This is a genomic window from Legionella sp. MW5194, from assembly GCF_016864235.1.
GTDB lineage: Bacteria > Pseudomonadota > Gammaproteobacteria > Legionellales > Legionellaceae > Legionella_C.
The window spans coordinates 634,388-692,058 of sequence record NZ_CP045732.1; the positions used below are offsets into that span (position 1 = coordinate 634,388).

Consider the following 57,671-nt stretch of genomic DNA (forward strand, 5'->3'; position numbering starts at 1 on the left):
AATGACAGAGAATAATTTCCCGCTGGATGGGGAAGGAAGCTGGGCTTTATCGCCAATGATCTTTAACTGGGTATTAAACTGTTCTGCCAGTTTGATGATTTTATGTCCTTGTGGATTAGATAACATAGAGGCTTCGTCCACCACAAATATGGTTTTACTTAAGTCCTGTTTCTGATTTTGCAATCTCCCTAACTCTCTTGCAAAGGTAGAAGCATTTAACCCTCCTTTATGGCGCAGTTCATTGGCGGCTGCCGAGCCTGCGGTAATACCACGAATTTCATAGCCCTGAAGAGATGCTAATTCACGAGTCAAACGTAGCATCGTGGTTTTACCAGTTCCTGCATACCCTTGAATGGCAATAAATCGGTCTGTTGAGGTTAGGAAGGTTGTCATAGCTTTTTTCTGTGAAGGGGATAAAGCAAATGCCATCTCCTGTTCTTTTGCTTTTATAAACTCACTGACTTTTTGTTTCGAACAAATAGCAGAAACAGCACCTTTACCATTTTCAATACGCTGGATGGCCTCGCTCTCAAGTGTTAGTTGCCAGGGCGTTGTCAATAAAGGCTTTTGTGTGAAGGGGTGTCTTGCCGTATACAGGTTTTGATTTGCAATGTTTTCATCAATGGCTTTATTAATTAAGGTTTCATCGATTATCTTATTGCTGGCGATTACATATTTTAGCGCTTCTTTTTTAAGTTCCCTTTCCTCAAACACCGCATGCTGTTGACTGATTGATTCAATGGCCACATACACAGACTCTCTGGCATGAGTCATTTCGATGTTATCCTTACCATAAAAGCGCTCAACAATGTTTTCCTTTAAAGTTTGAAAGAGATTTTTCTGAGGCTTATACGATGAAGCCACTAGTTGATGTGGATCAAAGCCCATTTCCTGGCATTCTTTGATGATGTCTTCTTTCCATTTCTCATAATCAATGATTTCTTTATCCAATTTTGTTTTTTGAGCCGCAATCGAGGATGCTTTAGCACCACTCCAGCCTTTTTCGTCAAGTAATGCTTCGATGGATTCCCTTCTTTTTGAAAAATGAGTTAATACCTGCTCAGGTGCACCCTGGATTTCCCACAAACCATCACCATCAGATGCCAGCTGATAGCCAAGTTCTTTGGTTAAATTCGCTAATTTGTTACGAAATTTAAGCCCGCCATAGATATGGTGCTTCATGATTTGTTCAACCACGCCTTTTTGACCATCCATGTCACTGGCAAGCGAGCGCCACTTCCCATCTGGGCAGTGGGTCATATTTTGAACTACAAGGTGCGTATGTGAATTAGGATCATTGGCACGAGAGCTTGGTTGACGAAATGCTGCAATGACTAAATTTCTGGTATCAATATATTCAATTTTGCCGTCAACAAGTTGCCTGGCTTGTGCAAACTCCTTTTCCATTTCTTCAACGAACCATTCTACGGCCTTATCAAACACCTCTCCAAGCCTTGGATCAGCACCACTTTCAAGTAAAATTGAAAAAGACTTTGGGGCAGTAAGGGTCATATCAAAACCGGGGCGATGATGAATACCATCCTTATCGATTCGACCGAGTTGAGTACCATCAGGTAATATGCCTTTCAGAAGGGCAATCATCTGTTCTTTTTCTACTGCTTGCCCGTGGATCCCAAGAATTTTCGCTCCATCTCCTAACCAACGAACACTTTTAGAATCGTTTTCATAATAATTGACGACATCTAGATAGTAGGCTGCGGCTCCATCGGCACTGTCTAATGGCTGAAGACTTAACATGCTTACCCCCCAATTTGTTCTTATAAAAACTCAACAAGCTCTTTTTCTTCCTCAAGCTTTTTTTCTCTTGCAATTGGTTTTGTGATATCTTTTTTTGTTGAAGTTGCAGCCTCTAAAGCATCATCATGGGATGCGGCAAGGATGGGATCGCTGTAGGTGTCCACCAATTGCTCTACTTTTTGACGAAGTGGATCAGGATCAATGTCTCGTGCAATAAATTCTTCATGAATGAGAGGATAATCAACGTAATTAAGCTTTATTTTTGCCGCAGGAAATTCCCCTTTGACGCGCAAATATCCTTGTAGATCATTGATTACCTGAATTTGGGTTGGTAAAACCAATTGTTTTTCTTTAGTTTGACGAGAAACTGAAATCCCATCACGCATGGTGTTTGCCCCATAACTGATGGACTCATTCACCTCTTCAATTTCGTATGTACCAATATTGCGGGAGGCGTGCTCCGCATCAGTATGTTCGGGTAAGCGTAGGAACAATCGAGTCGAACACAGATTTGAAAGGGACGCGGCACCATCGTTACCATAAATGGTACGCAACTGGGATGCACCGTGATGACCTAATAAGAAGCAACCACCAAATTTGCGACTTTCTGATTTAACTGCGGCTAAAAAAGGTAAGGCATGCAAGGTAGCCAGCTCATCCAAAATAAACCAAACACGGCGGTTATCATCAGGCGCTAAACTTAAGAGTTCTTTGGTAGCAGTATTAATCCAGGCCGAAATTAGTGGTCTGATGGTTGGGTGTTTGCGCCCATCAGAACTGACAAACAAACAGGAATTATTCTGCTCATTCAAAATCCAGTCGCGAATCGAAAAGATGTCCCCATCATCTTTCAAATACAGTAAGGATTTTAAATAAGTAGCCATTACGGTTTTCACATTTAAAGCAGTCTTTTGTACTTTATCGGATACCAGAGATTCTGATTCAGTATGACGCAGTAAATGATGAATTCGACCTAAGTCTGCTGTGAGCAAATATTGCAATAACATCAGATTGGAGCGTTTAGGATCATTTTTTAGCTCATTGGCAGTCGAGACGAAAATCATACGCGCGGCTTTAATCCAAAAGGGATCCATGGTGTTATTGATGGGCATCGGCATGATGGCCTCAGCAAGTGCTTCAAGATCTGCTTTGTCTTCGCATTCTGCCCAGACATTCCAGGAATGGCCTCTCGTATCTAAGGGATTTAAAATTACATCTTGATGTTCACGATAAAAACGGGATAAATAAGTTCCTCCTTTATCATAAATAATCGCGCGCTCACCCCTAGCTTGTATTGTCGTCAATAGATCACGAATAGCAACAGTTTTACCAGATCCGGTGGTTCCGACTATTTGTATATGCTGGGTTTCAGAACCAAAGGGCAGAGATACACCACCAATCCGATAAGGAGAAATCCTGCTTGTCTTTTTGATGCACTTTTGTAACGTGTTTTCATCAACTAACTCACTGCCGCGAATGATCTTAGCTTTACTTTGATTTTCCCCTCTTTTTTGCAACCACTTAACCATGACAATTAACATCATGACAGAGGCAAATAGTGCCTCTATCATGCTCTTAAGTAGAGCTTGTTTTAATTGATTAACAATGCCGATGACCATGGGAGCTTTTACAATTTGCGCTGAATACACTGGATAAGATTCACCCGTTGGCATGCGAACCACTTGCTTGGCTTTGCTCTGTATTAAAGTCATTGCCTGGGCTTTAACCCATTGCTGGCCAATATAACGTTGATACGCACTGGTATTAAAATAAAAAGCGATGACTGAGAAAATAAAAAAAACTATCAGCATAGCAAGGCTTACTTTCTTACCTACCTGTGTGAACATGCGGACATTGTGCAAAAAGATTTGACCGCCGCGAATAAATAATTTTGTAGGATTTACCGCCATCATTGACTCCGAATCGATATAAAAAAAGTGAAAATCAGGCTACAATGAATAAAAAGGAGAAAATCCAATGGAGAAGAACTATAAAGGGCAAGTGATGATAAGCTCACTTGATGAATTGTCCCCTGAACAAAGAAAAAAACTGCGTTTGGCATCAATGGGAATCGGTTCTCTTGTTCTTTTAATTGTGGTGTTACTATTTCTTTGTTTTGGTGATTTCCCAAGTAACAAAGACTCCTTATTTTTTTACTGCACCGATTGGCTCTTATTCCTTGTGTCACCTTTAGCGGCTTTTGGGCTTGGTGCCTCTTTTGGCTTTGATTTGATGCTCTCAGATCTAGGCTTTGCATTTTCTTTTGGATCCTACGGTGGTTCATCACTAAACCAGCCGTTTTCCTCACATGAGTCGCCCAATTACCATCGTTCAAACCACTACGGCTCTTCTGTGAGCATAAACCCAAGCTCAGGTCGGCCGATGTCAGGAAGCAGTGGTATGGATACCTCTGGAAACCCTTATGGAACCCGATCCTGGTAAGCATCATTTTACGTCCTTGTTTGCCTGGGCAACGATGACATCCTGCATGACTTGCGACCCGTCTTGCACTATGCCCTCAACATTCTTGGACATCTCTGACTTGGCGCGTGCAAAATCCTTATCAACTGCACTAACCGAATCTTTATTGACGCTTCCTGCATTGATGTTCTTTGCTCGGTCATTGAACGTATTGGTATAATCCCCAAGGGCATGATCAACCCCCGCACTACCTGCAATACGACTTTTAAATCCTTCATTTTTTTGGTGCACTTGACTTTCGTTAATAGGATGATTTTTTTGAAATTGGCTGATTGATTGCGCGGTTTTTTCACCAACAAATTGTCTTGCATAAGACTGAGCTAATTCAGGATCGTGACGAATTAGCCATTCTGCCTGTTGCAACCCAATAGTGCCCTGACTATTAGGTGCACGATGATGTGATAACCAATCAATAAATCCTGTTTGAGCATCAAGATTAATAGATGCTGTTTGTTCGCTGGAAGTAGTTGCTTGTCGGTGATAACTCTCTGATTCGGAAAAACTCGCCACAGCTTCATCTCGATACTGCATAGATTTATCAAAGCCTGCTGAAAAGTTATTAGCCAAGCGTCCACTAAAATCATCAGAAGTGCGGAAATGATCGTCCTTGGTGGCTTGTCTTGCCTCATTCACCACATCTGTAAAATGGTGTTCCTCACTAAAGCGCCGCGCTTCATTCATCAAGCGTGCGTCTTGATGGGATTCTGATTTGTCCCGTTCATGACGCACATTTCCCCCAATCTCAATATTACCCTTTGCCCCAGGTACTGCAGAACCGGTTCCAAAACCAAACGATCCTCCTAAATTAATACTGGCAGCACTTAAAACTTTAGTCGCGTCATCCCGAGAAATATTATGATCGTGAGCAAAGGTATCAATGAGATTGGATATTTTTGATGCCGCCGCATTAAAGCCTGCTGAAGTGGATATTTGGTGTCCCTGCCCACTTTGTTCCCCATGTGATTGCGTTTCACCAAGCTCTGCCAGGCTTCTGAGTGATGCCGCATAGTGCTCTGATGAAGCAATTGATTTATTGAACCCAGCACTTTTAGCACTGTCGGATAATTCAGAAAATGCAGATCGCGTGCTTTCTCCTAATTGAATATTAAGCGGGGTATGCGAGGTCGCAGTTGCCATCGTCAGTGTTTCACTGCCATCACGCGATATTCGCGCAATTGAACCACTATCAAGGCTTGTTTCAATACCACCCAATGATATTCTGGCGTTTTGATCGTTATGAAAAGAACTGCTATTAAACCCATTATGATTAGCAAAACTGGTATTTCCGTAGCTGTAATTTCCCATTTGTGCTTCTTCTGCCGCAGAGGAGGCGGCATTTTGAACAATACCTGTTGGTTGTTGCGTGAGTGATACAAAACTACCCACGTGTCGACTGATTAACATATAACTCAATGTGGTTGTCGCCAAGACTAAGTAGCCTCCCAAGGCAGCCATATTTTCATAGACTTGATTCATGCCTGTTTGGTAGGCCAAAGTAGTCGCCCCTGTTGACACAAAGGACAATGAAAACTGCGCCAAAATAGTCATGATGTAGTTAATAACAGTAAACATCGGTGCCCATAGGGCAAGCCAGACATACAGTGTTGCGTAAAATTGAAAAAAAGAAATGCCGGAGGGAAAGGGGAAAAAAAACAAGACAAAAATAAAACACCCTATAACAATGCAAAATAAAAGACTTTGCAACATGGGCAACCAATAGGCGGACATTAGTCCAATGTTGCTGAGTGCCGCGGGTATTTTATCCTGTGCTCGACTGGCTGAAAAACTGTCTATGGCCGCTTTTGAATTCACACGTGCGCCCATAGAAAACACGCCATCGCGAATGGCGTTGGCCATCATATTTTGCCGAATAAGTGCTGCGGCATCACCTGACATGGCGGTTAAATGATTATAAGCTTGAGGTAAGTATTTTTCGAAATTAGCTAGGGCATCTGAATGATTGCCAAAAGCAAAACCTGCATACTTAGATTTGGCATCTTCAATCACGCCACTCCAGGCACTGTCTAATAAACTAGCGGCTTCCATACACGATTTAAATGAACCATCGTAAATAAACCCACGAGCAACAGAGGCATTGGATTTAACCAATTCCCAAATATCTCTTGCTTGATTAATGTCTTTTAAGCCATATCGTCCATACATCACATCATAGAACACGCATTGCTGCATGAACTTTTGCATGTTTGCATTAAACAACGGATCGGTTATTTTTATATTACTTGCTGATAAAAAGAGCTTCGCACCCATGATCATGCCTGTTTGGCTGTAATCCATATCGTTAGGTGAATGAAAGAAGAATTCAAAAAGCCGGGTTATTTTATCACTTAGCTGACTGCTTAATCCTCCTACAACACCCAAAACTAAGGGCACGTTATCAACCGTTAAATCTGGTCGCAGAGGATCAGTTCTATCGTGGATTTGCAAATTGCAGGTAGGTGTTAGAATAAATGAAATAACAAAAGCATATTTTAAAATAAAGAAGAACATACTGCGCACATCACGTTTTACAATAAATTGGCCAACAGTCCAAACCCCACCAATAATCAGTGCTGTTCTAAAAATCCCAAGTATTCCATCATAGTGAAACATAGCTGCGGTGGCGTTATAAAACGCCTTAAGTAACTCACCACCGGTAATCGTATAAATTTGCATCGTAACAGCCATTTCACTCACCTCATTTGATTAGCCCAACTCAAAGACTGAGTGAGCTCTGATGAAAATTCGCCTACAAGCATTTGCTCGATGGTTTGAGTTTCTTGAATCATCTGCATCGCCATGCTCATTCGCTGATGCGCGCTACCTTCCATTTGAACCAAGTCGCGACGAGCCTGGGTGAGATCAGTTTGAAACTCTTTCATTATTGCTTCTGGATATTGCAGAGCTCCTGCTGCTTGTTTAACGAGTTGCAGGTTTTCATTCAAATATTGAAATAAAATATCGATGGCAATGGCTTCTGAGTAACGTGTAGTGTCAATCACTGCACTGTCCTTCATAAAGGCCATTTGAACGCTGACCATTTTCATCACCGGATATTGTGTGGACTCAATTAATCCTTTAGCGGCCTCACTTTGCTCCACATTGTCTTTAATCTTGCTTGCCATATCCAAAATCAGATCACGAACTTTTGATTCAAGACCATGACTGATATCAATGTTTTTACTGGTTAAGGTGGGTTGTAAGCATTTGACCTTTTCATCACATTGATAGATTTTTACCTCGCCACCGCGTAAAAGAGCGCTGATTAAATTGTTATTACTTACTAAGGAAGACAGGCGTTGGACATGCACCCCTTCTGCATCGCGAGTCAGAATTAAGGTGCCTGATAAGGTCATCATGAGTTGAGCTAATTCGATATCATCTGCAAATAAGCCGTTTTTCTTTAACGCATTCCACGCCACATTGGTATTATCAACTACCTGCTCATTGCTGCTGTTTTCATTAATCACTCTGTCGTAATCATAATTACTGGAGCCTTTACCACAGCCTTGTCGTGCCTCGGCCCAGTCTGAAAAGAGATTTTTGGATTGACCGATGGATTGGCAGGCATGTTGTTGTGCAATACGGGTGCGTGGGGCTAAACCCAGTACGGCACTTTCCGCGGTTGCGCACGAGCTGATATTGGTTTGGTTCACCCAGGTAGCCACGTTTTGTAATTTGGTTGCCACATTACCTAAAAGAGGAGTTGCTTGCTCTAGGGCCAATTGGAAGGCAAGACCTTGTGAGTTGTTCAATATATTCTTGGTAAAATCGACAAATTCTTTACCTTTGATGTGAGAAAACCCACCTAACGTGGCATCTATGCCGCCACAGCCTGCGGACACTTTAGGCCAGCTCAAACGCATGATTTGCAGATTACGTACGCTGCTTCTAGCGTATAAATTACCGCCAGTATAAAAACCAGCACGCTGCGCTTGGTAAGCATGCGGCTCTGTTACATTCGCGCCCATATTAAGAGCTTTAAAATAACCAGTTAAATCCTCACCTATTGATTTGCTGTACACTTGTCCGATGCCAAGTGCACCGATTAACCCACAAGACAGAAGAATTTTTTTCATAAAGGCACCTCTTTGTCATGTATCTGGCTAATTTTTAGTAACCGATTGGTTAGTTCGCCTTCATCAATAGTGCCTTCAGTAACAAGACTCGCCACTTGGCTCTTTGGGTTAATCAAAAAAAGAGAAGGATAAACACTGACTTGAAATACCTTCGTTTGTCCTTCATTCATCACCGCATCAGGAAAGGATGGTAAAAAGCCTCCATCAACAGAAATAGCAACTACGCTAAAGCCATAGTGTTGACTCAAGCGTTTGAGCGTGGGTGCAAAGCGTTGACAATGAGGACAACTCGAACTGAAAAAAAAGAAAAATCCTTGATGTTTGGCAAGGGCATGAAGCGGTGCATTATCAATATCGGCGTATAGGCTTGATGAAAATAACGTTCCTAATATTAGAAAAATAGCTAATTTATTGCGCATTGTAATCTCCCGATTGAAAAGCGTTGCTTGCCATTAAAATGTTTTCCTTCAATTCCGACTGGCTGACTAAGCCATAAGCAACTGGCATGGTTTTTTTAGATACTGGATTAAGAGCAAAAACCGCAGGAATGTGTTTAACACCCATCTGAGTTGCCTGACCGGAATCAACTCGTGAGTTAGGTAACATCGGGGAGATGCGATTGGTCATGGCAATTGGAATAACAGTCATGTGATAACTGTTCGCAAAATCACTCACTACTTGGGCCATGCGCTCGCTAAATGGTTCACCACCTTCATAGAAATACAACAAACCAGATGTTTGACTAATTTGAGTAATCGCCTTTTCCTTTTGCATGCTGTTTTGCTGGTTGTAGATATCACGTGCTGCACTACTGCTCGGATTAATAAGACTTTCATCCTGATCGGGGTTTATTAGCAGATCGAGCATCCATTTCTCAGAAAACAGATTAGCCTGTGCCACAATCAATCGTTGTAATCGTCTTGCACGAGCAATATTTTCAGGAGTTGGATTTAAAATAGCTTGTGCGCGAGCCTGTTGCACTCTATTACCAATCAATTTCCATGTTTTATCAGGATCGGCAGGTTTACTTACATGTGAAGGTGCCACTGACTCGGTTTGTGGTTTATTCTTGACTTCCTCTTTGGGATCCTTATGCCAATACCAACCTTCCTCATGCTCATTAAGATAAGGCTGCTCGGCGTACAAAAAAGGACTCACGCTAACCAACAAAACAAAAAACCATCTAGCCATTGATGTCTCCTTGATTGTAAAATTGATTAAGGCGCTGGCTTATTCCATTGGCAGTCTGTTGGTAATCCGGTTGTTTTTGTTTATTTTTTACCTCCTCATAAAATTCTGAAAAATCAATGGCTTCGAAGTGAATTAATTGCAATTGCTCAGGCGTAATACCCGAGCAATTTGAATATTTATTTTGGCCAAAACCAATATGTAACTGATCACGTCTTCCTTGTACTTGAACCATACGGGCTAATTTAGATTGGAAGACACAGTAAGTCTGGTGATGATCGACACAGACCGAGCCAATAGGGAGTTTTTTGCGTTTAAAACAATATTCACCCGTAGGTACTACCAGTTTGTTTTCTCGAGCTTTTCCCAGTTTTTTCTCAGCATCACTACACTGTGCCAGCTCAAGATCCAGACCCCACCCCTTATCACTGCAACAATTTTTAAAATGGAGCATTGTTGTTGAACATTCAAGCAATTGACCTTTGAAAATAAAATTGGCATTGCCATCAAAGTCTTTTGAGGCATCCGAGGCGGCGGATAAGGTGGACATTGCTTTTTTAAAATCGTCTTCATTGGCTGGGGTTAGTTCATGTTTCGCGCAATTACCATCCAAACAAAAAGCATCCTCGCCACACAACAGTTGGTTGTCAGTACATTGGTTTATCGGGCATTGATACGTTTGCTGATGGGTTGTGCAAAGTCCTGCTTCTTCTTTCACACAAGTTGAAGCAGTCTGCTCACATCCTTGATTAACTAGGTTATCGCACGTATTTTGCTCCTGACTACCACCACAGGTGTAGGATGCTCTCTCTTTCCAGCAAGGGCGGGTCAATGGAACATCGCCAATAATCCGTGTTTGATTGGGCTCAGTGCATGTTAGAGGCTCAGTAATATGACACAACCCCTCTTTTTCTTTGTTTTGCAAATGTTGGCATTGGTCGTCCCAATACTCTTTGCTTTCATAAATTTCTACCGTCATCGAAACGGAGTGAACATAGGGCACTGTGCAGCGACCGAATCGACAATTGCCAACAGACAATGATAGGGTGGGATTGGCGCATGTAGCTGTTTGCTCAACAACCACTAATTTCTTTTCATCAAGGAAACTGACCTTCACCATGGCGCAATTGGCAGGCAATAGAATCGCTGGTGCTGGTGCTAAATCCTTATAAATCGTATAGCAAGGAGTTTTGCCTTGTTGGCAGGTATCCGCTTGTGCCAGATTAACTGAGACTTTAAAAGGGGTATTCCTCATACCTCCTTTTCGCAGGTATAGACTGTAACTTTCTGTTTTGTAGGGGGAAACATCTAACCTTAAGTGTCTTGCACAATGCAATACACCTAATACCTTGCTAGACAGGCATGTTTTTTCCTGCCATGAGTAATGGCATTCTTTGGGTTTTAAAGAGCAGGTGGTTTTATCGGTATTTTGACCATGCATAATCGCATCTCCATTTTCCGCGATTTGATTTAACTTTTGCATTGATTCCGAGGCAGGATTTACTTGATACAAGGGGCGATGATTAAAACTTTCGCCTACTGCCTTTCCTGCATCATTCTGAGCCACGGCAGTTTGCGAATCGGCTTCAAGACCTGTGCTTGCCTGCGTGACGCCACTATAATAATGTTCTTGCGGCAGATTGGCTTGATAGCCAGGAAACTGGCTCAGATCCAGTGCTTTTAATAAATCAATGGATTGATTGGTATGGCTTGTTCCGGTCTGAACGCCTTCTTGATACGCCTGATTCAAATCAAGTGCAAAAACCTGTGAACAAAGGATTAAAAAAACTAAAACGAAGCCTTTCATTAGATTAATTCCCCTCTTAACCGAAGAATCATTTGATCCAACACGGGGTCTTCTGACTGCTCATCTCCCCTCATTTTTTCCAAAGCATAGTCCAGCGATACATCACCATAAAGACTGTCGTAACTCACCGGTTTGCAATCCATATTGGCAGGACAAGCAGGGGTGTCTTTCACATAAACCACTGCAGGAACCATAGCGATATCAAAGGTTTTAAAAAGAATAGGATCAAGCTGCATCCCAATTCCTGTTTTTTTACTGAGCGTTTGAATAGCCGTCATCGTTTCTTTAAACGAATTATGAATTAGTCCCCGAATCACAGGTGTTGCTCCACTTTTTTTACATTGTAAAAGCCAGGCTTTTAGACTTTTTTCTGGCATTGAAAACGATAAGAACACGAGTACCTGACTGACTTTTTTTAAGTGGGTTACAATGGGCTCCTGTGTTTTTATGACTTGATGCATCTCGCCGGTAAATTCTGCAATTTGACCCGATTTTTCTGAAGTCTCAAGAGACTTACTGATTTGCTTTATTTCATTTGTAAAAGCATTGGCGCGATTTTTTGTATTCGCCTCAATAGACGCAATATAGGCTTCATCTTCTGCAAGTGCAGGAAATGACAACAAAAATAATGCAACCAAGAAAGAAGTGTTCATTCGTATTGTTTTCATCACATCTCCTAATCGTTAAAAGGCGCAACAATTGCGTTTGCGCCAGATCAGATACCCAAAATCCTCGCCCTTAAACGGATATTCGTGCCCTGCCTCCCATAGGGTCGTAGCACGCCCAAGGGGATAACAGGCATTAGTAGTCGGTAAAGGATTGACCATTTGATAGCGGTAACGTGATTTGGGCAAAATAGGGGAATAATGAGTATGACAAATGGATTTTGCGCTGCTTGTCGAATCGTCAAGTCCTACTGTGTCTTCCAATAGTCCCTGGCGGTGCAGTTTAAAATTCATACGCTCAGACAGTAAGACTGATGCCTGAACCCCGCCAACATGTTCTTGCACATGCCCCGTTAAAGGGTACATGCTTCCCTGAGCTCCTGCGCACCAAAAGAGTTTGTCAATGGCACTGCCCAATAAAGCGGTACTTGAATCAGCAGCGCAAGCCGCTTGTGCGGGTAAACTACCAAACAATACCGCCTCAGGATTAATGACGAAACCCAGCTCATCGTCATTCCACATCACATCCAATTCACTCGGATAAGCAATGTCAAAGTCTCCTTTTTCAACACAAATCCCATCAGTTAACACATTCAACCAATACATCAATGGGAACTTGTACCAGTGCACGTGGTAAAATGATTGATTGGATAAATTACTATCTGTTTCCACCTGTCATTCAGCATGCTAAAGGGACCGTCGATCAGCAGCTAATGGGACCGCCTAAAATGTCAAAACGGTACCTATCAAACTTGTCCACTTTTAGTTAATTATACATGTTATTTTCGCTTTTTTGTTTCTCGCTCTCCTCTGTAACTGGGACCATCTAATGTAACCCGATATGAATTATGTCTTAATCTATCGATAGTGGCTGCAGCAAGTAATCGATTAGGGAAAGCAGAACCCCATTCGCTAAAGTCCAGATTGGATGTAATGATCGTTGATGCACGCTCATATCTTTCCGAGATTAGGTCGTGAAAATCCTCATCCTGGGGGTTGCGTAATGGTCTTAGTCCAAAATCATCGATGATTAGTAGTGGCATTTTCACCAGTTCTGAGAACTTTTTATCAAATCGACCTGATGCTCTAGCTGCTTGCAACTCATTAAAGAGTTGATTTTGCGAAAGCCAGAGTGTATCGATTCCTCTTTGTATCGCACAATGAGCTATGGCTTGAGCAATATGAGATTTCCCTGTTCCACAAGGTCCTACGATGAGAATGGGAACTTTTTCTGCAATAAATGAACACGAGATTAACTCCTGTATTTGAGCGCGATTGATTTTAAGGTTAAAGTCAAAATCGAATGATTCTATCGTCTTGTCACCACGGATACGTGCACGCTTCATTCGTGTTCTTAATTTTTTGTTTTCCCTTCCTAATAACTCATCTTGAAGCAGTAATCCCAGAAACTCAGGGTAGCTTAGCTTCTTTTCTATAGACTCACGGTTACGCAGCGGGATGTTCTCAGCAACATGCGATAACCGTAGTTGTTTTAACTGCGAAGATAGCTCGGGCATCGGGTTTATCATCATTTGTCTCCTGTTGTTTGTATTAGTGTAATAAGTGGGACGTATTCCGGCAGAACTTTCCCCCTACCGAATAGGGTTTGGCCAATGTTGTCGGTTCTTCCTCATGCGGTAAGGCTTGCTTTTCAGCCCCAACCTCTAGCATCGTCTTGATTGTTTTATAATGCACGCTTTGAAAAACAAGCGCTCTATGGCAAGCAGCCTCCAGACGGTCATCGCCATATTTTTTCCTAAGACCGAGAATGCTTTGTGCAGCCCGAAGATAATCTACGACTGAATCATTTAATAGTCCCTCAATAGCAATCACGCATTGGCTTCCAACTTCATGTGCTTGCTTTAGGCACCACTGGGCATCTCGCATCGAGTAAGCCAAAGCATTCGGTGGAAGGTGTTCTGGTATTGTATGTTTGGTGCCTGGTATTTCGAGTTTCGGATGGAGTGCTACCAGTTGATGATTGAAATACAGTCGGATAGTTGTATCCGTTGCTCTAAGCCAAAGCTCTTGCCGTGCGAGGCGATATGGACCTGAATATCGGCATTTCTTGTATTGCACATGGCAATCACCATGAAGCTTGACCTTTTCCCACGCCGCAAACTCGGGCGGATGGTTAGGCAGTTTTTTAAGAAGAGGTTGTTCAATTTCAAATAGAACCAAAGGCTTTTCATGAGTAGTGCCGTGGTTGCGCGCGCCAGCCTCTTGTATTAACCAGATCTTTAACTGCTCGTTCGCATCGTTTAAGCTTCTAAACTGGCGCAGTGGAACAAAGCGGTTTTTAACGTACTTAACCCCGGATTCAACTCGGCCTTTTTTCTGGGGATCATACGGAGGACATGGGGAAATAATAAAACCATAGCCTGATGCGCACTCCCCATATGCCTTTTGAACGCAAGGGTTGTGGTAACAAGCTTTCGTAATCGCACACTTCGCGTTATCTATAATTATTTTTTCTGGAACACCATTAAACCATTCAAAGGCACGCCGATGGCAGGCAAGCCATGTCTCAACATCCTGATGTAAGACCATTTCTGCATACATATGACGGCTCCAGGAGAGCACCATCACAAAGATCCAGGTCTTCTGTTCCTCTCCTTTGCCATCAGTAATTTTAGGTCCTTGCCCAAAGTCAACCTGTGCTGATTCGCCCGGTTTAAACTCTAATATCGTGGTGACCGCTCGTTGTTTTTCCTTGTAAGACTTGATATAGCGTTGAACAACGCTATAACTACTTTTAAAACCATGTTCTCGTTGTAAATGAGCATAGATAGTGCTGGCCTGAACGCCCTGTCTGGTCCATTCTTCAATCTTCACCCGGTATGGCTGTATGCTCAAAAAGCTATTGGCACTGCTCTTTTCAAAAAATAACGCCAGTTCCTGTTCTGTGGGGATTGACTTATCCTTTTCTAACCAGCCTTGCTCTATCGCAATGTCACGCACCCTCCTAAGCGTTTTTCTATCGGCAAGTTTGTCACGGGACAGCCCTCTGAGCGTAGCGCCTTGACGCAATTGGCTAATAATAATGATATATTCGTGCATCTCAAATCTCCGGTTTGACATCCATTTCCCCATTTATGAATAAACAGAGAAAAATTATGTTCATTTTTAACCAAAGTTTGATAGGTGGGGTGGTCCCTTTAGCTGCTGACAGCCCGGTCCCTTTATGTGATGACTAGGTGGTCCCATTAAGTGCTAATGGGGTGGTCCCTTTAGGTGATGACAAAGTGGTCCCATTAGGGTGCTGAATGACATCTTGTTGCAGCTTTAAAATTTTGGACTGTAGAGCTAAATTATTTCCATTTGATTGACGATGGGATTCAGAGCCGAGTTTTTCAATAATTTCGGCTTCGCTATGATCAATATAAATCGCGGGAGCGCCTCCAATCGAGGTAGAAGTAGAAATCTTTAGTCCGCGAGCTTTCAAAATAGAAGCATAGGAATCTATTGTGGCCTTATTTCTTGCTATCAATCGGTTAAGGTTGTTTGTTGTTTTTTCTTCGTCGTGATGCACTTCATATTTCTTAGAGGTAATTTCCAGTTTAGGGAAACTCAGTATTTGGTCTTCCTCATGGCGGATAAAATTTATCTCACCTTCGCGTAGGCCAAGTAAGGTGAGCATGATGTTTTGGAGTTCGCTTTTTTCTTTCATATACTTATGGCCAAACATGTTTCCTCCAAAGTTACCCTCGATAATCGCCAAAAAAGTAAAAAATTAGGCACCTATTCACCATATTTTGAATGCGTTAAGGAATAAGCCTGCAATAACAACTAAATAAGTGAAGATGTAATTCTTAACTAGTCCGCTAAGAAAATTTTATTTCCTATAGAATCATATAGTATTTTGTATTTATTATCATTTGCAATAATAGTACGAGAGTTAACAAGGGCACCAAATATTACTGATTTCGAATAAACATCCATCCCCGACTTAATCACCAAGCCGCCAAGCTCAATCTTACGCCGAGTATCCGCTCGGCGCTTTTTCAGTTTCTCCAGGGCGAGTGATTTTTCACAGCGGGCAATCAGCTGCTGCTGTTTTTGAATGTTGGTTTTAGTGGTCATGCTTAAGCTCCTTGGCAATTTTGGCAAAAACCAAATCCAGTTGCTTTAAGTCATAATGATGAAGCCCGTGTTTGTAGGCAAGCGTGCCGATTTCGAGCTTGTTTTTATGCTGCAATTGCTCAAGCTTTTTCTTGGCTTGTTCAATTTTATCCATGAGAGCATCTTCCATTTGCGATCGTGTCATTTTTGACATGGTCTCTCCGCAAAAGTAAGGATGTCGCTCAACAGCATACTGGCCCCGATCTCCAAAATCAATATCCTTTGAAATAAACAAGCGAAGCGCCTCATTCCATCCCGAAAGCGAAAAGCGAAGGGCGCAATATACAAACTTCGTTTGTGTTGCTAAGATAGCCGGCATGGCTATCGCTTTCGCTCGCGTATCAATACACACTCGCTCGAAAGGACACAGCGCAGTAGCCGCCAGTGCTTACCGCACAGCAAGCAAGCTATTTGATGAAAGAACAGGAACTCACTATGATTATTCCAGACGTAGAGAAGTCGTTTTTTCTGAAATCATGCTGCCTGAAGGAGCATCGGACAAATTTAAGCAACGTGAATTGCTCTGGAATGAAGTCGAGCGTGCCGAGACACGTAAGAATTCGCAATTGTGTAAAGATGTCGTTGTTGCCCTGCCCAAAGAATTAAGTACGATTGAACACATTGAATTAGCCCGCCGCTTTGCGCAAACCCATTTTGTCGATAATGGCCTGCCTTGCGATATCGCGATTCATGATGACAAGGATGGCAATCCCCATGCCCATATTCTGGTGACCTTGCGCCGATTGCGAGGCGAGCATTTTGCCAAACACAAGGCACGCGATTTAAATCCTACTTTTGCCAAGGGCATTGTAGTTGAAGGTGACTACTGGAATGAGCAATGGCGTTCTTTTCAAACCGATTATTTCCAAGAAAAGAAAATAGACCTGGCTGTTGATTTAAACCACCTCATCAGCGAAAAGCACGAAGGGCGAAATCGTGATGAAGGCAATCACTACCTTCGCGAAGAAAACCAACTCATTCGTGAAGCACGGGAAGAATTAGCCCTGCATGATTTGGATAATCTCTTAAATCAACTGTCATTAAGCCACAGCGTGTTTACCCGCAAGGACATTGAAAAGCTGTTGTTTAAAAGCATTCAATCGGATACCACCAGCACTGCTTATTTAAATCAAGTCGCGCAATTACTTGCCCATAAGGACGTTATCAGTCTTGGCGTGAATGACAGCGGCGTTGAATCGTTCACCACCCGCCATCAATACATTGCCGAGAGTCGACTGTTAAGTCATGTTGAGAAAATGCGCTTAAGACAGGGGCATGTTTATTCCTACCCAACGGAGGCCATTCTTAAAAATTACCCGCTCAATGACGAACAAAAAGAAGCGTTTCATTACATCACCCAGGGTAAAGACATCAGCGTACTCATTGGCCGCCCCGGTGTCGGTAAAAGCTATTTATTAAAACCGATTAAGGAATACTTTGAAGCCAACCGTTGTCGGGTGTTAGGCGCGTCACTCTCAGGAAAAGTCGCCAAAGCCCTGCAAGCAGAAACCGGCATTCAGTCCTCGACCATTGCCTCCTTGGCTTATCGACTGAGCCATAACCAGATGAAATTAAGGCGTAATGACGTGCTGATTATTGACGAAGCCGGCATGGTGGATTTTTCAAGTCTTGCCTATTTAATTGAGGCCGCCAGCAAGGCGAAAGCCAAAGTCATTTTAGTCGGTGACCCCGACCAGTTAAAGCCAATTAACAGGGGGGAGATTTTCAGAGGCATCGCCGCGCATACCGGCTATATCGAATTAGACCAAATCAGACGTCAACGTGATGAATGCGACCGTAAGGCCAGTATGAATTTAGCCAAAGGGGAAGTGAACAAGGCCATTGACCATTATGCCAACAAAGGCGCGATTCATTTCGCCGAGGTTGTGTCGGAATCACAGGATGCCATGGTTCACTCGTGGGCATATAGCATTCATCAGCTGAACGATTGCCAAAACAACATGATGCTGGCTTTCTCACGAGCCGCTGTGTATTCCCTCAATGAGCAGGCAAGGGAGCATTTAAAAAACAAGGGCATGGTTGGTCATCAGGATTTTGACTATTCAAGCGAAGGTGGCGAGAAGACTATCGCGTTGGCACAGGGTGAGCGCATACTGCTACGCCAAAATGACAAAAGCATTGGCATTCGGAATGGTGACTTAGCCACCATTCTTGCCATTGATAAGGAGAGTTTGACCGCGCAATTAGACAGTGGCGAACAAGTGATAATTCCTAAAACTTACCGGCATATCGAATACGGCTATGCGCTTACTGTTCATAAAGCGCAGGGCATGACCGTGGATAATGTCAAGGTACTTATCGACAGTCAATACTGGGATAGAAACTTAAATTTTGTCGCCTTAACGCGGCATCGTGATTCGGTGGCGGTGTATGCCAACCGACATCAGCATGATGACTTAGGTGCACTCACCAAAACCCTGTCACGCTCAGTGACGAAAGACAACGTCATCGACTGGCCACTGGATTTCGCCCTGCGCGCCGGATTTAACCCCGACAGCATGGTGGGCAAGGCGCTTAATCATATCGCAGGCGTTGGTCATAAGATTAAAGAGAAATTTAATTACCTGGCTAATTACGAAGAATACCTAAAGCAACAGCACGACAAGGCAAGAGCACTGTCAAAGCAGGAAAGGCGCTTAATTGCCAAGCAAGCCGCCGATTACATGGATGAACAATCAGCCTATTTAAAAATCAGACAACAAATCACCAAGGAAGCCAAACAGCAAAACATCAATATCAGTCAGCATCCGCAATTTCAAAATCTGTATGCCCAATCCCTTGCAAGGGATGAAAAAGCCCATCGACTATGGACAAACCATCACCAGCAATTGGCAGATAACCCCCATTTGAAGGAAGCTACCGTCTCGATTGAGAAAGCCAGTCTGCGCTATGAGCGTTATCAAACCATTGTTGCCGTTGCTCAGAAAAGTCATTGAAAGAGCAGGATATGCCGCAGTTGGAGAAGATTAGCTGGAAAACCGATGGTGTGCATATTTCGCAGGTGGCGAAGGAGTTTGGGCTTAAGCCGCAGCAGCTTTATAAGACTATTCAGGTTAGGCAGGCTGAGAAAGAGAAGATGGTGTTTAATGAACTTAAGCAGCAGTATCCTGACTTGGCTGAGTATGAAAAATTTACCCAAACGCTAGGACAAGTGAAAGGTTATAGATCGGAACAGACAGAAGCCCTATTACAAAAGAAGGTGCGAAGCATTGTCGGGAATGAAGCACTTCATAAGCTGCTTCAAGAAAAGCTTCCCTCTTTTGTATGTCATTTAGCTGGACGACACAGTGGCAAGGAGTTTTATATTGAAAAATAAATCCAATTGTTTTAGGTGAATGTCGCAATGCTCAATGGTTCAGTTAGCGGGGCAACTTAGATAAATTTCTGGATCTGTAAATAATTTTGTGTAATTAGTCATAGCATATAATCTGTCGGCACTGGATAGTGCTGACAAATATGATGAGAACAACTATGACTGAAGATATAGATGAATTGGCAAAAGAGATAGCCAGAAATTGCAAAACACCTGAAGATTTCACCGAGTTTTTCAAACAATTAAAAGACGAGGATTGGAAGCTGCTCTAGCCGGCGAGCTTACTGCACATCTGGGCTATGAAAAGCATGATAAAGGTGAATCACGCAAAGATAATTCTCGAAACGGTTACAGCAAAAAGAAAATTCATGTCAGTGAAGGTGAAATGGAAATTGCCGTACCTCGGGACCGCGCGGGCTCGTTCGAGCCGCAACTCATCCCCAAGCATGCCACTCGCTTTGACGGTCTTGATGAGAAAATTATTTCCTTTTATTCTCGTGGATTAAGCACCCGTGATATCAAGTCAGAGCTGGAAGAAATTTATGGGACTACCATTTCCCCAACGTTAATTTCCAATGTTACAGATGCTGTTTTGGCTGATGTGCGAGCCTGGCAATCAAGGCCTCTGGATAGCTGCTTTCCCATTGTTTATCTGGATTGTCTGGTGGTCAAGGTAAAGACGGATAAAGGCATTAACAATAAAGCCGTGTATTTGGCACTGGGTGTAAATACCCAAGGACATAAAGAACTACTTGGCATGTGGATTAGTCAAAATGAGGGTGCAAAATTCTGGCTTAATGTGCTGACTGATTTAAAAAACAGAGGTCTGGATGAGATATTTATTGCCTGTGTTGACGGCTTGACTGGTTTCCCGGAAGCCATCGAAACGGTCTACCCTTACGCCAAAGTTCAGCTTTGTATTGTCCATAAAATCCGCCAATCCCTGTCTTATGTGAGCTGGAAAGACCGCAAAATACTTGCCGCTGATTTAAAAAGCATCTACAGTGCAAATACGCTCATTGAGGCTGAAATGGCACTGGATGCTTTCTCTGCCAAATGGGATGACCAGTATCCGTCTATCAGCATCTCCTGGCGCAGGGATTGGGAACGGGTCATTCCTTTGTTTGATTATCCGGCGGATATTCGACGGGCAATTTATACCACCAATGCGAGTCATTGAATATGACCTTACGGAAAGTAATAAAAGACAAACGCATGTTTCCTTCTGATGAAGCCGTTTTTAAATTGCTCTATTTGGCAATTGAACGAATTTCTCAAAAGTAGACCATGCCGATTCATAACTGGAAACCAGCTATGAATCGCTTCATAATCGAATTCGGCGATAGAGTTACCGGATAACAGGACGGCTAGTTACACAGAATTCCGGACAGACTCTACTTTTAACTTCGGTTAAAAATGGGGGGATTACCGTATACCATACTGTGGATCAGGCAAAGCTCTTCACTCAACTCCTTTACGAGCTTCTGGTCAAGATTCAAACCATTCGCTTCAGAAAAATCACATAGGCCCTGTTGTATTTTGTCTTTTTCTAAGGAGGCGGCATTCTCCTCACTTTTTTCTAGCGACACTTGTGTAAAATGATAGGCCAAAGTATGTAGCACGTGTCCAGAATAGTCGACTCCTGGATAGTATTTTTTTATAATATCTCTCATCTTATTGTCTAAATACTCATCTATATCCGTTGGTATATTATGTTCTATAAAACCACCAATAAAATTATCAGGAAAGTAAGATCTTATTAGACAATCTCTTGTAGATTGATGGCTGTGTAACTTATCTTTGTATTGCTTAGTGGCGCAAGTTGCTGAGAATAGCATTGATGAGGGGTTTTGTATCCAATCATTAATCATCTTTTTTTGCACTGGGGTTTGCACTTGGTCAGAGATACCTCCGCCGATGGCTAATCCTTGTGGAGTAGTTTGATTTTTCCAGCCTAATAATACGCCCCCATTTGACATAAATTCTGAAGCTTTCCTAAGACTTTCCTCCACTGAAGAATTGTCCGCAGGGGCTGCTTGACCATTTTGGTATTTCATTGTGGTGATAGGAACAGTTCGATAGACATTCTGTAAATGTTTGTATTCATCTGTTGCCAATAATTCTTCGATTTTCTGAATTACCGCCGCTTGATTCGAGCCCTGTGTATTGGTTTTCCAACCGCCGTTTGCATAAGTTTTTAAAATTTCTTCTGTTTGAGCCTGATTAGCAGAATAAGTTATGCCAACAACTTTGGCCCCTTTTTCTTTGTGTATTCTACTTACTTCATTGAGTATCGTTTTTGCTTGGGCTTCAGCCGAAATAGCTGTACCGTTTTTTTCTTTGAAATTGACTTCAAATGGATTTATTTTTAGTGCTGACCATACGCCATTATTTTGGGAAATACTATTATTGTTACTTACGACTTGGGATGATGTTGGCGATCTCATCGACGGAATTGATTGAGCTGATTGGTGCATTTTGAACTCATCAATCAATACACTCATAGTGTCTCGTGGATTATGCCTACCATAATTTTCAATCTGGATGATCTTAAAGAAATACCTCGCTTTATCTTCTCCAATAATTACAGTATTACCATCAATTGGTGATGGTGTTGGTTGACTAAAATGCTTATCTCTAAAAGCTTCCGCTTCTTTTCGCGTATTAAAATTTATCTTAACTACATGCTTATGTGGTACATTCTTATCTCTGTCTAACTGAACAGATTGAAGAGCATATCCGAAAGTAATATTTTTAAAGCTTTTGGTCACATATTCCAATCCAGTTTCTCGTACCTGCTGTTGGCTAGATTGTTTCTGGATATTATTTTGCGATTGTATAGTTATTGTTTTTTGGTATTCCTGAAGTAAATTTTGGGCGCTTGTATGTCGTATATCTCCAGGTTTCCAACTGGAATTTTGGTTATCTCGATAAAGGACATGGGGCGTATCCTTTCCTAGGGTTTGACCTGGTTTGTAATATAATTGAAGATTCGCATTTTTATATCGCTCAATCACTGTATTACCATATTTATTAACAAAAATATTTAATTCTGCTGGCGATGAATCATAGCTTTTCTGTTGATTGGCATTTATTATTTGCTGATATGGTTTTTGCTCACTAAGTGGCATCTGGGATGGTTTAGGATGAATTAGAAAACTACTTGCCTCAATCCTCATATTTTTTAACGAGACCTTTTGCACTAGCGAGCCATCCAAATCGCTTGTATCGGGCTGATTAAGGCCCATATCCCTTCCTGCTTGTTTTCTAACCGCCTGTAATGATCTCTGAACGCCATTTTTATATTGATTGTCAGCAGTCATATAGAAGTCTCTTATCGTAGTCGTCTTAAATGTATCTAGAGATTGCAAGGGAGATTTGGCGCTTATTAGACCCTTTTCTACTATCATTGCGAAGGCTGTCTGTGAGTTTCCTAGAATGTTTTTACCATTTCCTGCTGGGCCAGTTCCCCACTCTTCCTCTGTTTTTTGACCACTCGCAAGACTACTTGTATCCTCAATGATGGTCGCAGGCCCATTTTGATCTCCAAAAGCCCATCCTAACTCTATTGCTTTATGAATACTTTCGCGGAACTTTTCAGATTGTTGATATTTGGCCGCATTAATTTGCATCTGAACTGATTTTTTTTCAACATCCCATTTTTCAGTATCAAATGGGTTATTTTTATCTACGTAGTATGCGGATTGTTCAGGTGGAATGTAATATTGACTTTGTGGATTCCTAATACCCCTAAGGATTTCCCCAGGGCTTTTTTGATCTTGCCAGGCTTTCAGTTTATCTGTTTTAGCCTGAGGTGTTAATTTTTGGAAATGCAAGTAGTGCTCTGACGTTGGAAACCAAAGTTCTCCGAGATGTGGGTCGAGAAATTTATAACCTTTGCCTTCATTATCATCAAAGTTACTCAAAGCAAAATTCTCTTTGCTTCGTTGATAACCGGAAACACAGACGTTGCTTCGATTCGGTGCCTGGCCATTGTTAAGATAAAGTTGTCCACCCATATTATTTGCCGTAAAGATAGCCCAATAGTTTTATTTTAGCACTACAATTAGCGAATTGTATTTCTAATAAGTGTAAACTTGAAAAATATTTGGGCGAATGGGCTTATAATAAATACGACAATCAAAGCAACATGTGCTAAGCAAAAGCTTCTAGGCAAATTGTAACTGCTGGTCTTGATTGAAACAGTTATAAGTTGAAACAGACCAGAAAGATACGCATAATAAAAAGGCAGCTTCCAGAAAAATTTACTGCTTTCATAAATACTTTGCCAAGTCAATTGCGCTATTTTCAGACTCACCGCTTAAAACTCGTTCAATTAGAGAATTTCAGAGTAAATATCTCCTCTTGACTAAGTGATTTTAAACAATCGAAGAGCTCCGATCGAGATAGCGAAACTTCTATAGGATCTAATCCCATCTGTGAACTTACAAGTTTGATCCGCACTGGCCCGCTTGGTTCATCCTGCACAACGGCAGTTATTTGATAAGAAGAGTCGACTTTATCCAGCGCTGATATGCCCAATTGACCTAATGATTTATTTAAAAGTGGTACGAGCTCTTCTGCTGAGTAGCCGTCCTCCAACATTTCCTGTGGCATTCTCAAAAGTAACAAATATAAATCCTCATTAGTTAAAGTAATGGAAATAGGTTTAGTATCCATATAAGCTGTTTCTGCCAGTAGTATATAGTGCTCTTCTTTCGGAATTAATTTTTGCAATAAATAACGGCCATCCTTCTTCACTTCATCAATTTCAGCAATCCCTGTTGATTTTACAGCAGTTAAAAATTTAAGCAGAGCTAGAGTATAATTTTCAATGCTATCAAGAAAAATAAAGGTTTTTTGTAAATTATCAGCCTGATTATCAGCAGTCGATGGCAGTATCGTTGATTCGACTGAGTGGGAGGAGGCACTAGTGAGATTAGGAGTGTCAGCCTCTGCAATGAGTTGTAAACACTCCCTCGCATCCGTACTGGCCCTGGCAAAAACCGGGAAATTATAATCCTCGGTCGAGGACATTAGTTGATTATCCTTCACTTGACAATAAACTCTATCTCCGGTGGCGTGGATACGTTGAGTAACCGTTTTTAATAACGCATTAAAGTGGCGTTGTTGGATGTCAGATTGAACAATAAGTGAGTCATGACCATTGGCTATGGCAATATTATATTGTGCCAAATGGTAGCACCGCATCAGATCCAATTTGTGCGCCAGATTCATGATGTGGAAAAGAGCTTGCTTTTTAGGGGTAATGTTTTTTGATTTTAAGTAATCTGGATTACCCATGTTGAGGATCAGTTCTGCGTATTTATTGACATCGTCCTTTGACATTTTGCCGCGTGCATACAGAGTGAACTGTTCAGCACATCGCTGGCGATACTCTCGGTATTTTTCCGGGTTGCTTTTAAAAGCAAGATCCGATTCGCGTCCAGAAACACTAAAAAGCATGCAAAGTTGCAGTTTCTTCAGTTCTTCACTATTGAGATTCTGGCAGAGCTGGCTTAATTTTGGTTTCGCAAATTGCTGGAAATACTCGACCACAAGTGGGATATAAGTGGCTACTCTGAGAGAGTGAGCCAAGCCATGATTAGGGCGATGGATTACCTGATTATCACGCGCCAATACAGCATCAGTGCTTTCCAGCTCAGTTTCTTTATAAGCCTTACTTAAGTGATGGGTATAGACATACCCCGCTTCCCTGATTAACCCAGATGAATTACCTATCTTAAGTTGCATAATAAGATGACTGATTTTAGTTGAGGCATCCTTCAACGGCTCATGTAACAAATTGGAGTCCCTTACTTTTTCAACAAGCTTTCCCATTTTCTTGTTAAGAGCCTCAAGCTTTGCTATTTTCTCACTGGTTTTATGCTTGTTGTCTTCAAACCAAAGAATGAGCTTATCCAATTGTTTTATCTGGTCCTGAAGCGCCACAATCTCCGTTTTTTTAATAGAATTACTAAGCGATTTCCATAATGAGAATGGCGTTTTCTGTGGAGGGGGAACCTGCCCTCTTAAATAATCGACTTGTTCACGAAGGGAAATAAGCTGTGTCCTGATCTCAGCATTGACAGTCGAGTAAGAAGAAGGATCAATACCATCAAGGCTTCTCACGACAAAAGCTTCAAATACCTTTCTGCCCTTGTCTTGGCTGAAGGAACCGAATGCTAATTGTGTGCCTGGAACAAGAAGAACCTCCTGCTCATCGCCTTTATAAGACAAATCCTGTACGCGCTTACCAATTCCATGGTGAGGTTGAGAAATCTTCAGCGTTGTGTCGGTGCCTGATAATTTCATGGCATTCATGTCTTCAGAAGAACTGATAAATCCATCCTGGCGTACGGGGATATGAGTTTCGATTGCTTTATGGCGTTGTTTCCATACGCTTTCAGGAATTCGATGACTACTCTCAGCGCGATAGACTTCCTGGAGGCTGCTGTCATCGGAATCATTAGGTAGTTCTAATCGGGTTAAACCATGAGCGGCAAGGCAACTGGCCAGAACAATTTCCTTCACTATCTCAGTTAATCTATCCGATGACAGTTCTTTAAAGCTTATATCACGCCCCTGAGTTCGTAAAAATGAATTAATTTCTTCATAGAAATTTGAGGTATACAGCGTTATTGCCAGTTTTTCGCCATACGTCAACTGTGTATAACGTTTGTTTTTATCAGCTTTTTCATAATCTTCTTGTCGGGGAATAAATACCCCCCCCTCTAGAGAGGGTTTATGGCTAGCGGTTTCAATAAACATTTCATAATGCTCGGAAACCTCGTCTGAAAAGGAAAAATGCTCGAAATCAGGCTGATGCATTAAAATTTGAGTTAGATTGAAGATCTGATCATTAAATACTACCTCCAACTCACCCAACACATTAAAGCGGCATTGAGCTTTCTGGGTCGGATTTAGAAATAATTTTACAATTGCTTCTAAATCTTTTGTGGCGTCACTCTTTAGTCTGGGTCCTTTTTTGAGATGCCCAAGCACTTTACTGTAAGACATTGATAAAAACTTAAACAAAATGACCTAGTATTATATTAGACCATTTAGTCCTAATTTCAATCAGATTGTGCTTCTGTAGATTATCCCGCTAAACTATATACGCTAAGTCTTTTGTATTATGGAATGGCTCTTAAGAATGGTTTTATAGCCCGCGACAGCACCATTGGTGCCCTCTTTTGCATAGGCACTTAATAGAAATCTTACAGACTTACGGGAGGCCTGAAATATTCAAAAAAAGAGGCTGACAAATTACCTCCGCTGAGTTTACTGTGCTTTTTCTGGGGGAAGATGGCAAAGGCAGGTTTATGCCAACATCTTTAACGAAATGTTGTGACGCTTTCTAAACAATGAATTTGTTTTATCTGCATGCATTTATGACGGGATCGACGCACCATGAAAATTGCACACTGAATAACCATTTAATCACAACAACCCCGTTCTTTGTTAATAGTGCTATTCCTGCTGAAATATAAGGCCATTATGGATGAAGTAGTTTAAAGGCTGGCTGTAGCTTAAATTTGCCGTAGGTTGTTTATGAAATTAAGGTTTTTTCTGCATTTCACTTCGTAATTCGGCACTCTCAAAACCTAATTGCTGCACGATGTCAGCAATTTTTTCATCGTCGTCACTAAATTTTCTTTTAAGAAATTCTAAAGCTGCAGCAGGAATTTCTTCCGCTAGACCATCATTTTCAAATCGGACAATATGCTCAAGGTTTTTTCCGTTTCCACAATCTATCGGGTATTTATCATTTCCCCCAAAATAAGTTGTTTTAAATCCCTCTTTGGCAAGTATAGTTTGGAACTCATTGGCATCCTCAGGACTGTCGAAAGCTATTTTAAGTGCTCCATTCATTGCGCCCCGTTCTACTAAAGGAATGCCAGAGTATTCTTTATTCATTTTTCCCATTCGATAAATTACCTTACTTAGTTCCTGATTTGAGTGAGGTAAGTTATTATTTTGATGATTGTAGGTCGAATAGGCTCGAGTGCTATCAGGCAGACTTTTGCTGAGGCTGATAAGGTCTGTGTGAGCGTAATTATGCGTCATAATGCCTCTAGCACGTTCAGATAAATCTCTGGGATCTTCAACGTTACTTGAAGAATTTAAAAGGTTACGCTTTTCCATCAACAGGATACCGAGTTTATTTCCAGCACCGTTATGTGGAGCAACTTGCCCTCCTTTTTTCCAACCCCAATTTCCATCTTGATTTTTATCACTTCGGCTTCCTGTATCCTCAATCAAGCAGGCATCACCTGTAGCAAGGAGGGCGTTCTGTACCCCGGGGATTTTTAGCTTTGCGTCAATTGCTCTCTCCATTGCTCTGTCGGCGTCCGAGTAATGATTCCACTTCTTTTTTTGGCCTACATTTCGTGCATTCTGAGCATCTCCACTTAGGATTTCATTCAAGTATGCCTTATCATTCGGATCTTTCTGATATTGAAAATAGTGTTCGACAGTAGGAAATGTTCTTTCACCATATGGCGTCATCATACGGATAGGCGTTTCAGCGTAATTAGAAAAAATACCCCATGCGTCACTTTCTCTATCAAATGCGACAATACTTACACTATCTGTCTTATTGCTACCTTTCAGCTTTGGATGATCCGAAGGACCAGTTAAACGTTTAATTGGCCCATTAAATGACTTTACTGACAAGGTCATACCATTATCCTCCGAATGAACGTATTCATAACATTGTATTTTGCATTAGAGTATCGCTGTCAAATGTTATTATAGACCTATTTGACACATGTATTATCTCTGGTTATGCTGCTTTAGCTTCATTAGCACACGTTATTCAATCTGCAAACTAACTCCAAAATAATGACTTTGGCAATTCAATTTGATTTGCTTGAATGCATTTTAAATCTTCTTTTTTTAAGAGAGGTGCATTCCATAAAACTGGTATCTGAGGTAACTTGCCGTGTTGGCAGGGCTTTTCTGACATTTCATTTTTAAACCATAGCAAACGCCAAAGCCAATCATTGGATTTAATTCCACTCAGCTTAGAATCATCTAATCCATGCTTTCGGTCCCTATTGACCCATCTCAATTTGTTTACTTCCCATGGAAGTAAGTGGGAACCACATTCTTTTACTGAAAGGACCTGGAAATCACTCTCATCACAAGTACTCTCTATCACTAGCCCTCGTGTTGCATGCGATAAAATGTGAGCTATAACCTCGTCGTGCAACTCATTTTTTAGCCTCCAAACAGTACGCATCTCCGCCCCCGTAATACTATTCTTTTTGCATAAGCTGCTGGTTTTGAAGCCACTATTCTGTAAATTCTCACCTATTTCGCCATCCTGTTGATTGAATGAGCCTTCTCCCGTTACTCTTTGCATAACAAAATACAGGGGTATTAAAGGTTCATCATGGTAATATCTTCTTATGTTTTCCTGAAGTACATCAACAACGCATCCTTTGCTTGGTTTTTTGTTCTGATTGGCATTGATTTCGCTGGGTTTTTCAAAGTCGCTATTCCATACACGCACCCCCACGTCATCAGACCCTAAAATCTGCTTTGTTTGTTCGAAATGATAGGTTATTTTATTTCCACCTTCCTTTGATTCGAAATATTTTTGAGCTTGTCTGTACCCCAAGAGCTCGCTTCCAAATATTGCTAGTTCATTCTGAGAATGAATAATTGGTTTTAGGATTTCATGAGTTGTTTTAGTCAATCCCTTCTTCCAAAGGTCAAATTCCATATTTTTCTGCTTATCTTTTTTCTGTTTTCTTTCATTCATCAATTTTATTGCTATATCAATGTCATTACATAAAAAATCATCATCTTCAGCATCATTTAGCAGTTTCTCATATTGATCTTGTGTCATTTTTGGTATTAAACTCAACATATTGCAACAGCCCTGAGTCATTGTGAGCTCCTCTTCATCTTCACAATCTTCTTCAATACTCTTTGAGTATTTTTCATACCAAGCCAATGCGAAAGGAATGTGTTTTTTTACAAACAGGAAATCGGTGCTGATTTTTCCAGATGAGACTTTAATTTCGTCATTATCTTCAAATTGAAGCCAAAGATAAAGAATGTTCTTAATTTTTTTCTTCATGATTAATTAGATTAAAGTCCTCACTCTCTTAATGAAAATGAAGAGATTGAGGACATATTTTCTATTTATTAAAAGTAATCTTATCATCTATTTCATTACCACAAGCAATTAAAGCAAGATCTTTTTCTTTTTCCGTTATTTTTTTAATTCTAAACATATTATTTTTATCGGTTGATTTTACATTTGCTTTATGTGGCTTGCTATCAATTTCATCGCCATTAAATTCGTTGTATACGGTTTTGCTTTTAATGTATTTATCAGCATCATTTTCATTGAAAAATAATATCACTTCTTTTTTAAATGAATTTTTTATTTCTTTTTCACTTGGCTGTCTTTTTTTTCCGTAGAAATCAGAAATACCAAATACTCGATATGCCACATTCTCACCAACAGCAATTAAATCTCGTTTAGATAAATTAATTAATCCTAATTTTTTAGCAAAATTAACATTGCTAATTGCCTCATCAAATTTTTCTAAATTTTCCTTTGAGCTGACACGGATATTGCGAGCCGACTTTGAATCGAGATGACCCAATATCTCCTCGAATATTTCTTGAGGCAATTTTGACAAATCACCATTACCATCAATCCTTTTAATCCCATCATTTTTTTTAAATAATTTCATAAAGCTTTTCATTATAAACTCCAGTTAAAAATCGAGTTTAATTATATCAATTAAATATTAAGTAAACATTAATTTGCGGTGCCCCTCTCTTTTCTCTGTCGAGGGCAGAATGATTCCGAATGACTTATCGCAGAGGTCTAATAGTGTCAATCCTATGCAGAGTGACGTGGTCTAATAGATTTGGACACACCAGTTAAGAGATAATAACTTAACTGGAGAGAAACATGTCTACGACATGCAATTAGCTTGGTTACCGAACAAGGTTATGGCCGAGCAGAAGCAGCCCGCAGCTCATCGATTAACCCGAAAATGCTTAATCGCTGGATAAAGAAAATGAATCGGGTGATGGTCAGGCTTTCAGAGGCAATGGAAAACTAACAGCAGAGCAGCTTGAAATACGCCGTTTGCGGGAAGAAAACAAACGACTGAAGATGGAGAAAGAAATATTAAAAAAGGCGGTAAATTCAATTGCTCAAGAAACGAAATGAAGTATTCGTTTATAGTCCAACATGAGAAGGTGTGGCCGGTAGGCGCGATGTGTAAAATAATGGGTGTGTTACGTTCAGAGTATTGCCATTACCGGAAAAATCATCACAATAAACCAGCATATCCAGAGCATCAGGATATGCTGGATTTTGTGAAACAAATTGCTGATAAAAGTTATTATACCTATGGCAGCCGACGGATGCAGAGAGCGTTAAATGCACTGGGATATCCAGCGAGCAGGTGCAAAACACGAAGCCTGATGCAAGAAGCCAATGTGATAGTGCGTTACAGGAAAAAATACAAAGTGACGACAAACAGCAATCACAAAAAGCCAGTGTTTGAGAATGTCCTCAAGAGAGTTCTCGCCAAAAGCCCCTTATCGCGCATGGGTTTTTGATATAAGGTCCCTATGGACACAGGGAGGTTGGTTGTATCTGACTGTTGTGATTGACTTGTTTGCCCGGAAAGTAGTTGGTTGGAGTATGGGTTCAAGAATGAAAGCGTGATTGGTATGTGATGCGCTTAAAATGGCGCTCTGGCAACGAAAACCAAAGCCAGGCCTCATCGTTCACTGCGATCGGGCTGCCCAATATGCCAGCCATGAGTATGGCAACCTGTTAACGGATTGGCATTGCACAGGCAGCATGAGTAGAAAAGGTAATTACTGGGATAATGCTGTCGCCGAGTGCTTTTTTGGCAGCTTGAAACAGGAATGTGTTCAATGGAACCATTATCAAAGCCGTTTTGAGGCACAACAGGATGTCTTGAAATGGATTACGATGTTGTGTAACAGATTCCGCTCCCATTCAACACTGGGGTACAAAAATCCCAACCAATTTGAAAACGACTATGAAGATAGGGTTTTAACGGAAGTAGCTTAACTGGTGTGTCTCAAATTACTTGACCACGTCACTTATGAGTAGCAATCGGTGTGAAGGTCTTTTATCTTCATTTGGTGTCTATACGAGACGTGAGTGCTGGTCGTTTTGCTGTCAAGAAGGCCAAGTAGACATTAATCTTTAGCTTTTTATGGCAATCTTAAGCATAAGCGATTGACATAATATAAACAAATAGATTAATTTTGGATTAATTTATAATTGAGGCCAAGTGCTTTTCAGTGGCATTTCTCCGGAGTTGTAATTGTCGACACTTTATTCTCAAGCATGAGACTGCATTAGGAAATTTATGTTCAAGAAAATATTTGGTATGAAGAAAATGGTTAATAATGGCAAGAAGAATATTACTTGGGATAAAGATGAGTCTTTATATTTGATCCCTAAAGAGGTTCTTGTTGATGACCTCTTTCCATTCCTTGATTTAAAGACACTCTTAAAGCTAAGATCTGTATCCAAAGAATTTCGTGATTCAGTTAATGTATTCTTAAAAATCGAAGCCAATGCAAAAGAGCTTGGCATATTTGCATTATACAAAGGAAGTCAGTTTTATGCGGTTGGTGAAAATGTCGCACATAAAGTAGCATCCGACAGCATATGGGACGCTATCTTCAATGATGGCATGCTAGATATCGATGTAACACCCAGTCACACTAGTAAATCATTCTCATCAAGAGTAACTCTGTTCAAATCTGAAAAAACAGCAAAAGCAAAGGTCAACAGTCAAACTTCCTATGGTAAAAATATGATGCTTTATTCCAGACCCTATCTTGCTAATGTTAATCTAGATGAGAATGTGGTTCTTGCTAAACTAGACAAGGATAAAGCAGGGTATAATCCAGATATAATGACTATCCAAAAGCTGGGTAAATGTGACATTTGCTATTTAGATGAAGGTGAAATCCCTAAACCCCATTATTGCAACTCACCTTAGCTGAAATATTAGTTTAATTCCAACACATCAGAAAATGAATTATTTTTGACTTAATCTGACATAACCTATTGATAAGGTTATAGTTTCCCGTTTTGATAGGAGTGCGAACTTTAATCAAACCAAGAGGAAAACCCTCATGATCGATAATACCGTGACGTTGTCAAGTAATTTGAAATGGAGTGTCCAGGACGGGGTTTAAAGAAATTGACTTAGCTGGTGTGTCTTAGATCACTTGACAACGTCATACCAGTCAACCAAGATGGAGCGACCAAGATTGATCAACTAAAAGATGTATGTATTTGATGTATTTATGGTAAGTATTCATAAGATCAGACCATCCTAATGCATCACACTGCTACTACTCCTATCGTTGAAAGGTTTATGTCAAATCAGGACACCGTATACTTCTGATCACTTTCATCCTCAAGAAGACTGGAGGGAGAATCGACATTCAGTTTACCAGATCGCTGGTCAGTTGATGCACCAGGATGCCTAAAAAATGCTCCTGCTGCAACTGGATTAGATGCGATTCGTCCAAACTCACTGAAAGAATGGGTGCGTTGCAACATATAACCACTAACTTCATTTTTCTTAGTTAATGTTGGCTCTTCTTTAATCCTAGGCTTAACAAGACAAATCAACCCTTGGCTATCTTTAAACGATCGGCAACCCATACTAAGCAGAAATAATAATTCTTGCATTGTTGCAGTTGGCTCTATCCCACCATTGTACATTGAATCATTTTTATGAAGGCTCTCATCAGTCGAACCGTCATACTTACGTATCTCGGAAAGAAGGCTTTCGATATACTTAAAAAAGTCTCCAGACAAGATTGCTTTTTCCATTGTAGGAAACTGAGGCTCAACCATTTGAATTTGATAATCTAGCATCAGTAAAGAGATAAGCCAGGCACGATTAAGTTGTGGAGACCATTTGTCATCGTCACAATTAAGATAAACACCCTCTCCAGGATTTTGATTCACTTTTGCCATTACGCTGCGGGCAGTACCAATCCATGCAATTGCTTTTTTACCAGACTCTTTTGCCAAAGTAGAGAAAAGACTAATTTTCATTATTTCATATTTAAATTCTTCTGCAAAAAATTGTGTCTCAGATTCATTCATGAGGTGCATACGATAAACTTGCATTCTTTCATTTTTACCCCACCCAGGAGATTCATAGAGAATACGACCAAACAATAAGCTTCCAAGTTCGCTATGGAAATTATACTCACCCTTCATAATTAGATTAACAATATCTTTTTTATCCTGTTTAAAGATGCTTGCAAACTGGTTGGATGGATATTTTTTAATCAAATGTTCGAAATATGGTAGCTTACCTTCCAAGACAGCCCAATGCTTCATGTAGGATTGGGATGCTTCTGTAAAATAAGAAAGGAAAGTAGATGTGGCCGTATAAAACCCCCCCTTCCTTAATTTAAAATGAGGGTCCTCGGTTAATTCCTCCTTGGAGCTGTGTACTTTAGAATCGTCCTTCTTGAGATCAGGTACGATCCAGTCGGGAACCTTTTCAAAAACTGCTTTACCATGATTAAAAATATGCTCAAAATCATAATATTTCCTTTTTTCCACATGCAAATATACTTCAAGTATAAGCTCAGCTTTTTTTTGTGCTTCTGGCAATAGATTTTCTAGTTGCTTAGTATATTTATTGAGCGTTTTATTTAATTCGTCAATTTCGCTTTTCTCTTTATAAAATTTCGCCATTAATTCAAGTTTATAATGCAATTTATTTGCAAATTCAAGTGGCGTCATGGATACAGAGTTGGTAATTAATGATTGAATACTTGATAGTACTTTTTTAATAAATTTCAAGTCGCTTTCAAGAGACTCTATTGAGCTATTTTCTAACCATTTTACTAAAATTTTATAATTAGACATAATTATTTCCAGCAATTTATATGAAAGTCTACTCGTGTAGAATAAACACATCGGCGAGAATTAATTATGGGCTTGAAAGACCAAAAAAAAAAACAAATTTTTCTCATATTTGCCATTTTTAACATTTAATTTACGAAATTGACGGTAGCCATAAAGCAGAGCACCCTCGCTTATGGTAATGCCAGAAAATAACTTATGCCTGAGGTAGAACTTTCTCACAACTGATACTGGAGGAATCTCTATCAAAGGTTAGGATTTGGCGATGGTTAAATATTGTCAGCTCCAAAACAAACCGGAGCAGGCAAGGCGGCTCCAGAAGAAGAAATGAGCATACTGTTGGGAGGGAATTGGAGTATATTTCATCGCTGCGTCAGAGTCCCATTGAGTGGTTACCGACATTCAATTTTAGCTTTATCCAAGCCCTTGCGCTTTCAAATCAGGTAACACCCAGGGCTAGGACTCTTTATTTTTCCAATAACCGTCCCTATGCAGATGAGTCCTTTTTTGCCCATCGGTTACGTACCTTTCTTACCAGCGTACATTTCTTCCTTACGCTCATAAAATCAAAAGTAGCAATGCCAATACAGCGTCCTCCTCATCCTTGTCGGCAGCCATGATTGGCAAAGGTAGCCATAATTCACCAACACATACTGACCAAGTTGACACATTTCCTCATAAAAATTAGTCACGCGTCTTATTTAACGGCATTCTTAGCCTATCATTTTTTATCAACCCCAGCTTAATGGTAATAAAAAGAGCACTTTAATTGATAATCAATCAATTTGTTTCTATTATTGTAAATGACGACCTAAAACTACTTAGTCTGTTGGCTATTATTGGAGATGTTTACAAATGCAAACTAAATTTGAATCGATACAGGCAAAACCTTCGTTATCTTCAATGCAAATTGCCAAGCTTGTACTATCCAGTTATAATGGGAAACTACCTTTAAAGCTTCCTTATTCCAAGAATCTAGCGACTGAGGAGGATAATCTCGCTTACTGGCTTAATTATAAGTCCTTTTTAAAATACAAAATAGAACAGATTGCATGCAAATACAAAATGACTGGTGAAGATGATTTCCCAGAAGACCTAAAATCTGAAGTTAAAAAATTTTTAGATGAATACATTGAATTAAAACAGAAAAAGAAACAACTTCCAAAGTTGGTTCTTGAAGATTTTGCAATAACAAACTACATCGAGCTAAGAAGCAAAAAAGAAAAAATACGATCTATTACAGTAACCCCAGAATTAACAAGAGCGTTATTATCGGGTCTAAACCGCATAAGGAAAGCAATTGGAATCCCTATTCCTCTCGAGGAAATAACAACAAAGGATTATGCTCCTCGAGGAACAGTTTACAAATTAGCAAAAAAAATGAGGGACCTTAAACCAGGACAAAGAAAACAATTTGTTTACTATCATGGCAATAATAATCACGCAATTGCATTCGATGTTGAAAATAAAGGCGGCAATCTAAATGTATTCTGTTTCGACTCATCCAAGGATGAGAGGCAGCTTGAAGCAATCGATTTGCTAATCGAAAATCTGGAAAAAAACAAGGTAAAATTTGAAATAAAATCATGTCAGGCAGGCATTCAAAAAGATGAAATGAATTGCTCGGTATTTAGCATTCTTGCTTTAAAAGAATTGGCTAAGTATGACCATGTATTCGACTTTATACCTGAAAAATATGAGGAGGATGAAAGCCTGAAAAAGAAAACGAAAGCAAGTATAAGTGTGGGCTTTTCAGACAGAGAGGCCACACTTCGCAACATGGGGAAAGTTGGCTGGATTAAGGTCAAGGATATGCCTACACGAATGATTTCGATGGGCCAGTCGTACGATGAAATGAAGAAGAATTTAGAAGAATCAAAACAGTTCGATCTCGATGCTGGAAAATTTTGTCAAGCGCATAAAGATTACCTGCAAATAGAAAAAGCATCTGACAATGAAAAAAAACTTGTAATCAGAAAAAGAAGATTAATTGATGAACGCTCTAAAACAGTATTAGAAGCCGATGAAAAAAGGCTATTTGAAAAACATCTAGAAAGCATACCTGGCCTCTCTTTTATCAAGGAAAATAGAGACTTAAATCTGAATGAAATATTGCAAGATAAGAAGGCGGTCGATGAAAAATTAGAACTTATCGAACGTATTTTTTTGGCAATCTTTGATATTTATAAGATAGGATACGACTTTAATTCACAGAGTAATCCTTTACCGAGTCACGTTCTGAGAGCAATTCTAAACTTGAGAAATGAATTTTTGACTCTAGTTTGCACTTCGGATGAAGACATTAAATCGAAATACCTATTTACTTTTGATAAACGACCCATTTTGTCATTTCCACTTGATTCTAAGCTAAGTCAATCTCAATTTGAACGTGGTAATATACCTAGCGCTATGAGTATTTTATTGAGTAATCTGAGCAACAAAGGCGAAAGAAGAAAATTCTTTAGAAAATTTTCTACACCAGATTTAAGATTAGGCCCTGTCGCTTTTGGCAATCCAATTCAAGAGTCTGTAGTTCGTAAGCAGTTAGAAGAAATATCTGATAAATTTGGATATGATAAAAGCGCAAAAGACGATGCGTTTGAGCAAGCTGAGTTTATGCTGGAAAAACTATCGGGATACCATAGCAGGGATGTGTTTTATAATCTGATAAGATACAATGATAAGACTCCAATATTAATTCGTAAAGAGGCAGAATTACAGCTTAGTTCAAATTCAAATAATCGAAATGTAATACAGAATCTTGCAGCAGATAAATATCTCCCCGCCTATGTCTATACGGATGAGGGAAATCTATACTATCTTGATCAGTGGGATAATCGGGATTTAATATCAAAGATAACCATTACCCAATCCCAGCAAAAAAAAATTCTAGAGCTATTCGGGGATGAGATTTTTAGTGATGGGAATCGAGAGGAGGCAAGATATATTGAAGGCAATCAGGCCATAAAGTTATTAAATCATAACTCTTACATGGTAGAGGGCTCTAGAAAGGAAACGCTGAAAACCTTAGCGTTTATGCTAAATATTGAACTTGACTATCTGGGCATTATGTATGAAAAAGATAAAGGAAAAGCAATTGCTAGCTTTGACATTTATTTTTATCAGCTTTTTAAAAGGATGCCAAGCAAAACTTTTGAAGAGACAGTATTGAGTCAATTGAATGATACACAAAAGAAACTATTTTTTACACTGATTAGGCATCGCGAAGATCTGATGGAAGGACGGCATGATTTACAGTCAAATTCTCAAACTAGAAAGCCGGGGCTGGGTAAACCCTCTTTCATAGAAACGTTTCTAACTTTTTTTTCAATATCAAGTAAAGATTCAAATGAGGGTCCTGCTACACACAATAGTCTCAAGGGGGGGGATGAAAATAGCGTTGTAGCTTATTATGAAAAAGTTCAATCCGACTCGAGGTCCAGTTCGAAATCATTTATGAATTTTTCTATGTCTACATTTTCCAATCAATGGGTAGTGTATAATAAATCTAACCTTATAGGGGTTGATCTAAGTAAATCTGACTGGAAAATAAATTTATCTATTCATCAGAATGACATAATCAAAGCATTGCCTATTATTGCAAAAATTGCTTTAGATCATAATCTAGGCTCATTCAAAGTTATGTACAAAAAATACGCTGATGAATGTCAAAATAAACAAACCATGAAAGGACGAGAATTTGTCTTTTTTAACTGTGCAAATCCTGATTTTGATGCGCAAAAATTTATTGAAATCTTATCTAAAATAGAAAATGCTCTTAAAGAGGCAAAAATAAGGAATTCCACTGATACCCCACCTCGTTCAAATAGAAAACTGGGCTATTATTCGAGCTACACTCATGATGCATGGACAAATGATGCCAGGGGTGGAATAAGTGCTGATATACCTTTTGAAGAAGCAGTAGAGGAAACAGGGCTTATAGATGACGATCCTTTTATTGGCTATGGTTACGATGACTTAAGTAAATCGATTAAAAGTATACAGAGTAATTCGCCTAAATTATAAATTGAATTGATTTTAAGTCTATTCAAGATGCTGGCCGGAGAGTGTTCATCTAACTGTGTCACCTCGCTAGTTATCTAAGCCCTATATTTAATCTATCTTCAAAATAGATGTGTAACTGGGAAATGATAAGCGCCCAATTGTGCATGGGCTGATTCCATTTTTCCAGCACTTTTTGGCAAGCACAATAAATGAGCTTAATAAGGGCGTTTTCACTGGTGAAAGCGGCTTTATTTTTAGTGTATTTGCGGATTTGTCGATGAAAGCCTTCCACAATGTTAGTAGTATAAATAATGCGCCTGAGTTCTTCTGGGTATTTAAAATATTGGGATAGAGCCTCCCAGTTATTATTCCATGACTTCAATACAGCGGGGTATTTTTTGCCCCATTTTATCTCTAACTCTATTAAGTGATGCTCGGCTAGCTCTTTGCTGGTTGCTCTGTACACAAGCTTTAAATCGGCCATGAACGCTTTCTGGTCTTTACTGACTACATACTTTAGGGAGTTGCGAATTTGATGAACCACACAAAGCTGCACTTCGGTTTTAGGAAACACCTCAGCAATCGCCTCAGGAAACCCTTTAAGCCCATCAATGCTTGCAATGAGGATATCCTCTACGCCACGGGCTTTGAGGTCATTTAGAACACCAAGCCAGAAGCGAGCCCCCTCATTTTCAGATAAATAAAGACCTAAAATATCCTTCCGCCCCTCCGGTGTTACTGCAAGAACTGTATAAAACGCTTTGCTAGTCACTTTCCCCTCGACACGTACTTTAAAATGCATGGCATCTAAAAAAGCAATAGGATATACAGACTCCAAAGACCGATTGCGCCATTCGGTAATCATAGGAAGTAATTTATCTGTGATAAGGCTGATTTTAGCTGACGATACTTCTAAACCATACATCTCGGCTAGGTGTTCACTTATGGCTTCGTAGCTCATACCCAGGGCATATAAGGCTAAAACTTTGTTATCTAGGGATTCATTCAATACAGTTTGACGCTTCTTGACAATTTCTGGCTCAAAACTACCGTCTCTATCTCTTGGTGTCTCTAAATCAAAAACACCGGAAGTGGATTGTATGGTCTTGGTCGTTTTGCCATTGCGTCGATTCGTAAGTCCGGTTTCATGGCACGCTTCCATATGCGTGTCCATTTCACCTTCCAAAGCAGCTTCTAATAGTTCTTTGATTAACGGCGTTAATATCCCGTCTTTACCCGTCAAGGATTGACCTGATTTTAATTGAGATATCGCATCTGCTTTGAAATCATTGAAATCAAAATTCGCTAAATCTATTTTTTTATTCTTATTCATTGTCACCTCTACAAAATTGTACAAATTATATCAATTTTTTAGAGATGACACAGTTATTTGAACACTACCGCTGGCCGCATAAAAAATTACCATAATCGAGTTTGAACCACCACCCAGTTCAAATTTTTTCAAGTCATTTTTCATTAATTTTTTCTAGCAAAGCTTTTTTATCCCATTCTGATAGATAATTATCACCCAAGTAATTGAAACGATTAATTTTTTCATGGGGTACTTCCTTTTAGTCTAATGATTCAATGGTTTCTGCCCGGATAAAGGGCGAGGCTTTGATGGTTTGCTTCGGTACCGGTGGTGGCGGCAATACTGAATCTTTCATTGCCGGGTTTTCATACCAGACCGCTTGCCGTGCCTTGATGGGTGAAGAGCCTGAGCGAAGAATGAGATTCACGTGCGCCGGCATTTTCATTAGTTCATCCGGGCGCATTAAGGGAATGGCCTGATAGCTCATCGTTTTGCTGTCACTGATCCCATGATGCTGGTCAGAGACCGAGCGCGACATCACCCGCTTGGTGCGAGTGCCTAACATTTTGCTGATGAATTCCGCATCCTGAATGTCTTCGGTGGCAAAGGCGATTTTGGTTTTGATGTTGGTAAAGGCGCGTGCCTCGTCATGGCTGTATTTCTCAAAGGTCTGGGCGATGTATTGAAACATCAGCACGCAGCGCACCCGGTATTCGCGCAAGAGCTTTAAGGAGCGGCGAAGTCGTTCAATACGGCCTAAGGATGAAAACTCATCAATGAGGCAGAGCAAGGGATACGGTTCTTTGTTAGGATTCGGAATTTCGCGAATCATCGCCGAAATCAATTGCTGCCAGAACAGGGTAAGCAATGGCGCTAAGCGCTCCATGTCGTCATCGCTAAAGCCGACATAAAGGGTCATTTTTTTACGCCGTAAATCACGAAAATCAAAATCGCTGGCACAGGTGGCGGCATCGATGCGGGGGTCATCAAACAACTCAAAGTAACCGGAAAACGTTTCTAAAATGGAACTGCGGGTTTTGTCATGGTTGTTGATGTAGGAATAACCGTTGCGATAAAACTCAGGGTCAAAGTGGTCGGTGGTATCGAGTTGCTCCTGCAACCAGGCATCAAAATTCTGTTGCTTCACCAAGCGATTGATTTCGCCTAAGGTCACTGGCCGCTCGTTGGCATCCAAAAGATAGAGCACCAGGGTTTTAAACAATTTACGGCTGGCCTGGGTCCAGATGGGGTCTTTGCTGTTATCCGGCATTAAGATGTGACCAATGCGCTGAATGTCGGTCATGCGCTCGGTTTTGTCTCTGGAAATGGCTGACAGAGGATTAAAGCGATGGGTGCGGCCTTCAGGATGCGCTGGTGCAAAGCAATAACAGGCATGCCCCAACATAGTTTGGCGAAAGCCAGCGGTGGTTTCATACAGGGTTAGTTTCACGTCATTGCACACCACCGAATAGGGGTAATGCAGTAAATTGGGAATGGCAATGCTTCGTGTCTTACCACTACCAGAGGGCGCAAACACCAGCACGTGTTCAAAGCCGTTGGCATACAGTGGGGCATCCCATTTTTTACCGATGACAATGCTTTCTGCTTCCCGATTAAAAAAACCGGCTCGTTGAATCTCAAAGCCATTGGCAAAATGGGCATTGCCGAGTGCTTTACTCGCAGGGCGGAGCCGCTCAAAAGCGATGACGCCAAACACCAGAAAAAACAAACCCATCGAAGCCGCCATGCAATACTTAAAGTGCATTAATGCTGTGTCATCGCTTTGCAGTAACCAGCAAAGCGTGGGGTAACTATTAATGTTGACCTCTTCAAACCATGCAAACAACGCGATGCCGGCCAGCACCATGACCACCCCGGCCACAAACACCCCGCCGGCTAAGGCGCTTAAGTAACGGCAAAAGCCAGTCTGGCGAAGGCCAACCACAATAACCAGCGGTACGCCAACTAATAGGAAGCCTAAGAGTAATTCCATGCCAAACCCATGCTGCCAGAGTGCAATGCCACTTAACGGCGTTGGCCATTGCGGCAAGCCGGTTAGGCGCAAGGCCACAAGAGTAATGAGTTCCAAAATCAAGACAACAACGCTTAATGCACTAACCCATTTCAATGGCCTTCTCCCAGATAAGTGTCTGCGTCTTTAAAATAAACCCAGGTTGCCATGCGCCCTTGCGGGGTACGCTGCACCTGCACGATGATGTCAATGATTTCATGCAGTTCGCGCAGGATGTCGTTATCGCGCATGGAGGGCACGTTATTGAGCTTGTAAAGCTGAGTCATGCGCATGAAAGCCACGCGCGGGTTACTGGCGTGAATGCTGGTAATTGACCCAGCATGACCTGTGGCGCAGGCGCTTAAAAAATCCAAGATTTCGCGACCACGAATTTCGCCCATGATAAGGCGGTCAGGACGTAAGCGCAGCGAGCACTGCACCAACTCCTGCATGGTTAAGCCTTTTTCCCCTTCGCGCCTTTTGGGGGCTAACAGGCTTACTTGATTGCGATGTGGGGTGACCACCTCGTAAGTGTCTTCCAGGGTAATGATGCGTTCATGCAAGGGGATGTGATTACAGCAGGCATTTAAAAAGGTGGTTTTCCCGGAAGAGGTTTCCCCGGCAATGACGATGTTTTTCTTTTGAAGTACGGCTTGAGCAATAAATTCATCCCAGCGCTTTTGGTGATACAAGGCCAGTAAGGCTTTATCGTCCGCACTCTGTAAACTGGCTCGGTTGCAATCTAAGTAAAAGGGTTTCGCTTGCTGATAAAAGTCGCTCGCGGCATAGTCCGTTAAGGTGCGTGCGACAATGGATTGACGGCGAATGGACAAAGTGTAATGCTTCGCTGCCGGCGGAATGACTAATTGCACGCGCGAGCCATCGGGCAAATTGCCTGAGAGCATGGGCGAGGATTCATTTAAAACCTGCTGGTTTTCATTGGCAAGCAGGGTAAACAAATGCTTTACATGACGCAGGGTGAGTACTGGCAATTCATGATGAAACATTTCGCCGTGCGCCTCGATAAAAACCTCACCTGGTTGATTGATAAGAATCTCAGACACCGCCGGATTATCAAGCCAGGGTTTTAAGGGAGCCAGTAAACCTTCAGAGCCTGGGGCAAAGTGCAGCGCTTCGTTAGGCGTCATGGCTGGCTCCGACCCGGTAAAAATCCAAATCATGGGCGACAAACACCTGAATCTGCGCACCCTGATTAATCTGTAACGTGGGGCGAATCATCATGTCGTTTTGCAGCGTTTGCCCGGAAGCTTGTTGCAGGCTGCCGGCAATGGCCATGCGGTATTGCGATTGAGAGTTGTATTGGTCCTGGCCATTGACCCCACTGGTAGCAGTGTAGGCTCCTAAAATGGAGAGCAGCGCACTGGTGCCGAAGCGTTCAAAGAAATGGCGATTGATGTAATCGGCTTCTTGACCGGAGCGACCAATGCTGTCAGTACCTGGGCTGTTTAAGGTGACAATGACCCCATTCGCTAATTGCACACGATTCCAGACCACTAAAATGCGGCTTTGACCGTCCGCCACACTGGCGTTAAATTGCCCGACTAAGGTCGAGCCACGAGGAATTAAACGGTTTTCGCCCTCCAGTGAATAGACATCGCGGCTGGTAATGGCACGCACCATGCCGGGTAATTCCGAATGGATGGCGGTTTCCAAGGTTGCCGGAATCATCTCACCCGCAGGCACGGTTAAGCGTGGGTGCGGCAGTTGTTTCGCCATGGCGGTGGTGATGTCGTTTTGTTGATTCACAAACTGCGCGTTGCTGCTGTTGCCAGTTAATAGCCCCCCTTGCGCGGGGTTGTTAACTACAGGGGAACTGGTGCTGCTGCCTTCCTCCTCATTAAAAAAGGTGGTCGGGGCATTCATGCGTGCCACTAAGTCTTTGCTTAACGGCGTTTTGCGGCGAAGGATTGGGGGCTTCACGGCCTCGTGTTCTTCCGTATTGGTCTTTTGCTGCAAGGAAGCTTTCATGCGCTCAAGCAAGGCTAAGTTTTGTGACAGGGTTAACTCCTTGCCGTTGTTGGGCGCTTCCTCTGCCGTTTGCAGTTCCTTTTCCGCACTGGGGGTCAACCACATTACCATCACGATAAAGGCCGCACCGGCCAGCAGGTAGAGGGAGTTGCGGGTAACGTAGCGGCGATGGCTTTTTTTAGGGGTCACCTGCGACACATTTCCTACGGGGCTGTCTTGATTGTCTGTCATGTTTATCTCCGACCTTGTTTGATTTTGGCAATTTCAAGCGTATTAAATACCGAGGCGACCAAGCCGCCGTGACGCAGGGTAAATTGCGGGGCTAGGCGATGAACCACTAACACATTGCCCTGACGGCGGGTGTTAACCATGGCCTCTTTACCGTCCTTGCCATCGACTGCAAAAATCGCCGGCACCGCTTGATTGGCGTGCAGTTCAAAATAGGTAAAACGGCCATCGTCATAGACATGGAGTGGAACGATTTGCGGGTTGCCGCTGAACCGGTAATGGCTGTTGTAGGTTTTTTGAGGCGGGTTTTTCGCCGCTTTGGCTTTAGCCGCTGCCTGTAAAAGAGCAACGCGTTTGGCTTGTTCTTCCTCAGGATAAGTAAACACCACCGCATAGGTTTTTTGCTGGGCGGGCACGTCCAATTGAGGCTGGCTTACCGCCTGAAAATAATAAGTGTGCTTATTGGTCACCACGGTGAGGTTGGTGTTACTGTTTAATACCGTGGGTTTTAAAAACAGCATGTGGCTTAAGCGGCGGTGATGGGTGACCATCCAGCCGGCGGTATCGCCACCTTCAATGTCTAAAATCACCTCCTTGTCACCAAAAACGATGTGGGTGGTGGTAAAGGTAGCTGCTTCAATTTTTACCACGTTATGCTCACTGAATGGCACGTGCTTGATGCGCGCATCGTCACGGTAGCCGGTCGGAATTTGTTGCGCGTGTAAGGCCGCACTCATAAGCATTAATAAAAAGATAAAACGTTTCATGCCTGCTTCTCCGTCACTTGGATTTGTTTGCTGTAGCGAATCACCTGAAAGCCATCCCAGTTTTTCCAGCGCACATCGGGATTACTGGACGGCTTTAAATACTGCCAGGCAATGAGCGCGTTGTAATGACTCACCTCGGCATGCCCGCTTTGCTTGTCCGTGTCGGTGATGGTAAAGGCCACTTCGGCGACATTGTTGTGGTCTTGGTGGATGTCGCGGCCATTGCTTAACAGGTTGTCTAAGAAATGGATGCTTGCGATTTTCACGTTGCGTGAGACATGGACGTTTAAGCGATTAATCGGGGCGTCTTTATTGGATTTGGCCTGTTCTTTTAAGTACTCATTATTAACGGCCGTATTGGATAACACGCTGACTAAATCAAACTGACTGCGATAGGTGCTCACATCAAAGCTTTCACGATTGGTGATGTAGCGCACCACATCACTTTCCACCTGGGCGCGATTTATCGGGGCATTACTTTGGGTTAAGGGCTCAACGGTGGTTAAACCGTTATCGTAATGATGCACCATCAACGGAATTAAGGTCTGGCAATGGGCTAAAATCATCACCGCCGCGATGGCGAGGAGATTTAAGCCCATGCTGGCTAAAAAAGCGGCCTGGTAACGTTGGCGTGACACGGTAATGCGGGCAAAGTTATCATCCGCCCAGCGTTTTGCTTCTTTAAAATACGAGGGGTAATGGTTCTGACTCATTTTGTTACTCCTTGGAAGGGGTTAGGCGGATTCTGAGGCGCTCCTCTAAGTGTCTGCACGTTGGCGCGGGCGCTGTCAGGGGTTAAGGCTTGACCTAAAAGCCTTGCCTTCTGGCTTAACTGATGGGTGACGCGGCCAGAGCCTAAAAAGCCACCGATGAAGCCGCCAACCATGGCCGAACCATTGGCCGTAGAGCAGGCACTGCCGATGCTTTTGGCAATGGCGGTGACTTCAAGAATGGCCATGACGCAAAAGCCTGCGACCATTGCCAGTGGGATCCAATCCACCGCGGTGACATTCGCCGCATGGCTGTCATAATGCCCGCCTATCGCCCAATGGATTAAATGCAGGGCAAAGCCCACCACGGTGGAGACAAAAATCAACACGAAAGAAAAACCAGCGAGCGTGCCTAACCAGCGGTCAAAAAAGCCGCGCGTTTTATCAAACAGGGTAAAGGGGATAAACAGCGGCGCAGTACACAGGCAAATGGACAGCATCAATTTGGCAATGATAATCTCAAACAAGGCAAAGCCCACCACGGCAAAGCCTGAGAGGTAAATGAGAATGGCGGTAAACATCGGCCCCCAATGTTTAAACGAGGCCTTATCCCAAGTCCAGGCGCCGACGCGAACCACCTCAATGAATACCGATTGCAGACCGTGATTGACGCTAGTGCCGCCGCTTATCGCTGGCAATTTAGTGGGTGCTAAGTTCATGATGAGCGCACCAATTTCACCGGCGCTGTTGATGAAAAGCGCGACTAAGTAGGAAGAAAAAACACCCCAATTCATTGCCAGCGTATAAACCAAGCCAATACGGATTAAGTTTTTCTGAAATTCTTCCATGGGGTTTTTAATGAGGCCACGCAAGAGACCAAAGCCCATTAAAATAATCATGATAATGCACAGGCTACCCAGGGGTTTGGCGAGTGCTTCAGCCAGTGCTTGATAGCCTTTAAAGACAAAGTCTTTCGTCAGCTTGATTTGGATTTTGCCTTTATCAATCATGATTTGTTCGCCACATTTACGGGTCAGGACTAGCATGGGTATTTCTCCTTGTGAGGTTAGTGTTTCAAGAGTGCGTAGAGGTCTTGAATGTGTTTTAAGGCGATTTTGGTATCAATGCGTTGTTGCAGCTCCGCCTTGGCTGAGCAGAAGTGATTGCGTCTAACGCTTGATTTGCAGCGCTCAATGAATTGCGGCAAAGTCGGAGGAAAGTTACTGTTTTCGCGAAAGTAAAACAGCGCTTCCTTAAGCGTGGTGTTGTTAAACCGGGAAAGTCCTTCTGACCACTCTTTTTTGGCCAAATGAAGCAGCGCTTCGCTCTTGTAGCTGCTCCACCACACATGGCCGTAAATGGCGCCCAAGCGGGTAAAGAGGGTATCCATGCGCTTGTCGATCGCCTCAGGCTTTGCGGAATTGGATGACATTGTCGGCTCCTGAATGGGTCGGGGTGTCGGTGTCAAAGTCGAAATCGACGTTGTCGAATTGATGCCAAAGGCTTTGGCTTTGAGTTTTGGATCGAGTAAATCTTTGATGGGTTTCACGGTGTGACTCCTTTCGGTTGATTGCGGGTAATGTTTCATTCCAGCCTTGCTGGCTAAGCCAGTTGGCAGGGTACTTCCATGCAGGAACCCACTGGCCATTAGCCGTGAGCTCATTGCGGTGATTGATTTGTGCCTTTAGGGCATGAAGGATTTTCTGGCAAAGGGCTTCATCGGGGTTTAAACGCTGAAAGGCGTCCCAGGCCTTCTCACGGTTTTGTTGCTGTGGATAAAGCGACCAGAATTGCTCGAATTGGGATAATAAAAAAAATAATAAATAATCTTTATTAGGAGGTATGACGGCTTTTGCCATTTTGCCTGTGTCGGTTTTTGTTTTTTCACTCGCTGAAAACTGAGTGCTGGCGCCGTTTTTAGGGTTATCCACAGTGACGGCTAACTGTGACGGGTTTGTGACGGCTTTATTTTGGACGGACTGATGCCTTGTCGCTAAAAGGCATTTTAAAATAAGTTGGTGGTCTTCCGATTGAACCTCAATCAACCCGGCACGCTCCAAGCCTGCAATCGCTCGCCGCGCTTGAGCACGTGAAAAGGACGTGGCTTTAATACCGGGGTGCGGTTCAATGTAGAGTTGTTCCGTCAGCGATTGATAGCTTATCCCACGTTTTTCGCCAACCATGCCCGTTTTAAAATCCATATAAGGCCTAATCCCTCTTAGGTAGACCAACTGCTGGATATGCGGCAATCCGTCCAGTCGATCTAATTCGTTGTTGTTGATGGTGAATTCCATTTCTAACGACCCTATTGATTCGTTTTCCTGTTATTTCTGTGTTATGTTTATTAGACATAATCATTAATTTCCACTTTTCGTGGAAATTAGATTTCAATATATCACTATATGTGGAAATATCAATGGGGTATTTCAACATTTTTAACTTTGAATCCGAGGGACGATGAGCATCAAAGAACAAATAGGCCAACGTATACAGGCTGCACGCCAGGAAAAAGGACTGACACTTAAAGCTTTGGCTGGTCTCACAGACGATTTAAAACAATCAAGAATTAACAATTGGGAGCGTGGTGACCGAACACCGGGTCCAGAAGAAATCAAGCAACTGGCAAAGGCATTGGACGTTTCTGCCGCCTATTTGATGTGCTTAACGGATGAGAAACAGCCTAAAAAAATACCCGGATTGGGCGCTTTGATTCCTATTTTGGATTACCAACAGGCCTGTGATCCGGTAGCCGCAATTGAGGCTATAAAAAGTGAGATCAATCAGGATAGGGTGAGTTTTATACCGGTAGCGGCAGATTTGGCTCAAAGGCTTGGGGAGAATGCTTTTGCGTTGAAAATTAAGGATGACAGTATGAGTCCAGAGCTACGCATTAACGATTTGTTACTAGTATCATTAAATGTAAATCCATCCCCAGGTAATTTTGTTGTTGCCCTAATTAACGGCGCAGAAGCAGTCATTGTTAGACGCTATAAGCAATTATCGGTTAATAAAAATTTTCAGTCGTTTGAATTAAAAGCAGAAAATGATAATTGGGGTGTGATACAAGTCACAGATAAAAATGATTGTACTGTGAAAGGTATTATTAGCTGTGTGGTTAGGGCGTTCAATTAATCAGTCTAAAGAATATGGTTGATTGATAGATTTCCCTTGTAAGGCTATTTTTCCTAGCATCTCGCGGGATTCAATATCAATTAGCAGGTTAGACTGAGATATTTGTAATGTGAGTATGGACAGCAATATTCTTGAATTGTACCCATAATTAGAGTACACTTTATTAAAGTAGAGATTTTACTTATCGTGATAACAAAAACCGTAATAATAACAAAAAATGCCCGACGAGATTTGCAAAAAGTCCCGGCTTATATCGCTTTAAAATTAGCTGCTTGGATTGAAGCAGTAGCCCATGATGGTTTAATGGAGGTTAGAAAAATTCCTGGCTTTCATGACGAGCCACTTAAGGGAAACAGAGTAGGGCAGCGTTCAATACGATTAAGTAGAGCCTACCGAGCTATTTATGAGCTAGGCCAACAAGGCGAGATGGAGATCGTTGAAATTATGGAGGTGAATAAACATGATTACTAAACAATCCAAAGATTCAATGCAATACATTGAATCGTTAGTGGGACAAAAGCTTACTCTTGGCAGTTTTCTCATGTCTATTCGCCAAGGCGACGGAGAGACCCAGGCCGCATTTGCTAAAACATTGGGTATATCACGACAAAATCTATGTGATATTGAGCATGGGCGGCGATTTGTAAGTCCTAAAATGGCAGCCGAATATGCTGAGAAGTTAGGTTACTCCAAAAAGCAATTCGTTCGACTTTGTTTGCAGGATTTGCTTGATCGAGAAGGCTTGACACTAATTGTCGATGTGGAAAATGCAGCTTAATTATTTAGGTAAAAGGATGCCTTTAATACTGGTTCTACTTCTTTCCATCTTTTCTATTACCGTAAAAGCTCTGCCTGTATTCACGGCATCATCCGAGGTTGAGCGATTAATCAGTCGTGGTATTGATGCTGCTGGTGGTGAGGATGCTTTAATGCAGATGCAGTCGATATCTCGGTATGGTTCTATCACGTTGTATAAGGGAGGCATACCAGAACGATATAACTACCATACCGCCCTTATTTACTTTAAAAAACTGCATGAGGAAATCAAAGGCCGTAACATCGTTGTTGATCGGGGTACCGATGGCAATGTCTTTTGGTTTTGGACGGGCAGCCAATACGATTATGTTAATGAGGAGTGGTTAAAGGATTATATGTTGGAGACCATTGAGCGTGCTAATCGCGATCTGCTATGGTTAGAAAAAGAATATGCTCATCTACAAATCATCACAGAACAGCCCGATTGGGTACCTATTAATAATCAATGCATTAAAGGAACAAAACGAAAGGAATCTGAGATGCGCCTTTATTGTTTTGATTCTAAAACTGGTTTATTAAGTGCTCTTGGCAGTAATGAAGAATACCGCTTGGTTGATGACTGGCGGAGTGTAGGTAACATTAAGTTACCATTTCGTTTGCAGCATTACCGTGAGGGCAAATTATCCTACACAATCCAATTAAATCGGGCCGAATTAAATCAAACAATGGATGATAACGAGTTTAATTTTCCAGTTTCTAATTAGATTAAAACTCCAGCTAATGAATCAGCTGAGGACCAGATGGCATTAAGGGACACAAGAAAGGTTGTGTATTTGACTTAATATTCAACACATTGATTGGCTTAAATGATAAAAATATTAAATTTCAATTTATAGGAATATAACAACAAGAGAACAGAGCCCCCTCTTCAGATAATTTTTTAACTCCGATATTTACTAGGGATTCATGCGAAAGCAGACTATCTCCCCCTGTTAGCCCCACACTTTGCAGTGCCGAAAACGTGACGTAACTGTGACAGTATAACGCTGTTTTTGGTCATTTTTGGCTGTTTTTTAGGGGTTGTGACGCATCGCAAGGTATTGATTTTATTTTAAATTATAAAAAGAGTATAAGGCTTCGAACCAAGGTGTCGGGGGTTCGAGTCCCTCCGAGCGCGCCATTTAAAATCAAGCACTTAGCTCCAAATTTGACTTAAAAACCAAGTCGGGGTGACGAAAACGTGTCCCAAACTCTTTTCGCAGCTCTTAACTCTTAAAATGAATTATTGAGGATCGGCCAGAGCGGCGAATGATTTAAATATGCCATGACGGGCTGATTAAATGACAGTCGCCTCATTGCAAACCATGATTGACCGGATAAGACTTAAGGCATTGCAGTGACTTCAATAGCATAAATTCCAACATAATACAACATGGCTTTGTAGAGAGAATCCCTGATGACAGGTTCTACCGCTTTCCAGCCCTCCGCCACAAGATTTTTTGCAGTTTGAACGCAATGATCAATGACGCCTATTTCATTCAGCAAAACAACCACCTGATGCAATGCCTCTCTTTTTTTATGAATTAAACTCTCATAGAGCCACCGCCGTTGAGACGCGTCTAATTGCGGGATGGCAAGAGCAATCGGTATGGTAATTTTCCCAGACATGACATCTTCTTCCAGGGCGCGCGCATCGCCGCGGTAAGCCCTCACATCATCCATGTATTGGTAGGCTAAACCTACATTCAGTGCATAATGACCCACTTGGGTCACTTGTTCCTCTGACGCATGCCCCAAAATGGCACCGATTTCAGCCAATGATTTGATATTGAGCCCCGTTTTTAAATTGTGCGTAGCCTCGATTGCCTTTAATAAGTCGGTATTATCACCCAGGTCAACAGCCTGGAGCAGCAGATCCTGCATACCGGCTATGTCTGCACATTGACCCACAATTGACGAAACAGCGGTATCAAAATAAATTTTATAAATTTTTAACAGTTGCTCTGGGGTTAAGTTCGTTGTGTTCATAAGGCGATTGAAAAGAAAATACCCCAATAACCCCCCATTGATGGCTCTGTCTATCCCGTATAATTCATGAACCGTTGGTTTACCACGCCTTAGTTTGGAATTATCCTGAATGTCATCAAAAATCAGCGTGGAAGACTGCAGTATTTCTGCGATTACTGGCCACTCCCGGAATTGCTCGGAGTTACCACCTACCGCGTTGATCACCACAAGACAAAAGAAAGAGCGCCAGCCTTTGCCTTTACGGAGTAGCATGTCGCGCAAAGGATTGACCCCGGCATCGTAAATTTTAACAGCAGACACATTGTGAATAATTTGTTGCAACTGTTCATCTTTAACCAATGTCATAGCGAGATCGCTTGCCTGTTTGGGTAAATAATGATGGTTAATCTCGTTCAAGACTAATCCCGCCATCTCCTCCATCAACCGGGTCTTACTCCGGAGGATTTTTTCGTTGTTTCCATAAATCTCAACAAATCCCACTCCCTCGGTCTCTTTCATGTTCTCCCGGTAACGAATGTTGATAACACCCTCGTAAAAAGCGAACGCAGTGAGGATAGTGATCACCTCCTGGTTATCAACCAAGGCTTCAATGTACAATTCTGTATCGCACTCATCGAGTTTGATTTGCCATTTCACAGGATAGGTATTTAACGTGCGGTTACTCTGCCAGGTATCGAGGACTTGAATTGAAAAATGGCTATACGTTTTATAATTACCCACCTCGTCAATCACTTTAACAATGGACTCAACGACCTCTGCTGTTTCTTTATCAAACACTTGGTAAATGGAAAGTTGACGACCATCCTCCAGTTGAATGGAAAACCATATCCAACCTTTGTCTACGATGGTTTTGGTGGATTTTTTATTATTAAGACTGAATTCATGATCGTACCAGCCCATGCCTTCAATTCCCTTATTATTTAACCTCCCCTTGACTGAGCCGTGGGGGATAAAATAATAAAACATCTGATCAACATTGTCATAATCACCCAATAAAGCGATACCCTCTTGACCATGCCGAATCGTTTTTTTATCCATGCAAAACTCTAAACAGAGCACCTGCGAGTCATGATTAATTTCAATGCGATACAAACCGTCTTTTTTAAAAAACCTGGATTCACCAAAGCGTGCGGCAAAATTTTCTTCATTCACTTCAAAGTCAATAGGCATAGACACATCAGGATAAATTTCTCTATTTTGCTCCATCATATCCGCAAGGTAATCCAACAGTTCATTTTTTCCTGTGCTTTCTCTGATTTTTTTGCTGTAGCGTTTGGGTATTTCTTCATCGCAAATCGTCCAGTGCTGATGAGTTTTAGTCTCATGATCAACCAGAACGTAAATAATAAACAGATTGTCATCGAGCGAATTTTGCGCTTTAACTTTGAAAAAACTAAAGAAAAAACTGTATTTTTTCAAGCTTTGTTTTTCATGAAAGTGGGTATTGAAATACCACCATTCAATTTTGGAGGGGTGGGGGAGATCCTGAATCTTTAAGTCGATTTCCTTATCAAAATAGGGAATGTTGTTTTCCTGACAGCATTGCACAAATGCCTTGTTAACTCGCATCATGTTCATTAATAACCTTATTTTGAAGACAAAATCAATAACTCAAATGGTTTGTTGAATAAATGCTTGTTCAAATTTATGCACACATGATTTTAAATGTAGCTTATCCTGTCAATATTCGCCAATGCAGGACACCTTCCTTTTCATTGCCATCCTCTGGCTTTCTATTCCTCCCAACCACCTAACATCCTTTTTCCGCCAGGCGATCATTGTTCTTAAGTGTTTGCGCGGCCATCTTTTATCACAACCTGCTGAAATTAAATATAAATCCGTATTTGTGTTATTTAAAATCAAATCGTGAACTTAAAATACATAACTGACAAGGAAGCCGCTGTGAAGAAGATACTTATCGTGTCTTTGATTGCTATCATCACTACCAGTCTTTTGGGGTGAATCCCAGTAATTTGAAAAATTGCTTTTCAATCATTCTATGTGGTGATAACAGTGGTCGATTATTTAAATCGAAAAAATTTAAAGACTAGGCTTCAGTCATTTTTAATGCCTGTGTCAATTCACTGAATACCTCCGCTGGTATGTTACCTTTATGCGTTAAAATAAGCTTTTCCAGAATGGCTTTAACCGTTTTTTCGTCAACAACAAATTCTGAAACGATTGGATGAAACAACGCAAGGTCAACTTCTATCATTCGTTTAGCAATCCCTTTCATTTGAAAAATCTCATCTTTGGAAGGAGCTGGGATTGCCTTTACCATTTCTGAAAGTTTTTGCCATCTGTCTTTGCCATTTGCATCTTGCTTAAGCCATGCACTACCATAACCAGCAAGTAAATTCCAGTAACTGGCAAGTACACTCCGGTATCGATGAGGTACTCCGAATTCACGATATAAGCCTAGTAAATTCCCTGGGTTTGCAGCCTTTAGAGCTTCCTTTGCATTCACTCCATCTACTGCCGTATCATTCCCTTTGTAGTAATCAATATTTAAAATTCGTGCACCAACTTTTCCGGCAATCATTTGTAAAGCAAGAAATTTTGTAAAATTCTGAAAATCGGTAGCACCCGCATTGATTATTAAGTCTGCCTTACCATTCACTAAACCTGCCACATCGTCGGGTAACTCATCATATCTTGCATTGTAGGCTTTAGCCCGGGTAGAAAGTGATCTTTTATCTATCGTTGCTTTGGCTTTTTCAGCCAAAGGCGGATAAACTTCGACAAGTACTGCACTTGTTTGGCTTCTGTTACTTACTATTCAAGTGTAATCTGACCTTCCCCACTACCCATTTCATAGATTAAAATGGGTTCATTTTTTCCCCTGGTTGCAATTATTTCTTCAACCATTGTATTAATAACTCTACCAAACAGTGCTTTATTTGGACTTGTCTTGCTTCCCCAATCATAAGCTAATGCCATGGCTTCAATTTGTTCAGAACTCATTTTTGGAGATGGAATACAGTTCAGGATTTCCGTGATGAGTTGCTGCATTAACTTAACACAATCAGCCGGCTGAGCTAATTTATCAACCTCATTTAACTGTTGAATAAGTTGCTGTAATTTTTGTTTATTTTCTAACAAATGCTCAGTTAATTCGGGGTTCTGGCCATCTGGCGGTTGTTGTGCACTCATAAACTTGACTAGTTAATCTAACCTTTCAGAAGTGTGGGTCTTGCGATAGTTATTGTCAAATGTGGTGCACAGCTTGAGTGGCATTTTTTTTTGAGCTGCCTACCCTCATTCATACCTTACTTTTATTCATTTTCACCTAAGACAGCCTGACCAAACGAATCATCAATTACCATCAGCCAATGATGCTTTTTTAATGGAAATTTCATCTTTTATGGTGTTATTTTTTTGGGGGAAGGTGACTATTTAGTCAGCCCAAGAATAGAATCGAAATCATCAATGAGTTCTTGCATCGCCTCAAAGGCTGTTGCCATGTTTTGTGAAGAGAGACTCTGGTTTCTGTAATCCATCTCATATGATACGGATTGTTTTGGCGCAATCAGATCTTCGATAATACGTTTTAATGCCCCTCGCTTCATATGAACAGGGGAATAGGGAGTGTAGAAAAATTTCATGTTGATGCCACTTGAAAACAATGTTGGCATAGAGAGATAGGCCTTGCAGGACCCTTTGGCATTGGTCGATAAGGTAAAATGGGGGGGTGGTAATTCAAAACCATAGATAGCTCGAATAAAATAGCGATACAAGGTGTTGTTCAATTTATTAAAATCAGTCTCCACTTCAGAGCGTAATTGGTTATCGAGGTGTTCGCGGTCTGATGCCGACATGGCTTGAAAACGATGCCAAAGGGAATATAAAGGAACAGGGGAGATTTCAAAAATCAATTTTCGATTACCTGCGTTGTAAGGCCAGGTTTGCATAAAATCAATTAAACGTTGCCCATATTGATGTAGTACTGAAGTAGAATTGCTATCCATTATGGCCTCCAGGCCAACAAAATAAGGATCAATTTGCATTTTTTTATAAGCGTCTTGCAGGGGTTGGCTAATGTAGGTCAAGTAATATTGGGTCATAGTCTGGATGTATTCTGGACTTCTTGTTAAGGCAAGGCTAAGGGGAGGGGCGGCATCGATGATGTTTTGGCCCCCGAGTTCAAAAAAATTGAGCAGCAATTGACAATACGAGATAAACGTTTTTTCAGCATAATCGGCAAAATCGATTTTACCCGGGTTTTTGTTGTGCCTGTTATACGCCAGTATGTAGGCTGAACGGGTTCCTCCTGGGCTGATTACTCCCGTTAATCCTTCAGGAAAATGAGACCTCACGCGGTTTGCAAAGTCAGTCGCATCTGTTTCGTTACTCATTACTCAACTCCTTAGGACTACTGGCTCAATAGCACAACTATAATAATGATAAACCATCTGGGTAATTTGTGAGGAAAGCAGCCAATGCCATTTCAGCCACAATGAGCGTATTTGCACTGAAAATTGCTTTTTAAATCAGCGGCAAGTATTTTGCGGTCTTGTAACCCGGGCACTGCGGGTCACCACCGACTGCTCATTCCTGCCCTCAAAGAAGCCGGGATAGGTTTTAATGCTGTGCCGTAAAGGGGACAGGTCACGTCTCGGTTGTTTTCCTTCCACATGCTGCTGTCCATAATCCTGCGCGGCTTTATAGAGGTGTAAAAGAAACGGTTTGTTGGTTTGACATGCCGGGCAACACGGAATTAAACAAGTATAAAAATCGTCAGCCAGTGCCAGGGTTTTTCCCCTGAAACAGGGGGTTTGACGTTTTTCACGGTCGCTTTGGAGTGATTGCCATAAAATTCCTGGCGATGATAAGGGTATAAATAGGTGTTACACACATCCGATACGGTTAACTGCTTGCCGTGAACAAGAAACAGCTTGGCGAGCATGCGGCTGTAGGATTTTTCCGTGCAGCGTTTTAACACTTAAATACCCGCGAGAGGAGATGGGGGCCTTTGTGTATCTAAGTCCTGTATAAGGGAGGCGGTGAGCATATCAATCAGATAAATCAGAGAATTCATTGGCAATAAAATTTTTCTTGGCTTCCCAGCCACAAAATATCGTCCATTGGTTTATATGTTACGGAGTGCATTAGAATGCTCTACAAAATCAGTGGAGATAGACATGCCATCAAACGACGTCGATTACAAAAAAAAACTTGAACAATACGGTATCCAGTCGCATTTGATTCCGTCAGGACTCAGTAATGAACAATACCAGGTGTTATATAAGAAATTACGAATTTTTAATCTTACAATTAAAGAGAAATGGCAGTTATTGGCCATTCTTGGTGATGAGTCAGCCTATGAGAATTTGGAAAAAAAAGACATGTTGCACGGTAATATGGCTCATTATGCTGCTTTTTCTGGCAATATTGAACGATTAAACCAGGTTCTGGCTCGAAGTCCCCAACTTTTTTGGTGGACAGATGTATATGGGTATAGTGCAGCACTTTACGCGGCCAGCTCCGGTAATCCTGACGCCTTGCAATGGGTTAAGGACAATATACCCCATATATTGGGAAGTAGCATTGTGTATTCTGCCGCAAAGACAGGTAATCCTGCCATGTTGCAATGGGTTAAGGACAATAAACCCGATTGGCTTAAAAATGAACGATGGGGTTTTGAATTCGTTCAAGGTGCCGCCCGTTCGGGCAATCCTGATGCGTTGCTCTGGGTTAATAAGAATCTCCGGGATATTTTACTGGCAATGGATGACAAGAAGAGGAATGATTTCCTGGAGGAGGCTGCCACTTCTGACCATGAACCTCAGCTTGGTTTGGCATTGGCACTTTGTGATAATCCACAGGAAGTCAAGTTCGATTTAACTTCAGATAAAGAATTCGAAGAAAGGGTTGTACCTGCTTTGCTTTACACGCTTCAAACCAATTACACGCTGACACGTATCATTTATCCATATAGCTGGTCGTCAAACAGTAAAATAGACGCGTTACTTCAAAAGAATAAGGACATCATTCTTGAACTCAATAAATTGAGCAGGGATTTTACTGTTTTATGTCAACAGGATACAGGTGCGCGCACCAGCCCCTTATCAAAAGGTGCTTTATTGACCTTGTTCAAAACGGCTGCCCAGGCTATCTCTCCGCGCATCCCGGAAAAAGACATTCTAGCCCAGTTTAATAAAATAAATAACAACAGCAACAAATTAAAGCATGATGGGGCTTTGGAAGTGAAACAAGAAGCTTCCCGCATTAACGCCTTGGCAAACAAGTTAACGGGGATTGATAAGGGGAGGGCGCTTCTTATCAGCGAGGCTTGGGTTGAACTTAAAGCCCTTATTCTTGAGCAGGATACCTTCATCGAAGACGACCTGAGGCAGTGGTATTTTAAATACGG

44 protein-coding genes and 2 pseudogenes (2 of these 46 running past the window's edge) are annotated in these 57,671 nt (G+C 41.6%); 12 read left to right on the plus strand and 34 right to left on the minus strand.

What is annotated here, in order from left to right:
* Window positions 1-1,758, minus strand: partial view of a conjugative transfer relaxase/helicase TraI gene (gene traI / locus GH742_RS03045; protein ID WP_010947790.1) — the beginning only. The gene continues 4,188 nt to the left of window position 1, outside the view; only the first 1,758 of its 5,946 coding nucleotides appear in the window; it begins with the start codon at window positions 1,756-1,758; its stop codon lies beyond the left edge, outside the window.
* Window positions 1,759-1,778: 20 nt separating this feature from the next.
* Window positions 1,779-3,671: a type IV conjugative transfer system coupling protein TraD gene (traD, locus tag GH742_RS03050; protein WP_010947791.1), complete on the minus strand. Its 1,893-nt coding sequence runs from the start codon at window positions 3,669-3,671 to the stop codon at window positions 1,779-1,781.
* Window positions 3,672-3,735: 64 nt separating this feature from the next.
* Here traD and GH742_RS03055 point away from each other — a divergent pair, with 64 nt between their 5' ends.
* The gene (locus GH742_RS03055; RefSeq protein WP_021437030.1) at window positions 3,736-4,200 is read left to right on the plus strand and encodes a hypothetical protein; all 465 of its coding nucleotides are present in this window, start codon (window positions 3,736-3,738) and stop codon (window positions 4,198-4,200) included.
* Window positions 4,201-4,203: 3 nt separating this feature from the next.
* On the opposite strand, the gene GH742_RS03060 is transcribed toward GH742_RS03055, so the two are convergent.
* The 12 genes from GH742_RS03060 to GH742_RS03115 form a co-directional block, all read right to left on the minus strand.
* A complete protein-coding gene (locus tag GH742_RS03060) occupies window positions 4,204-6,924 on the minus strand; it encodes a conjugal transfer protein TraG N-terminal domain-containing protein (protein ID WP_015444244.1) in 2,721 nt (906 codons plus the stop codon).
* A 5-nt stretch (window positions 6,925-6,929) separates the two neighbouring features.
* Complete coding sequence (locus GH742_RS03065; RefSeq protein ID WP_010947793.1) at window positions 6,930-8,315, minus strand: conjugal transfer protein TraH; 1,386 nt, start codon at window positions 8,313-8,315, stop codon at window positions 6,930-6,932.
* Entirely contained in the window at window positions 8,312-8,734 is a 423-nt protein-coding gene (trbB, locus tag GH742_RS03070) for a type-F conjugative transfer system pilin assembly thiol-disulfide isomerase TrbB (protein WP_010947794.1), read from the minus strand. The genes GH742_RS03065 and trbB overlap by 4 nt, the downstream gene beginning before the upstream one ends.
* Complete coding sequence (gene traF / locus GH742_RS03075; protein ID WP_010947795.1) at window positions 8,724-9,506, minus strand: type-F conjugative transfer system pilin assembly protein TraF; 783 nt, start codon at window positions 9,504-9,506, stop codon at window positions 8,724-8,726. The genes trbB and traF overlap by 11 nt, the downstream gene beginning before the upstream one ends.
* On the minus strand, window positions 9,499-11,310 hold the full coding sequence (gene traN / locus GH742_RS03080) for a type-F conjugative transfer system mating-pair stabilization protein TraN (protein WP_010947796.1): 1,812 nt from the start codon (window positions 11,308-11,310) through the stop codon (window positions 9,499-9,501). Before traN ends, traF begins: the two co-directional genes overlap by 8 nt.
* Window positions 11,310-11,978, minus strand: coding sequence for a type-F conjugative transfer system pilin assembly protein TrbC (trbC, locus tag GH742_RS03085; protein WP_015444243.1), 669 nt, complete (start codon window positions 11,976-11,978; stop codon window positions 11,310-11,312). Before trbC ends, traN begins: the two co-directional genes overlap by 1 nt.
* Window positions 11,979-11,993: 15 nt before the next feature.
* Window positions 11,994-12,647 carry a TraU family protein gene (locus tag GH742_RS03090; protein WP_239005261.1) on the minus strand — a complete coding sequence of 218 codons (654 nt, stop codon included), beginning with the start codon at window positions 12,645-12,647 and terminating at the stop codon, window positions 11,994-11,996.
* A 107-nt stretch (window positions 12,648-12,754) separates the two neighbouring features.
* Entirely contained in the window at window positions 12,755-13,507 is a 753-nt protein-coding gene (gene istB / locus GH742_RS03095; protein ID WP_272927805.1) for an IS21-like element helper ATPase IstB, read from the minus strand.
* A 19-nt stretch (window positions 13,508-13,526) separates the two neighbouring features.
* Window positions 13,527-15,035, minus strand: a complete 1,509-nt coding sequence (istA, locus tag GH742_RS03100) for an IS21 family transposase (protein WP_151298575.1) — start codon at window positions 15,033-15,035, stop codon at window positions 13,527-13,529.
* A 133-nt stretch (window positions 15,036-15,168) separates the two neighbouring features.
* Window positions 15,169-15,645 carry a hypothetical protein gene (locus GH742_RS03105; RefSeq protein ID WP_203456078.1) on the minus strand — a complete coding sequence of 159 codons (477 nt, stop codon included), beginning with the start codon at window positions 15,643-15,645 and terminating at the stop codon, window positions 15,169-15,171.
* A gap of 146 nt (window positions 15,646-15,791) precedes the next feature.
* Window positions 15,792-16,058 (minus strand): conjugal transfer protein TraD, encoded by a 267-nt coding sequence (locus tag GH742_RS03110; RefSeq protein ID WP_203456079.1) that lies wholly within the window; start codon window positions 16,056-16,058, stop codon window positions 15,792-15,794.
* Window positions 16,048-16,251 (minus strand): hypothetical protein, encoded by a 204-nt coding sequence (locus GH742_RS03115; protein WP_108295101.1) that lies wholly within the window; start codon window positions 16,249-16,251, stop codon window positions 16,048-16,050. The genes GH742_RS03110 and GH742_RS03115 overlap by 11 nt, the downstream gene beginning before the upstream one ends.
* A gap of 163 nt (window positions 16,252-16,414) precedes the next feature.
* Between GH742_RS03115 and traA the strand changes: the two genes are divergently transcribed.
* The 3 genes and pseudogenes from traA (at window position 16,415) to GH742_RS03130 (ending at window position 20,790) form a co-directional block, all read left to right on the plus strand.
* Window positions 16,415-19,054, plus strand: a complete 2,640-nt coding sequence (traA, locus tag GH742_RS03120) for a Ti-type conjugative transfer relaxase TraA (protein WP_203456080.1) — start codon at window positions 16,415-16,417, stop codon at window positions 19,052-19,054.
* Entirely contained in the window at window positions 19,051-19,434 is a 384-nt protein-coding gene (locus tag GH742_RS03125) for a hypothetical protein (protein ID WP_203456081.1), read from the plus strand. Before traA ends, GH742_RS03125 begins: the two co-directional genes overlap by 4 nt.
* A 143-nt stretch (window positions 19,435-19,577) precedes the next feature.
* Window positions 19,578-20,790 (plus strand): annotated as a pseudogene (locus GH742_RS03130) (IS256 family transposase).
* Between the two features lie 41 nt (window positions 20,791-20,831).
* Here the strand turns inward: GH742_RS03130 and GH742_RS03135 are convergent.
* From GH742_RS03135 to GH742_RS03155, 5 genes are all read right to left on the minus strand, one after another.
* Entirely contained in the window at window positions 20,832-23,450 is a 2,619-nt protein-coding gene (locus GH742_RS03135; protein WP_203456082.1) for a hypothetical protein, read from the minus strand.
* Between the two features lie 313 nt (window positions 23,451-23,763).
* A complete protein-coding gene (locus GH742_RS03140; RefSeq protein WP_203456083.1) occupies window positions 23,764-26,451 on the minus strand; it encodes a SidE phosphodiesterase domain-containing protein in 2,688 nt (895 codons plus the stop codon).
* Between the two features lie 540 nt (window positions 26,452-26,991).
* A complete protein-coding gene (locus GH742_RS03145) occupies window positions 26,992-28,116 on the minus strand; it encodes an NADAR family protein (RefSeq protein ID WP_203456084.1) in 1,125 nt (374 codons plus the stop codon).
* A 148-nt stretch (window positions 28,117-28,264) separates the two neighbouring features.
* Entirely contained in the window at window positions 28,265-29,524 is a 1,260-nt protein-coding gene (locus GH742_RS03150; protein ID WP_203456085.1) for a hypothetical protein, read from the minus strand.
* A gap of 61 nt (window positions 29,525-29,585) precedes the next feature.
* On the minus strand, window positions 29,586-30,149 hold the full coding sequence (locus tag GH742_RS03155; protein ID WP_203456086.1) for a hypothetical protein: 564 nt from the start codon (window positions 30,147-30,149) through the stop codon (window positions 29,586-29,588).
* 240 nt (window positions 30,150-30,389) lie between these two features.
* Between GH742_RS03155 and GH742_RS03160 the strand changes: the two are divergent.
* Both GH742_RS03160 and GH742_RS03165 read left to right on the plus strand, forming a co-directional pair.
* Window positions 30,390-31,516 (plus strand): annotated as a pseudogene (locus tag GH742_RS03160) (IS3 family transposase).
* A gap of 304 nt (window positions 31,517-31,820) precedes the next feature.
* Window positions 31,821-32,462, plus strand: a complete 642-nt coding sequence (locus GH742_RS03165) for a hypothetical protein (RefSeq protein WP_203456087.1) — start codon at window positions 31,821-31,823, stop codon at window positions 32,460-32,462.
* Between the two features lie 389 nt (window positions 32,463-32,851).
* On the opposite strand, the gene GH742_RS03170 is transcribed toward GH742_RS03165, so the two are convergent.
* Window positions 32,852-34,363 (minus strand): hypothetical protein, encoded by a 1,512-nt coding sequence (locus GH742_RS03170; protein ID WP_203456088.1) that lies wholly within the window; start codon window positions 34,361-34,363, stop codon window positions 32,852-32,854.
* A gap of 852 nt (window positions 34,364-35,215) precedes the next feature.
* Here GH742_RS03170 and GH742_RS03175 point away from each other — a divergent pair.
* Window positions 35,216-38,386, plus strand: a complete 3,171-nt coding sequence (locus tag GH742_RS03175; protein WP_203456089.1) for a hypothetical protein — start codon at window positions 35,216-35,218, stop codon at window positions 38,384-38,386.
* A gap of 70 nt (window positions 38,387-38,456) precedes the next feature.
* Here the strand turns inward: GH742_RS03175 and GH742_RS03180 are convergent, their stop codons facing one another.
* From GH742_RS03180 to GH742_RS03220, 9 genes are all read right to left on the minus strand, one after another.
* Window positions 38,457-39,698 carry an IS256 family transposase gene (locus GH742_RS03180; RefSeq protein ID WP_203454534.1) on the minus strand — a complete coding sequence of 414 codons (1,242 nt, stop codon included), beginning with the start codon at window positions 39,696-39,698 and terminating at the stop codon, window positions 38,457-38,459.
* Between the two features lie 238 nt (window positions 39,699-39,936).
* Entirely contained in the window at window positions 39,937-41,805 is a 1,869-nt protein-coding gene (locus GH742_RS03185; protein ID WP_203456090.1) for a type IV secretory system conjugative DNA transfer family protein, read from the minus strand.
* Window positions 41,802-42,836 (minus strand): P-type DNA transfer ATPase VirB11, encoded by a 1,035-nt coding sequence (gene virB11, locus GH742_RS03190; protein ID WP_203456091.1) that lies wholly within the window; start codon window positions 42,834-42,836, stop codon window positions 41,802-41,804. Before virB11 ends, GH742_RS03185 begins: the two co-directional genes overlap by 4 nt.
* The gene (locus tag GH742_RS03195; RefSeq protein ID WP_203456092.1) at window positions 42,826-43,908 is read right to left on the minus strand and encodes a TrbI/VirB10 family protein; all 1,083 of its coding nucleotides are present in this window, start codon (window positions 43,906-43,908) and stop codon (window positions 42,826-42,828) included. Before GH742_RS03195 ends, virB11 begins: the two co-directional genes overlap by 11 nt.
* Before the next feature lie 2 nt (window positions 43,909-43,910).
* The gene (virB9, locus tag GH742_RS03200) at window positions 43,911-44,672 is read right to left on the minus strand and encodes a P-type conjugative transfer protein VirB9 (RefSeq protein WP_203456093.1); all 762 of its coding nucleotides are present in this window, start codon (window positions 44,670-44,672) and stop codon (window positions 43,911-43,913) included.
* On the minus strand, window positions 44,669-45,385 hold the full coding sequence (locus GH742_RS03205; protein ID WP_203456094.1) for a virB8 family protein: 717 nt from the start codon (window positions 45,383-45,385) through the stop codon (window positions 44,669-44,671). Before GH742_RS03205 ends, virB9 begins: the two co-directional genes overlap by 4 nt.
* The gene (locus tag GH742_RS03210; protein WP_239005262.1) at window positions 45,382-46,428 is read right to left on the minus strand and encodes a type IV secretion system protein; all 1,047 of its coding nucleotides are present in this window, start codon (window positions 46,426-46,428) and stop codon (window positions 45,382-45,384) included. The genes GH742_RS03205 and GH742_RS03210 overlap by 4 nt, the downstream gene beginning before the upstream one ends.
* 20 nt (window positions 46,429-46,448) lie before the next feature.
* Window positions 46,449-46,814 (minus strand): Vir protein, encoded by a 366-nt coding sequence (locus GH742_RS03215; protein ID WP_203456095.1) that lies wholly within the window; start codon window positions 46,812-46,814, stop codon window positions 46,449-46,451.
* Window positions 46,789-47,583 carry a hypothetical protein gene (locus tag GH742_RS03220; RefSeq protein WP_203456096.1) on the minus strand — a complete coding sequence of 265 codons (795 nt, stop codon included), beginning with the start codon at window positions 47,581-47,583 and terminating at the stop codon, window positions 46,789-46,791. The genes GH742_RS03215 and GH742_RS03220 overlap by 26 nt, the downstream gene beginning before the upstream one ends.
* Window positions 47,584-47,839: 256 nt before the next feature.
* Here GH742_RS03220 and GH742_RS03225 point away from each other — a divergent pair, with 256 nt between their 5' ends.
* The 4 genes from GH742_RS03225 to GH742_RS03240 all read left to right on the plus strand — a co-directional run bounded on the left by GH742_RS03225 (window position 47,840) and on the right by GH742_RS03240 (window position 50,034).
* Complete coding sequence (locus GH742_RS03225; RefSeq protein WP_203456097.1) at window positions 47,840-48,514, plus strand: S24 family peptidase; 675 nt, start codon at window positions 47,840-47,842, stop codon at window positions 48,512-48,514.
* Window positions 48,515-48,700: 186 nt separating this feature from the next.
* Window positions 48,701-48,985 (plus strand): type II toxin-antitoxin system RelE/ParE family toxin, encoded by a 285-nt coding sequence (locus tag GH742_RS03230; protein ID WP_203456098.1) that lies wholly within the window; start codon window positions 48,701-48,703, stop codon window positions 48,983-48,985.
* Complete coding sequence (locus GH742_RS03235; RefSeq protein ID WP_203456099.1) at window positions 48,975-49,292, plus strand: helix-turn-helix domain-containing protein; 318 nt, start codon at window positions 48,975-48,977, stop codon at window positions 49,290-49,292. The genes GH742_RS03230 and GH742_RS03235 overlap by 11 nt, the downstream gene beginning before the upstream one ends.
* Window positions 49,273-50,034, plus strand: coding sequence for a hypothetical protein (locus GH742_RS03240; protein ID WP_203456100.1), 762 nt, complete (start codon window positions 49,273-49,275; stop codon window positions 50,032-50,034). The genes GH742_RS03235 and GH742_RS03240 overlap by 20 nt, the downstream gene beginning before the upstream one ends.
* A 619-nt stretch (window positions 50,035-50,653) precedes the next feature.
* Here the strand turns inward: GH742_RS03240 and GH742_RS03245 are convergent.
* The 5 genes from GH742_RS03245 to GH742_RS03265 all read right to left on the minus strand — a co-directional run bounded on the left by GH742_RS03245 (window position 50,654) and on the right by GH742_RS03265 (window position 56,240).
* Window positions 50,654-52,870: a polyprenyl synthetase family protein gene (locus GH742_RS03245; protein WP_203456101.1), complete on the minus strand. Its 2,217-nt coding sequence runs from the start codon at window positions 52,868-52,870 to the stop codon at window positions 50,654-50,656.
* Between the two features lie 475 nt (window positions 52,871-53,345).
* A complete protein-coding gene (locus GH742_RS03250) occupies window positions 53,346-54,023 on the minus strand; it encodes a hypothetical protein (protein ID WP_203456102.1) in 678 nt (225 codons plus the stop codon).
* A gap of 50 nt (window positions 54,024-54,073) precedes the next feature.
* A complete protein-coding gene (locus GH742_RS03255; protein WP_203456103.1) occupies window positions 54,074-54,451 on the minus strand; it encodes a hypothetical protein in 378 nt (125 codons plus the stop codon).
* A 239-nt stretch (window positions 54,452-54,690) separates the two neighbouring features.
* Window positions 54,691-55,653, minus strand: a complete 963-nt coding sequence (locus GH742_RS03260; RefSeq protein WP_203456104.1) for a hypothetical protein — start codon at window positions 55,651-55,653, stop codon at window positions 54,691-54,693.
* Window positions 55,654-56,015: 362 nt separating this feature from the next.
* A complete protein-coding gene (locus GH742_RS03265) occupies window positions 56,016-56,240 on the minus strand; it encodes a hypothetical protein (protein WP_203456105.1) in 225 nt (74 codons plus the stop codon).
* A 199-nt stretch (window positions 56,241-56,439) separates the two neighbouring features.
* On the opposite strand from GH742_RS03265, the gene GH742_RS03270 reads away from it, so the two are divergent.
* Window positions 56,440-57,671, plus strand: partial view of a hypothetical protein gene (locus GH742_RS03270; protein ID WP_203456106.1) — the 5' portion only. The gene runs 187 nt beyond the window's last position; 1,232 of the gene's 1,419 nt are visible here — the first part of the coding sequence; its start codon is at window positions 56,440-56,442; its stop codon lies beyond the right edge, outside the window.

Bases quoted from the DNA above. Each gene is read 5' to 3' on its own strand.
- traD (WP_010947791.1), bottom strand. From the start codon at position 3,671: ATGATGGCGGTAAATCCTACAAAATTATTTATTCGCGGCGGTCAAATC.
- GH742_RS03055 (WP_021437030.1), top strand. From the start codon at position 3,736: ATGGAGAAGAACTATAAAGGGCAAGTGATGATAAGCTCACTTGATGAA.
- GH742_RS03060 (WP_015444244.1), bottom strand. From the start codon at position 6,924: ATGGCTGTTACGATGCAAATTTATACGATTACCGGTGGTGAGTTACTT.
- GH742_RS03065 (WP_010947793.1), bottom strand. From the start codon at position 8,315: ATGAAAAAAATTCTTCTGTCTTGTGGGTTAATCGGTGCACTTGGCATC.
- trbB (WP_010947794.1), bottom strand. From the start codon at position 8,734: ATGCGCAATAAATTAGCTATTTTTCTAATATTAGGAACGTTATTTTCA.
- traF (WP_010947795.1), bottom strand. From the start codon at position 9,506: ATGGCTAGATGGTTTTTTGTTTTGTTGGTTAGCGTGAGTCCTTTTTTG.
- traN (WP_010947796.1), bottom strand. From the start codon at position 11,310: ATGAAAGGCTTCGTTTTAGTTTTTTTAATCCTTTGTTCACAGGTTTTT.
- trbC (WP_015444243.1), bottom strand. From the start codon at position 11,978: ATGAAAACAATACGAATGAACACTTCTTTCTTGGTTGCATTATTTTTG.
- istB (WP_272927805.1), bottom strand. From the start codon at position 13,507: ATGATGATAAACCCGATGCCCGAGCTATCTTCGCAGTTAAAACAACTA.
- istA (WP_151298575.1), bottom strand. From the start codon at position 15,035: ATGCACGAATATATCATTATTATTAGCCAATTGCGTCAAGGCGCTACG.
- GH742_RS03105 (WP_203456078.1), bottom strand. From the start codon at position 15,645: ATGAAAGAAAAAAGCGAACTCCAAAACATCATGCTCACCTTACTTGGC.
- GH742_RS03110 (WP_203456079.1), bottom strand. From the start codon at position 16,058: ATGACCACTAAAACCAACATTCAAAAACAGCAGCAGCTGATTGCCCGC.
- GH742_RS03115 (WP_108295101.1), bottom strand. From the start codon at position 16,251: ATGTCAAAAATGACACGATCGCAAATGGAAGATGCTCTCATGGATAAA.
- traA (WP_203456080.1), top strand. From the start codon at position 16,415: ATGGCTATCGCTTTCGCTCGCGTATCAATACACACTCGCTCGAAAGGA.
- GH742_RS03135 (WP_203456082.1), bottom strand. From the start codon at position 23,450: ATGGGTGGACAACTTTATCTTAACAATGGCCAGGCACCGAATCGAAGC.
- GH742_RS03140 (WP_203456083.1), bottom strand. From the start codon at position 26,451: ATGTCTTACAGTAAAGTGCTTGGGCATCTCAAAAAAGGACCCAGACTA.
- GH742_RS03145 (WP_203456084.1), bottom strand. From the start codon at position 28,116: ATGACCTTGTCAGTAAAGTCATTTAATGGGCCAATTAAACGTTTAACT.
- GH742_RS03150 (WP_203456085.1), bottom strand. From the start codon at position 29,524: ATGAAGAAAAAAATTAAGAACATTCTTTATCTTTGGCTTCAATTTGAA.
- GH742_RS03155 (WP_203456086.1), bottom strand. From the start codon at position 30,149: ATGAAATTATTTAAAAAAAATGATGGGATTAAAAGGATTGATGGTAAT.
- GH742_RS03165 (WP_203456087.1), top strand. From the start codon at position 31,821: ATGTTCAAGAAAATATTTGGTATGAAGAAAATGGTTAATAATGGCAAG.
- GH742_RS03170 (WP_203456088.1), bottom strand. From the start codon at position 34,363: ATGTCTAATTATAAAATTTTAGTAAAATGGTTAGAAAATAGCTCAATA.
- GH742_RS03175 (WP_203456089.1), top strand. From the start codon at position 35,216: ATGCAAACTAAATTTGAATCGATACAGGCAAAACCTTCGTTATCTTCA.
- GH742_RS03180 (WP_203454534.1), bottom strand. From the start codon at position 39,698: ATGAATAAGAATAAAAAAATAGATTTAGCGAATTTTGATTTCAATGAT.
- virB11 (WP_203456091.1), bottom strand. From the start codon at position 42,836: ATGACGCCTAACGAAGCGCTGCACTTTGCCCCAGGCTCTGAAGGTTTA.
- GH742_RS03195 (WP_203456092.1), bottom strand. From the start codon at position 43,908: ATGACAGACAATCAAGACAGCCCCGTAGGAAATGTGTCGCAGGTGACC.
- virB9 (WP_203456093.1), bottom strand. From the start codon at position 44,672: ATGAAACGTTTTATCTTTTTATTAATGCTTATGAGTGCGGCCTTACAC.
- GH742_RS03205 (WP_203456094.1), bottom strand. From the start codon at position 45,385: ATGAGTCAGAACCATTACCCCTCGTATTTTAAAGAAGCAAAACGCTGG.
- GH742_RS03210 (WP_239005262.1), bottom strand. From the start codon at position 46,428: ATGCTAGTCCTGACCCGTAAATGTGGCGAACAAATCATGATTGATAAA.
- GH742_RS03215 (WP_203456095.1), bottom strand. From the start codon at position 46,814: ATGTCATCCAATTCCGCAAAGCCTGAGGCGATCGACAAGCGCATGGAT.
- GH742_RS03220 (WP_203456096.1), bottom strand. From the start codon at position 47,583: ATGGATTTTAAAACGGGCATGGTTGGCGAAAAACGTGGGATAAGCTAT.
- GH742_RS03225 (WP_203456097.1), top strand. From the start codon at position 47,840: ATGAGCATCAAAGAACAAATAGGCCAACGTATACAGGCTGCACGCCAG.
- GH742_RS03235 (WP_203456099.1), top strand. From the start codon at position 48,975: ATGATTACTAAACAATCCAAAGATTCAATGCAATACATTGAATCGTTA.
- GH742_RS03240 (WP_203456100.1), top strand. From the start codon at position 49,273: ATGTGGAAAATGCAGCTTAATTATTTAGGTAAAAGGATGCCTTTAATA.
- GH742_RS03245 (WP_203456101.1), bottom strand. From the start codon at position 52,870: ATGATGCGAGTTAACAAGGCATTTGTGCAATGCTGTCAGGAAAACAAC.
- GH742_RS03255 (WP_203456103.1), bottom strand. From the start codon at position 54,451: ATGAGTGCACAACAACCGCCAGATGGCCAGAACCCCGAATTAACTGAG.
- GH742_RS03260 (WP_203456104.1), bottom strand. From the start codon at position 55,653: ATGAGTAACGAAACAGATGCGACTGACTTTGCAAACCGCGTGAGGTCT.